This window comes from Bacillus sp. SH5-2 (genome assembly GCF_008368905.1).
Classification (GTDB): domain Bacteria; phylum Bacillota; class Bacilli; order Bacillales; family Bacillaceae_G; genus Bacillus_A; species Bacillus_A luti.
The window spans coordinates 1-56449 of the sequence record NZ_QOSD01000040.1 but is presented as its reverse complement, the minus strand read 5'-3'; the positions used below and the strand labels follow the sequence as shown (position 1 = coordinate 56449).

Sequence of the window (56449 nt, the reverse complement as noted above, 5' to 3'; positions counted from 1 at the left end):
GCTGGTAAAAAGCAACCGAATTTCGATGATTCATCTAATTTCGCTAAACAAAGCCAACCGACAGAAAAGAAGAAGAAGTAAAAAAAGGATCTCTCTTGATAAAGAGAGATCCTTTTTTTAATATAATGACGTTTCGGCACAACATATCGATTGCTCAACTAAATAGTCATTATAGTCATTCATGCAAGGCTTAAACTCCTTCGAATGGAAGTTAATTTAATATTATTGTCCTGCTTTTTATAATGCTTCTTCACGTTTACCTTATTTAAAAAGCCAGTAAAAAAAGACACGTTTCCTAAATAAACGAGCTCTTAATGGAGTAGTATCTTTATTTTGAGTATTTAATAAAATTCTCCAATTTATATTTTACTCTATTAGTCTATGAAATTTAAGTCATTTATTTTATGGGCCAAAGGAAGAGAGTCCATCGTTTAGACCATATGGGAATACTTATGAGGTTGATATAAATTCTTTAAAGAGAGTAGAAAAGACACTTGTATAAGGGTGTCTTTTTCTATAGTTTTTTAGCAGAAGCAAGTAGCTTTAACAATAATTATTCAGCTTTGTAATTGTTATAGGAATCATATGAAAAAAGGATACTTGGAAAAAGGGCTACTATTGAATTTATAACCCTTTGTTTGTTACTCATTAAAAACTATTAGTGCTCAGTGACTGATATTTTCTATCCAGACTCATCAAGCTAAAAAAGAATATATGCCAACATAGCCTTATAGAGCTGCATTTAACTTTTTTAAGGCTTCATGTAGCAGTGTTATTTATACATTCACTTGATTGTTGAATATGCAGGTATGATCCTCATCGCTCTCATGTTTTACCTGTTTTGAATTAAAAAATAGAAATTTTAAAATATTTGTTGTATAGGTTGTGTTAAATATTGTAAAATGAAATGGTACCAAAAAAACCAAATTGGTACCAATGGTTTAGGAGGCGGGTTATGAAACAAAGAATAGTAACAGAAACAATTCATCAAATTCAAACGAAGGGGTTTACATTTACAATTAGTGACTTAGCAAAACAATTAGCTGTGAGTAAGAGGACAATTTATGAGCACTTCTCTTCAAAAGATGAAATAGTAGATGAAGTTATTTGTAATGTAATAGAAAGTATTCAAGAAAAGGAAAAAGATATCGCTGAAGACGGTACATTACAAACAGTTGAAAAAATAAGACTCATTTTAATTTGCATTCCACAACAATTTACATTCATGGATGCACGTTTATTAGTAGAACTGAAAAAACAGCATTATAATCAATGGTTAAAATTAGATCAGTTTTTACGTGAAGGTTGGTCTACTGTAATTGGTTTAATAGAAGAGGGAATGAGAGAAGGAAGCATCAGAAAAATTCAAATTCCGTTTTTTATTGAAGTATATTTGGGGGCATTAAATCGCATATATGATCCTATGTTTATTGAAAAAAGTGATTATACATTGGGAAGTATGCTTGAATCTATTATGGACATGTTACTGTACGGAATTTCTAATTCAAAATAGGAGGTGGGAGAATAATGCAGTGGATTTATTTATGCTTAGCAATTTTATTTGAAGTAGCGGGTACAACTGCGATGAAACTATCTGATGGATTAACAAAACTTGTACCAAGCATTCTTATTTTTGTATTTTATGTAGTAAGTTTTTCGTTTCTTTCATTTGCATTAAAAGGGATGGAGATGTCCGTTGCATATGCGGTTTGGTCAGGTATGGGAATTGTAACGATTACAACAATTGGTTTTGTTTATTTTGGAGAAAGTATCAATATAATTAAGATACTAGCAATTCTTTTTATTTTAGTTGGAGTCGTAATTTTAAATTTTAATAGTGCGGCACATGAAGCGAAGAAAAAAGAAATGGTGGAGGAATGTATACATTGAATCGATTAAAGTATTTTTTCCTTATTACTGATCTTGGGTTTGTTGTATATTGGCTCATAACAATTTTTCATATGATTCCGCAAGAATATTTGTTTAAAGATTACCAAGACCCTATTTTAGTAGCATGGAACTGGTCTTTTTTACCCTTGGATTTGTTAATCTCGTTAACGGGACTTTTAAGCTTGTATTTGTATTCTAAACAAAAACATATTTGGAGCCACTTTGCGTTCCTATCATTAATTTTAACTTTTTGCTCAGGTTTACAAGCTCTAGTATTTTGGGCAATCCGTTTAGATTTTGATATTTCTTGGTGGATCCCTAATTTATATTTACTAGTTTATCCATGCTTCTTTTTAAAAAGTGTTTGGAGAGAGTGTGGATCGTCGTATAAGACTAACATGAGAAGAGAATCCATGTAATATAGATAGCAACTTTAAGTACATTTGAATTCTAGATTCTAAAACATTTCAGCTTCTAGATCAGTTTTTTTCGCTAACTATACAGCAAAAGTCAAAAAAATTGTCAAAATGAAGATAGCCGGTGTTTCCTATGGTAAGGAAGCATCGGCTTGTATTATGTATATTGAGTGAGTTCACGTTTCTGGAATAATTGTAATAGCGATGGTTCGAATCGGAGCCTCAATTTCGTCGTCTTTACTTTGGCTATTGTAGTATTTAATCATTAATTCGTTAAGTTCATTTTGAAATTTTCCAAAGTGTTCCTCATTTAGCTTTAATTCTACTACAGAAAAAGTAGCCTTATCTTCTTGACTGTTTTGTTCTTCTAATTTCTTAAGATAGCTTTGATATTGTGTCATAAGTGATAACTGGTAGTAGGAAATGTAGTTTAACTTTTCATCATCAGATAAGCCTTTCCATTCACTTCCTTCAATTTTTGCATCTTCTTCATTAATTGCGTAATATTTTTCAGAAACAGATTTCACCTTTTTTTCTTTAATTACATGGACGATACCAGAATCAACCATAGTTTGTAGCTGTCTATATAGTGTTGCTTGTGGTACATTTTTGATGATTTTTACCATTTCTAATGGTGTTAGCCCATCTTCCTTATTTCTCATTAACACTTGGCAAATTTTCATTCTTACCGGATGCATTAAAATTTCAACTTTATTACTCATTCGCTCACCTTATTTATCATGTATTTTTATTCTCATTATAAATAATGAGAATAATGTTTGCAATTCATTCATTTATGTTTTATCATTATCAATAATGATAATGAGTTTAGGGAGGAATGACAATAATGCAACTACATTATGGATTGAATGATCTTAAAGACATTGATATTATGGTTTTTCTACCCATTATATTGCCAGTTATTGCAGTGGGGGCACTTTTAGTTTTCATTGCATTCATTGATCTATACCGACATAGAAAAACAAGAAAAAATGTACTTGTATGGACGTTTATTATTCTTTTCGTTAATATATTGGGACCTATTTTGTACTTTGTTATAGGGAGAAAGGACAGTGAGAAATTATGAAATTAGAGATTAAAAATGTAACAAAATCATTTAAAGGAAAAATTGCTGTCAATAATTTCTCGATGGAACTGCAAGCGGGGGAATGCGTCGGATTAATTGGACCAAACGGAGCAGGGAAATCCACATTAATAAAAGTAATTTCGGATATTACTAATCCAACTGCTGGTGAAGTTTTATTGAATGGGATAAAAATATCAAAAATGAAAAGTGAAATTGGTTATCTACCTCAATATCCTAATTTTTTTCATTGGATGACAGCGAGAGAAACGCTTACGTTTATGGGCCAACTTTCGGGATTGAAAAAAGAAGAAGTGTCAAAGTCGATTCCAAAAATGTTGGAGAAAGTTGGACTAAAGGGCGAAGAAAATGCAAAGGTTAGTACATTTTCTGGTGGAATGAAACAACGACTTGGCATTGCGCAAGCATTATTGCATAAACCTTCGCTTATTGTCATGGATGAACCGGTATCCGCATTAGATCCGATCGGCCGGCGGGAAGTATTGAATCTGATTGAAGAAATAAAAAAAGATACAACCATTTTATTGTCAACCCATATATTAAGCGATGCAGAAGAAATCTGTGAACGATTTGTCATTATAAAAGATGGAACAAAAATAGAAGATACAACGATTACGGAGCTTTTACACCATAATAGTGAAAATAAATTAATGATTGAAATAACAACTAAAGATCAAAAGTGGATTGAAGTTGTAAAAAAATTACCTTATGTGAAGAACGTAGAAGTGGTTGGGCTTAAAATCAAAGTTAAGGTTCAAAGTATCGAAATAAATAAAAATATGTTACTGCAAAATGCACTCGAACATAAAGTGGACATCGTTAAATTTGAAATGAGCAACGATACTTTAGAAGAAATTTTCTTGAAATTGGTGGTGCAAAAATGAATAACTCAATGGTATTGATAAAAAAAGAATGTGTTCAAATGTTACGTGATTTTAAGATCATTTGGCTACCAATTGTTTTTATATTTTTAGGTGCAACACAACCGATAGTAACTCATTATTTGCCATCAATTTTAGAAGCGTTAGGAGGAGGACAGGGAATTACCATTGATCCAAGTATGGTAGCACAAAAAGGAGGCGAAGTATTAGCGAGTACTTTAGGATCCCAGTTTGATCAGCTTGGACTTATGATTCTAGTGATTTCTATGATGGGTGCAATTCAAACCGATAAAGCAAATGGTATGTTGGCCTTTATTTTAACAAGGCCGGTTACTGTTACTTCATATGTAGGTGGGAAAATAGTGTCAAACTATTTAATGGTAGCGTTTAGTGTAACAATTGGATACGTAACTTCTTATCTATATGTAAATTTTCTTTTTACTGCCGTTCCATTTGCGCACCTAATTACTGGATTACTATTTTATCTAATTTGGGTTCTTTTTATCGTATCTTTCACAACAATGATAAGTGCTATTTTTCACAGTCAAGGTATTATTGCATTAATTTCAATTGTTTTCCTTTTAGCCTGTAGAGTAATCGTCGGTTTGAATCCAATAATGGATTTGCTTAATCCAGCAAGTATGAGTAAGTATGCAATGGAAACGTTAGTCACGGGGGGAGTAAATTCAAACGCAATAATTACTGGATTACTAACTATAGTATGGATCTTATTGACACTCTTCGTAACGTATTATTGGATTGTTAATAAAAAGTTTCATTATGAATAACCTTGATGAGGGTAATGGTTTCAAATAAAACACCGCAATAAGAAGAAGCTTCCACTACTGTGGAAGCTTCTCTAAATGATGTGCAATATCAATATACATATTGGAGTAAACCGAATGTATTTCATTACTTGGCGTAGCGTTAGAAGAGAAGTGGACAATTACCATATTTGCTTTCGGATCGATGTAAAGTGTTTGTCCGTAACTACCTAACACTTCAAAAGCACCTTGTTCATTGTGCGGAATCCACCATTGATTATGATAAGAAATGGAAGCTCCAGGGCCAACTGCAAGTTCACCTTCTCGGACATTTTTTATATCTTCAGTAATAGAAGAAGGGAGAATTTGTTTTCCGTTGTATTCCCCGTTATTTAGTAGTAATTGCCCAAATCTAGCCATATCTCTAGCAGTTGCATTTAAGCCAGCGCTTGCTTGTTCTACTTTTGTTTCATCGGTTACGTAATAAGCGTTTTCTTCCATACCAATTTGAGACCATATTCGTTCGCTAACATTTTCAGCTAATGATTTACCAGTTATAGTTCGAATAACCCAAGCGAGCGTTTCTGCTGATCCGTTATCGTAAGAAAAATCGGAACCAGGTGGTGCAGTTTCTTCCGCTTCTCGTAACATATCATAAATTTTCATCGGACCGTCGTAGTTTTTACCTCGGGGTAAAATATTGCTCGCTAAATATAGTTGTGCATCTTGATTTTCTAACGCTGGATGTTCGTATCCGTGAGTAGGGTACTCTACAGACACTTGCATGTCCATTAATTGTTGCAGCGAGGCATTACCGAACGGTGTATTTTTTAATTCTTTTATATATGTGTCAGCTGTTTTTTCTAAGTCAATACGGTTTTCTTCAGCGAGAGATTGTATAATTGCCCCGGTAAATACTTTTGCTAACGATGCCATACCATGAGGTTCACTCTCTTTATATCCATTGAAATATCGTTCATAAACAAGTTGTCCATTATGTACAACGACGAAAGCATCTGTTTTGTTTTCATCCAAAAGTTTTTTTAGAGGAGTTGTATTTCCGAATCTACGTTCCACAGCAAAGTCGTCTAAGTTTTGCAATGCAGTAGGGAAGTGGGAAATTTGATTAGGGTTATTATTTACCTCGTTAATTAAGGTGAATTCTTTCATATGCGTGTACGACCAGCGTAAGTACGGATCATCTAACCAATTTTTTTTCGTCACGTTATTTTTCGATGGGATTGTTTTATTATGTTTGAAGTAAGTGAAACCGAGCCCTGTAATTACAAATATGAATGTAATTATGAGTAAGAGTAGGGGAGATTTTTTTAGTTTCATATAGGTCCCTCCTTTTTATTTCTATTATAAGTATACGCTTCTATTGAAAGAAATACAAAATAAGGAAAGTAAACGGGGAAGTTTACTTTCCTTATTTATGTTAAGCGGATATTTGTCCGTCTGTACGTTGTTTCTTGAATTTTTGTTTTCGTCCGTGTAATCCATAATATAAAAGTAAAGTGAACGCAACGATAATAGCTGCGATAAAATACATATTATGATAACTTGATTTTGCAGCGACGATACCTAAAATGAAAGAACCAAAGCCAATACCACTATCAAAGAACGAGTAGTAAGTAGCTGTCGCAGAACCGCGTCGATGGTTTGGAGCGGCAGAAATTGCAATCGTTTGGAAGCTAGGAATTAATGTTCCGTAGCCTAAACCGATTAATACACCTGCACTTAGGAACCAAAACGGAGTTTGCGCTTGACTTAAAGCGAACATTCCAATTGTGAAGATGATAATAGCTGGATAAATAAGTACATTTTCACCGAAACGATCAAAGATTTTTCCTGTAAATGGACGAGAAATTACAACAACGAGTGCGTAAACAATAAAGAAGTAACTAGCAACTGTCCCTAAACCGAGCTCTTTTGCATAAATAGGAATAAAGGATAAAATGCCACTATAAGAAAAGGCTAAAACAAATCCTGTTAGAGCGATTGGAATAGAAGATGGTTCAATTAAGTCTTTCCAGTTCATCTTTTCTCGTTTTTGTTTACTTACTGGTTCTTCATGAGGAATATTCACTACTAATCCTAATAAAAATGCGAGTAATGAAAATACCGAACAAACAATAAATAGTACAGTAAATGAAAAATGGGAAATAATTGTTAAACCTAAAAAAGGACCAATTACCATTGGCAGACTCATAAATACGCCGTAATAAGCAAGTGCTTCACCACGTTTATGAGCTGGTGTTACATCAGTTACAATCGTACCAGTTGCAGTTGTTGCCATCCCGAACCCAATGCCGTGTAAGAAGCGAAGGGCAAGTAATAAAAATAAACTTTGCGCACCGAAATACATAACAGTAGCGGCTAAAAATAATGAAAGTGAAATAAATAATATTTTCTTTCTTCCTAAATCATCGAGCCATTTTCCTGTGAATGGTCTACATAAAACAGAAGAAATAAGAAACACAGTTGCAACTAAACCAATTTCCTCAGGTTTTCCTTTTAGGCCGTCTATTACATAGACGGGTAGAGTAGTCATAAGCATGTAAAATGTTAAAAAGAGAAATAGACTACTAAAACAAGTTCCGAGGAAATCCTTCGTCCAAAGTTTCTCACTTTGCATCGTCATCCCTCCAATTTAATCTAAGTTTTTAATAATTTGTTGTAACACTTGAAATGCTTGATGTAAATCATCTTCGTTAATACCTTCTAGCGTTTTTTCTTCGAAAGTATCAACTTCTTCTTGCCATACTGGAATCATTTTTATCGCTGTTTCGGATAAAGAAATGAGCTTCTCGCGGCGATCTTTTCCTTCTGTACGAATAATCCAACCCATCGTTTCCATACGTGTTAACGTACGAGTCATCGTTGGCGATTCAACATTTAAATACTGGCACAATTCTGTTTGGGTACAAGATCCAGTTTGATTAATGCGAAAAATTACAGCCCATTGTGCACTAAACAATCCAGTTGGAGATACGCGTTCATTAAACTTCTTCGTAAACTTTCGAGAAGTTTGACTGACAATGTGGAAAAAATGTTGTTTTTCGTCCATATAGTTTAATCCTTTCAAATTAGTTACCTAGCTAACTATATACTTTTTTATTATAATTGTCTAGTAAGAGACATGTTGATTTATGTAAAAATTTCGTAGAGGTTTTATGTTGAGAACATATATTCTACATGGTATTCTTTAATTAAACAAAGAATTTTCTTTCTATTGAAAAGAATGGGGGAACTTGTGATGATTAAGCCTACAACAATGGAGTTTGTTTCACTATCGAACGGAGAAACCATTGCGTATCAGGAAGTTGGAAGGCGAAATACAGAAACTCTTGTACTCATTCATGGGAACATGACATCGTCACAACACTGGGATTTAGTCATTGAAAAATTGCAGGATCAATATCATATTTACGCTCTTGATTTAAGAGGATTTGGAAAATCGACTTATAATCAGTCGATAGACTCATTACAAGACTTTGCTGAAGATGTAAAACTATTTATCGACGGGTTAAAACTAGAGAAATTTTCATTAATGGGTTGGTCAATGGGCGGTGGTGTTGCGATGCAATTTACAGCAAATCACCCGAATTTTGTAGAAAAGTTAATTTTAGTAGAATCAGTAGGGATGAAAGGGTACCCAATCTTTAAAAAAGATATTAACGGGCAACCGATCGTATCAAGTTTAGTAAAGACGAAAGAAGAAATCGCGCAAGATCCGGTACAAATTGCTCCAGTACTAGACGCGATAAAAAATATGAATAAATTATATTACCGCACAGTATGGAATCTACTAATATACACACATAATCAACCTGAACCAGATCGTTATGAAAAGTATTTAGATGATATGTTAATGCAGCGTAATTTCGTAGATGTGAATTATGCGCTCATTACATTTAATATTTCAGATGAACATAATGGAGTTGTAGAGGGAAATAAACAAATTCATCGCATTAAAGCTCCTACACTCGTCATACAAGGTGACAGAGATTACGTCGTACCGCAAGTAGTCGGTGAAGAGTTAGCGCAACATTTGCCGAATGCGGAGTTGAAGGTATTAGAAGACTGTGGTCATTCACCGTTTATTGATTGTTTAGATGTGTTTATAAAGCATGTAGAGGATTGGTTAGAACAGAAATAATCCCCGAAATGAAACGTATTGCATATACTATAACATTGTAAGTAAAAGGGGAGATTATCAATGCATCATCCGTTCTTAATTGCGCATTCGCCATATAATCATCATGTATATACAAAAGTGATGATAGCTCCGCTGTATATGCAAGTTTCACCAGTTGTAGTTCCGTTACAAATACAACAGCCACCAATTGTTCATTCGCATCATTATGTATATGAAACTGCTTTTTATAAACATCCGTATTTTAAGCAATTCCATAATAACGTGAAGGCACAAGTGTGGGAAGGATAAGGTAAGAAGCTAAAATGTCCATTCTTTTAGCTTCTTTTTTATTGCTAATATTCGTACACGCATTTGAAGAAACAGTTTATAATGAGAAGTGGAAAGCGTGAGAAGGAGAGGGAAATGGATGTCGATGCGTTTTACTTTTTGGATTATGGTTGGGATTGTAGCAATCTCGGGTTTGTCACAAGGTATGCTCTTACCGGCCATTGCAATGATTTTTGAACAAGAAGGGGTTAGTTCTAGTATTAATGGTATTCATGCGACGGCATTATACATTGGGATATTAGTTATTTCGCCGTTTCTTGAAAAACCGATGCAGAAGTTTGGAATGAAGCCGATAATTGTTATTGGTGGGTTTCTCGTTATTATTTCATTATTCTTTTTTACACAAACATTTTCATTTTGGGTATGGTTTATCCTTAGATTTCTAGTTGGAGTCGGAGATCATATGCTTCATGTCGGAACGCAAACGTGGATCACGACAACGTCCGATCCGAGTAAAATAGGGAGACAAGTATCGATATACGGTGTATTCTTCGGAATTGGTTTTGCCGTTGGTCCGTATTTAGCGAGCACTGTTCAGTACGGTCTTGCAACGCCGTTTATGATATCTACGGTACTTTGTTTAATCGGTTGGCTTTTATTACTCCCAACGAAAAATGCATTCCCAGCGCAAGATGAAAGAGAAGTGAAGAATGAATCATCATTTTCTCGTTATAAACAAGTTGTTGGATTAGGATGGATTGCGTTACTAGGACCACTTGCATATGGCGTACTGGAAGCAATGTTAAACAGTAACTTACCAGTATACGCGCTTCGAAAAGGATGGTCTGTTTCAGAAGTATCCTTCTTATTACCAGCGTTTGCAGTTGGGGGCATCATTACACAAATTCCGCTCGGTATATTGAGTGATAAATACGGAAGAGACCGTATATTGACGTGGACGTTCAGTGTAAGTACGGGTATTTTCTTGCTTGCAGCAGTATTTGATCAATATTACTGGATTGTCTTTGCTTGTATGCTGTTAGCTGGTATGGTCATTGGATCGTGTTTCTCTTTAGGACTTGGATTTATGACTGATTTATTACCGAGACACTTACTACCAGCAGGTAATATATTATCTGGAATCGCCTTTAGTTTAGGAAGTATTATGGGGCCTGTATTAGGAGGCTTATTTATAGAAAAAATACAGTATACAAGCTTTTTCATTGCGGTTATGATTATAATAGGAACTCTCGCAATGTTATATATGATCTACATGAAGAATCAATTCGCATCAAGAAAAATAGAAAGTAGGTTAGGGCATGACAAAACAACCTAATAAGAAAAAATTTGAAGTACTCGAAAACGAAACAATTACAGACTGCTTAGCACGCATGGAACAAGAAGGTTACGCACCGTCTCGTCGCATGGAAGAGCCAATCTTTCATGAAGTGAAGAAAGACGGCAAAACAGAAGTAGAACCGTGCGGTAGAAAGATTGTTTTTGAGGGGAAATTGAAGTAATCCGAATAGCAAATTCTTTTTGTGGTATAGAGCCATCCAATTCATTTGAATTGGGTGGTTTTTTTACAATTCACAAAAAATAAGCTCATGCGGAAGGGTTTGCTATACAAAAATGTAAAAGTAAATTGAAAAGTCCGTAATGGATAGAATTTCGGCGCTGGGACATGAACTATAAAGACACATATTTATACCTTTGTAGGAACGAACAATTATACAAAAGTAGGATGATTTAAAATATATGTATTTGTATTATAAAAATATGAAAGGGGGTATGAATATAATGATACAAATCATATATGAAACTCATTTACATGTAAGAAATTTAGAAAAGGCGATAAATTTCTATCAAAATAAATTAGGTTTATCATTAGCAAAAAAGCTATCGAAAAGGCGAGTTGCTTTCATTTGGGTGGGAGAAAATAAAAAACAAATGCTTGGATTATGGGAAGTACATGCTAATGAAGATTTTGTGATGAAACACTTCGCTTTTCGTGTAGATTTAGAGTTTTTAAAGACTTCTAAATTGTGGTTAGAGGAGCGTGGAATAGAGGTGATAGGGAGTCAGGGGAAAGGAAATGAAGAGCCAATTGTTCAAAGGTGGATGCCAGCTGCAAGCGTATATTTTTTAGACTGTGATGGAAATAAATTAGAGTTTATCCCGCTTTAATGGGCAGTAAGACCCCCACCTCAAAATTCAGCGAAAGCAAAGAAGTTAGGTGGGGGATCAACTGCCCATAAAAGTCCGATTGGTGAGGGCTGATAATCAGTGGGGGATGAAGAAAACCCCCACTGATTAAAGTTTCACTTTATTTCTATGTTATATGATGATCCAGATGAACTAGAATATGCAACGTATTTAAGTGAATGGAATGCGGAGCACCAAGAAAAATAAAGTTTAATCAGTAGAAGTTTTATAGCTTTGGATTTTGTTAAATAGATAGGGAAAAATAAAATCCCTCAAGAAAAGGTACGTTCTTGAAGGATTTTTTTATGCTTTATATATTTTATATTGCTTGTAACGTATTAATGATGTTCACTTTTAGATATTTCAGCGCGTTGAATATAACCATCAGAGAAGCTGAAATAAAGAGAATAGCTTCCTCGATTATATATAAAGCCTTCACTAGTCATATCCTCTCCGATTCCATCTGGTTCACCAAACCACTCTTTTAATTCATTGATAGATATATCCATTTTTACCCATATATATCTAGCGTCCGAAGGGTACATGTCAATATTATAATCTCCGTATACTGCTGTATTAGGTGCATCACATTCTGTACATGGTGCTTGCTTCCAAACATCAGGCACTCCAAATTCTTTTTTTACCTCAGATATATCTTTACCCAATGCATTTAATTTAAATGGACCAAACGTCCCATTCTGTAAAGCTGTTGTTAACATTTGTTTCATTTCTTCTTTTGTATTGATGTTGAAATTATAATCTCTGTTTTTTGCTAATGTATTATATAAAAATTGTGCATACTCCTCACGTTTCACAAGCGTGTTGCCATTGTAATTACCTGCCTCATCACCGTAGGATATTCGGTTACTACGTAGCGTATTTACAAATTTATAGGCCCAATGATCTTGAGGTACATCTTTAAAGTTACTTTGGCCTTTTGATTGTAATTGAAATGCTTTTTGTAATACTACTGCCATTTCATACCGAGTTAATGCATCATCTGGACGAAAAGCACCTGTTCCATCACCTGTCATAATTCCAGCCTGTACAATAGCTTTAATATCCTTTTCAAACATATGATTTTTAATATCGTTAAACATATTGCTCTGTTCATTGTTTGCTGTTAAACCTAAATGACGAGCGATTAAAGAAGTTACCTGGCCTCTAGTAATATTATCCCCAAAACCAAATTTGCCATTTCCATATCCGTTAAAAAGTCCTGCTGCTGCTAAGTAATCAATAGCAGTTTTTGACCAGTGGTCCTTTGGTACATCTGTAAATACAGTGTTCGCATTGCCAGCTACTTTATAGTTATTCGTAGTTGTTTGTGCGTTTGCTGTGCCTACCATCATTGTAGTTGCTAGTGCTGTGGTGATCACGAATCCGAAAATTTTTTTAGCTTTGCTTGTTTTCTTGCCCATTAGCGAAAGCCTCCCCAGTTTAATTTAACTTTATTAAACATACGTATTACACATATACATCTAATACAATTAAATGTATACATCGCAATTATAACATGTTAATGATGATCATTTGTCATTGATTTCCTTAATGTGGATAAAATTTCAATAATCTATATGAAACTATAATTTTTAGATGATAAATATTCATTGCTATTTAATTGAAGAAAAATACGAAAGCTTTGTATAAAATATGGAAATGTTAAAATTGCTTTGATAAAATAGCGATATGCAAAAATAATTATTTGTTAATTCTTAATGTAATGAATATTCATGTTTAAATATACGAATTTAACTACATAGTTATTGTACTAAAGGGGGAGAAAGATGTTAGATGAATTGTACAATGCTTTTTTAAATGCATCTGGTTTTACAGAAAGTGCGAGAAAACGAGATCAGTATGATAAACTGCATGATGAATTAAAAGATGCAGAAAGAGAGTTACAACAATTAATTCAAGACGCTGAATCGGCGAAGAGAGATTATGAGAGTAAAAGCAATGGTTTAGAAGCTAATAAAATTCCGGCAGTGGAATTTGAACAAAAACGTCATGAAAAGGATGAAAAATTAAATACATTAGTATCCTATTTTAAAAGTGCATTAAGCGATGTTGGATCTGCAAAAGGTACAGCTTATGCAAAGTATTTGGAATATAAAGCGAAAGCAGAAGCGGAGAAAGCAGCCGCATATGATGCTGCGACCAAGGCTTTTGAAGAAAAGAAAAAGGAACTTGAAAATCTTATCCATTAAGCATACAAAGAATGTGGGGGAACTAACATGAGTGGTAAAGAGGTTGAAATTATAGGAAGTAACACGACAAGTGCCATTTCTTACGCACAAAACATTGAAAATGGTATGAAGGATTCTTTAAACCAAGCGAAAGACTTAAAAGCATATGTCACAGGTGCGAAATGGAATGGAAAAACGAGAGATGCCTTTTTAAGTTATCTTGATTTAATCATTCAATATAACTCAGAAATGGTAGAGGCATTTGAAGGGCATACGAAAGCTTTGAAAGAGTTAGATAAAAGTATTCAAACGTACGGCGATATACCGAAAGTAAGGGCGATAAAACAATTGTGATGGAGAAACGAGGGATAAAAGAATGGGGAAAGAAATGAGTTTTGCACCTGCTGAATTATATGTTCTCGCAGGTGCAGCTGGAGTTACGGATATATTTGGATTGCCAAATCGTGACGTAATTATTTTACTTGATGAAGAATGTGTGACAAAAGCAACTACGAGTTTAAAAGAAAAAGGCTTACTTACAAGCGAAAATGGAATTACCCGTGCAGCTTTTCAAATGATTGAACTATTAAAGGAATATGAGAATTGTCACGAATACACGAGAATTAATAATTTGTTAATTGGTTTTTTGAAAGAGGATAAAGATCGAGTGGCTGTATTAACAGAAATAGAGCCAAATAAAAAATACGAAATCGACTACATACCAAAGCCAGACGTATATTTTTCATTATTAACACGCATTCCTTTCTTATTGAGAGAACCGAGGGAAATAGAAGATACATTTTTCTCAAAGAGAATGACAGAGGCAGAACAACAAACATTTGAGGAAAAAGATTTATCAAATAAAGACGTTATAGCGATAGAAACGTATACGAGGCCTCGAAGTAATAGAGGAGGAAAATGGGAATGTTTCTTATATTTCACTGAAGGAGAAGATTTCGTTCAAATAGATGTAGATCGTAATCGATATGACTGGGTGAGCCTCTATGCGGTTAATAAGAAATTGTATGACGTGTTAAAAATGCCATATAAAAAGTTAATTGACCCGAGACAATTCTCGTTAGGAGGTATTCAATAATGCAAGTATCAATGGGAGATAGTGGTTCTGGTGGAGAAGAAGTATTAGTTAATTTTCAAGAACTACTTGATATAGTAATGAAATTAGAAAATATATATAAAATCCATTTAGACGTCATTGGAACGAATATTGAGAGTTTATTAAGTAGTGATTTTTATCAAAAAGGTGAAGCGATGAGAGTAATTGAAAAATACCCTGATATATTACACAAAACACTTGAATTGTCTGAACACTATTATAGGTCGGCGACAGTTGTAAGGGACGCATGTGTAGAAATGTTTGAAAAGGACGAACAATTACGTGAAATATTAAGTAAGTTGTAGAAATCACCATACGGCTGGGGGATGAAAACGAAATGGATGTGAAATATAGACCTGAACCATGGCAAAACATGGGGGATGGTATGAATCGAATTACAAAAGATGCACTCATGAAATTACAGAAAGCAAATGAATTATTAAAAAGTGTAGAAGGAAGTATACGAGGTTTAGACTCGGATGGTAGTATACATTTTAATCATAAAGATCAATCGGAAAAAATAGGGGAATTACTTGAAAGCTATACGACATTACAAAAATATTGCGGAGAAGCAGGGGGATTGGTCTCTGAACATATAGATAAACCTTTTTTAGTAGAAATGGATAAATTTGCTCAAAAAATGAGAGATACATCTATTCTCAGTTTCAAAACAGATAACCGAATTGGCTCCACAACAACAACAGTATTACCAGGTGCGCACGCGGGGTACGGAAGTGTACCACAAACAATAAAAACAAAAAAAGATAAAATAACAGTAGAAGATATTTTTAGAGATTCACCTGCATTTGATAACGTACTGAGAGCGGAGTACAAAGAACTAAAAAAACAAAACCCAGATGCAAAATTAAATTATGAAGAATACAAGAAAGTAGTCCCATCCACACGAGGATTTGAATACAAATCGATAGAAGATGAACAGAAAAAACTAGAAATGGTGCGAGACATAGGAATAGGCGTAGGAATCATCATCACAACAATCCTTTGTCCACCACTTGGGGCCGCTGCCGCAGTAGTATACGGCGCTGTACAAATAAAAAGTGGTATCGACGGAGAAGACTGGGGAACACACCGGAAATTGAGCCAAGAAGAACGCACAGCAAACATCATTTTTGGCGGATTAGACGCAATCCCAGTTGTTGGAGCAGTAGGAAAAGGAGTAAAAGCATTCAAAGGCACGAATGAATTAGCTGATTTAGCGAAATTATTAAAATTCAAAGAAGGAATGCCTGGTTTTAATCCAAATTTGGGTGGAAATGTGGTACAATCGCTTAAGGAAAATAAGACTTTAAAGAATGCACTAGATGCGATGAAAAATACTCCTATTCCAGTAGCAGTTAGGATGGTGGATACTGGAATAGGAATGAGGCTTCCTTATATAGAATCTTCAACTGTTGGAGAAGTAGCTGGAAAGTTTTCAAAGGCAAGTACGGCAGCTAAGGATGACGCTTATCAACTTGCTAAGGGTAGTGGTGGTTCAGGAGTTAGTAAGGAAGGTAGTGTGGCTAAGGGTACGGGTAAAACTGGGGGACCTGTTGAAGTCAAAGCACCACCAGGAGCGACAGATGAACAGATAGCACAAGTTAAGGCTTATGTTGAGGGATCTAATAAAGCTTTAGAAGCGGGTGCTTTATCACCAACAGGAAGAGTATCAACTAAAGGTAAATTAAGACAAGAAGCTTCACGTGCGGCAAGACTAGAAGGCAAGCGTGCTGCCGATAATGGAGAAGCATACAAGGGACATGTTGGTCATGTTCCCGATACAACTTGGATGGGGAAACCGGATCCTCATAGTTGGTTAGACCTTGACCCAAAAGTTAATATGAGCATAGGTGGACAGGCTAATAAATATCCAATTGGTTATAAACCTACAAAATTTAAGTTTGTAGAGGAGGAGTAGACGGTGAATAATTGGAAAGATAAGATAGCTACAATGATTTTAGTGAAGCAGGAGCTAATGAAACAAGATGTAGAAAAAATATGGCCACACCATTTTCCAGAGGTGGGAGCAAATGAAAAATCTATTTGCACTATTGAACAAGAATTGGGATATAAACTTGATTCAATGTATCGAGAATTTCTTCAATATGCCAATGGTTGGGCAGGTTTTTATCAAACGGTGGATTTATTTGGTACGGAGCAATTAAAGGAATCTTCTATAATGGATTATGCTCAGATGCTATTAAAAGCTATAGATGATGTTGTTTTAGAGGGTAGTGGTGTTTTAAGACATGAGCTACTACCAATTGCAGTTTCGAAATTTGATAGGGATTTATTTGTTTTATGTCTACCTTCTTCTTCTAGACCAGGAGAGATTATTTGGTTTGCGGGCGAAGAAATAGATAGATTTGAGAACTTTGACGAGTACTTTTTAGCAATGATTGACTATAATAGAGAAGAAATATTAGCTTTAAAGGGGTAGTTTATACAATTATGCTTGTTTTAAGTGTATTTTACTGTACAGCTATAAAAACATAAATACTGATAAATCTATAGCAAAATATATTTGAAGTGGACAGAAAACAAAATAGATATATTGTTACTACAAAACTTACAAATTTATGCTACTTAAAAACATATGAACTTAAAGCACTTGATTGTCAATTAAAGGCAACGAGTGCTTTTTTGCATTTTAGCGTAGAAATAATGTGGTACAATCGCTTAAGGAAAATAAGACTTTAAAGAATGCACTAGATGCTATGAAAAATACTCCTATTCCAGTAGCAGTTAGGATGGTGGATACTGGAATAGGAGTGAAGATTCCTTATGTAGAATCTTCAACTGTTGGAGAAGTAGCTGGAAAGTTTTCAAAGGCAAGTACGGCAGCTAAGGATGACGCTTATCAACTTGCTAAGGGTAGTGGAGGGGTTAAGGGTACGGGAGATTCCAGATTAGAATATTTGAGAGGGAAATATGGCGAATTAACTTCTGAACAGCTCCATGCTAATATTAATGAAAGGGCTGGTATTACATTTCCGCAAAGGGCCACTAGGAGTCAACTTAAAAATGGAGGTTATATTGTTGAAGATGTTGACTTGTATAAAAAATGAGTCCAAATAAGAATCGTGCTCTGGGTTTTCGAAATACAAAAGATGATGGCTTGGTGCAAGCACATCACGCAATACAAGATGAATGGGCTAAGATATGGGCTAAAACAAGCGGTAATAATTATAGCAGTCGACAAGCACCATCAATATTACTCAAATCTACCTCTGGTGAACCACATGCTATAATATCTGCTCTTCAAAGGGCTAGAAGAAGGAATGAAGGTTTTAGTACGGATATAATATACGAATTTAATATTAGCTATAAAGAAATGATTGAAGCGGGTGTAGATTTAAAAGTAGCAAAAAAAGTAATGCGAGAAGCATATAGATATTTTGATGGATTAGGGGGATTTAAATGATAAATGTTCAAAAATTGTCGACTTATGAATTATATTCTCCAGTTGATGAAAATGAAATTAAAAAAATCGAAGAGGAAATGGGATTAATACTCCCTAATGTTTATAAACAATTACTAAAGCATACAAATGGTTTTGTGTCCGATAATGGAGTCGTTATATTTGGAGTGGATATAATAGATGAAAGGAATAAAACATATGAAGTCCATGAATATGCAAAGGGTTATGTTGCTGTAGGAAGTAATGGTGGAGGCAAAATACTGTTAATGACTGCAAATGAAAACGCAACAGAGTTAGTACAAGTTGATTCGGGGATTATGGATCCGAATTATGCTACCACAGTAAGTGAGAATTTTATACAGTGGATAAATGCCGGAGCGATAGATATTGAATGTGTGGACGAAGAACAGGAAGTGTTTAAGGAAAAACTGTGTAATCTTATATTGGTAAGTCCACCAGTAGGAGGGGCTATGGATTTAAAGAAAATACAAGAGGTATTTATCATCAAAAAGGGATTGTTTGACTTATTAAAAGGATCAAAACAATTACCATTCGTGTTAATGAAAGACATACCTGTTGAGTTGGCTTTAAAAAACATAGAACTGTTAGGCGAATTAGGGGATATATTGAAAATATCTAGTACTGATTAACTGATTTTAGGGCTTAAAATAGAGGGTATTTGAATTAAGAACCGTTTAATACAATTATTAATTCAAAAAAATATTGTTGAAAAATTGCTATTGGTTCCGTGTGTGTCTTATATAATCAATAAATTAAACTCTTAGAAAATATTATTTGAATTTAGAGCACTTGATTGTCGACTAAAGGTAACGAGTGCTCTTTTGCGTTTTAGCGTAGAAATAATGTGGTACAATCGCTTAAGGAAAATAAGACTTTAAAAAATGCACTAGATGCTATGAAAAATACTCCTATTCCAGTAGCAGTTAGGACGGTGGATACTGGAATAGGAATGAAGCTTCCTTATATAGAATCTTCAACTGTTGGAGAAGTAGCTGGAAAGTTTTCAAAGGCAAGTACGACAGCTAAGGATGACGCTTATCAACTTGCTAAGGGTAGTGGTGGCTCAGGAGTTAGTAAGGAAGGTAGTGTGGCTAAGGGTACGGGTGAAGCTATAATTAATACAGCCAATAAAATTGATTATAGTGACATCAGAGCTTATCGTGATATTGATATCGAAAAAGTACCGATAGAATATAGAGCGGATCCTAGACTTGTTTCTGAAATGAACTATAAAGGAAAGAAAAAAAGTGGAGCAAATGCAGCAGGATGGGAAAGAAGTGCATCTAAACACTTTAATGAATTATTAGATAAGCATCCAGAATTTTTTAGTGAAGCAAATATTGAAAGAATTGAAAACGGATTAGTTCCTGTAGTAGATGATGACTTTATTAAGCATTTTCCCCAATATAAAGATTGTAAGGGTGATAAACTGATACATCATCATATAGGTGGTGGGGGGCAAGCTGCTGCTGTGCCACAATCATTGCATAGGGGCTTTGGGGGTATACACAATTTTGAGAAAGAACACAAGATTAGAGATAACGACCCATTGACTGCGATTGGGGAGGTATTTACGTCTCAAAAACAGCCGTAAACATTAATAATAAAGCATGAAGTGAAAATTAATGATATATAGTGGAGGTATAAAAAAATGATTTCACCACAAGATTTTTTAGACAATTGGAATAAAGACATATATGGTTTGATTAACTATGATGAAAAAATAATTAATTCATTTTCCTTATCTCAAGAAACTAAAGATTTTTTAATTGAAGCAGGTTTTCCTGAGTCTGCTCCTCCATTTTTAACATTTGAATCTGCAGTTAATGGTGGTGGAGAAAGATTAATTAAAAAAAACAATAAATTAGAAGCGATGTATTATAAGTTTTTATGTTTTGGATTTACTGGTAGCGGATATCCAATATGTATTGATGAATCTAACTCAGAGCTCGTATATATAGATTATGATAATGATAATAAGGTTGTACTCATAAATACTACGATAGCAAAGTTTGCAGAAGCCTTACTTGTCTACGTAGATTTTATAAAAAAAGTAAAGGCTGTAAATGGAAGAAGAGCGTATCTTGAAAAAAATGCAACTAAAGATTTGTTAGAGTGGATTTCTGGCGCACTTCAAAAAATCGATGCGGTCTCTTTAACTGAAGGGTCTTTTTGGGAAGAAGAGCTTAGTAGTTTTAGTGCATAAGATTATATAGAGTGAAAGTGAAATTCATAATGATCTTATAAGTACAGTAGAAAGTTTGTTTTTTGAGAAGCATAGCAAATAATACAACTTTACTTTTAGTTGTTAAAGGTTTCTTGATATTTGGATTAGAAAAGCAAGACAGCAAACAAACGAGATTAGCTAAAAGGAATTTCTAATTATTACAAAACTGTACTTACTACAGACAAGTCAATGAAAAAGAACTTATTTTTGAAGTGGAAAGAAAAATGTTATTAAAAGTATGTACTCATGATGTTTGTACCATCATGGAGTACTGTGTGCAATGATAGAATAGAAAACGAAGTACGAGCTTAGACGAGATGACATTTTACTGGGTGATGAATATAATCACATGGAAAGTATATTAAACTAAGAACTCGTACAAACTCGTCAATTTTAACTTAGTAGTTGTCATGGCATGTAAAAGGTGTCGTACTGTTAATACAAAACTTACAGATCTTATAAATCTTACAAATTTATGCTACTTAAAAACATATGAACTTAAAGCACTTGATTGTCTACGAAAGGCAACAAGTGCTTTTTTATTAGATAGACATGCTATAAATTTTTAGAAAATATTTTTTATGAATTCAGGCTAACATAAATTATTAGTATTATATAATTGAAAATACATTAGCAAAAGGTATGGACTCCGTAACCCCATTCGTTAAAGGTGTAGAAATGCTACCAGATGGAAGTGTCGCTAGAACTGGAACGAACTATAGCGGGAAATTCCAAGAAGCCCATGATGCCTCAAAGGCGAGTATTCAGAGTAGGATCTCGAATTTGGAGAGTGGTGGGGTTAAGGGTACGGGTAAAGAATATAAAAACTATAAGGATGTAGAATATACTGGAACAACTAAAGTTAATGGAGAAGTAAGGGATATTAGCAGACGGGTTTTTCAAAGGTTAGATATTGATTATATGAGAATTGATCCTAAAACTGGTATGATAAATCCCCAATTGATGAAAAAAGGAAGAGCACCAATTTGGCAAGATGGAACTGCTATAGAACTTCATCATTTAATTCAAAGAGAGCCCGGATCAATGGTGGAGCTCCCGGGTAGTATGCATAAGGAATATTATAAAATATTGCATGGCTTAGTGGAGAATGGTGGAAGTTTTAGAAACGATCCTGTGTTAAAAAAGCAATATGAAAATTTCAGATCGAAATATTGGAGATGGAGAGCTAAACAAATAGATAAAGCTGAATTATAAAAGGAGGAATTTTGAATGAATAAAGAGGAATTAATCAATTTTATTAAGATAAATATGGAATCAGATGACTTTACTGGTGGAGTAGATAAAAAACAAGTTGATTATGTTCAAGATACCCTACAGTTAAAATTGCCAGAAAGTTATAAGTGGTTTTTAACTAATTATGGCTCTGGTGGGTTATTTGGTGTTGATATTTTAGGTGTGGCTAAGTCTAATATAGCTTCTATTGTTATTGAAACAGAGAGTTATAGGGATTTAGGAATGAGTGAGCATTTAGTAGTTATTGAAGATATTGGGGAATATGCTTATTGTCTAGACACTAGTAATATGGAAAACAATGAGTGTCCAGTAATAGCATGGGATAGACAAGGTGGACTTGATGATTACAATACAGCAAAGAATTTTTATGAGTTTTTATCACAAAGGTTATTGGATGCAAAAGAAGCATGGGAAGAAGAGTTTTAATATAGATAAATGACCTTGTTTAGCTTAAAGCTGAATAAGGTCATTTATTGTTTATGATGAATAGAAGTTATAAGTATTATTATTATATTTTTTATTTTTTATATGAGGATATTTAAAGTTTAATACGTAGGTAGACAAGAAAAGAGAATGAAAACGAATTTGTTTTTGATGTGGATAGAAAAAATATATGGTGTTTGAAAGTAAGTACTCCATGATGGTTGTACCATCATGGAGTACTGTGTGCAATGATAGAATAGAAAACGAAGTACGAGCTTAGGCGAGATGACATTTTACTGGATGATGAATATAAGGCATGGAATGGACATAAAACTAACGAATTCGTACAAACTCGTAAGTTTTAACGTAGTAGTTGTCACAACATATAAAAGGTGTCATACTGTTACCATAAAACTTACAAATTTAATGCTACTTAAAAACATATGAACTTAAAGCACTTGATTGTCGACTAAAGGCAATCAAGTGCTTTTTTAATTGAAAGGTATACTATAAATTTATAGAAATTATTTTTATGAATTAAAGCTAACAGAAACTACTAGTATTATATAATTGAAAATACATTAGCAAAAGTTGCGAACGCCGTATCCCCAATCTTTAAAGGTGTAGAAATACTGCCAGATGGAAGTGTCGCTAGAACTGGAACGAACTATAGCGGGAAATTCCAAGAAGCCCATGATGCCTCAAAGGCGAGTATTCAGAGTAGGATCTCGAATTTGGAGAGTGGTGGGGTTAAGGGTACGGGTGAAGTTGGAAAAGGGAATTCTGATTTACTTGATAATACTGGTAGATTTAAAGATGCTGAGTTGCAATCTAAGTATGATGTATATTGTGAAAGGAAATATAAGAATAGTGAAGCGCCTAAAGAGCCACTGGAGTGGAAAGAAGCAAGTGAAAAATGGGCATCACTTAAAGAGCAGGGGCAAGAATTTTCTGATGAAAGTTTTAATCTATTTTCACAACAGTATGAAAACGCTGAACGAGAAATAACCATTGTTACACATGAAGGGACTAAGGTAAGAGTTGACGCAATTGCATCTGATGAATATGGGAATGTTATTATACAAGAATATAAAAGTTCCGCTACTGCTCCCTATACTACTAATCAAGAAAAGGGATTCCCTGAATTGAAGAATTCTAGTGGAAAGGTCGTAGGTGAAGGAAAGGGAGATTTTTCAGGGGGATACGAAGTGCCTAGTGGAACAAGACCGCAAATTGTTCGTCCTGAAGGGACAACTTATTTTGATGAATAAATGAGGTGAGAGATAAGTGTCAATATTAGACAAAAATAAAATAGATGGAATTGGCAAGAGTATGGGTGAAAATAAGTTAGCATTAATGATTGCAGATCATTTAGATTGGGAAAATGAACTTCAGCACTTAACATTGTTACAAGATAAAATTAATGCCTATGTATCTTTTATTGAAAGTGGGCAAATCTATAGTGTTTATCCGGATGCTAAGTTAGTAGATGGCTTTATATTCGATTTAAGATTTAAATATAAACCAACTGAAAATTGTAATAAATTATTGGAGGTTTTTAGGAAGAATACTCAAGATTTGAGGATTGAGTTTAAAATATATGAATCTTAGGTAGTTTGAATTGGAGATGTAATATGAAAGCAAATAAAGCATTTGAGCGCGTATGTAATCTAATATCTGAAAAGTATTTAGATAATGGCTGGAAATATTCTAAGTCTGGTCATTGGATGAGTAAAAAAGATAAAAATTTCATTTATAAGGTACTCTTTTATACAAGTTGGAATAATATATCTGATAAAAATGTAGTATTTTATGGTGAATGCGCAATTCTTCCTTTAAAATCTAAAGATAAAATATTTCATATTAATACACGTCGGTGCAATGTACCAAGCGGTAAGTTATATTGGAACATAGCAAATGAGGAAGAGTGGGAGCGGACAGTTAACGAATTCACTAATTGGTTAAATAGTGAATTTATGCCAATTGTAGAAAGGTGTACGAATGATTTGAACAACTTTGTAAAAGAGGTTGTTGAAAGGGGTTTTTATCCTCAAAAGGGTTATATGGTAGATATTAATTTTATATTAACGCACGGGTCGCGTGAATTGGCAGAGGAAGCTATCAAAAGATACTATGACAGTTTGGAAGAGTCAATAAAAAAAGAATTTAAAGATAACTATGAAAGTATGGTGTGTGGTAATGAAGCAGTTAGTGCATATGGTAATAATATGATGAGAAATTACACCAATTTTAGAACTATCATAGATAATAAAATAATTGTTACTTTATAGTACATCAAATGGTTTGACTTAGTAAGCGATAATTGGTAACCCAATTATCGCTTTTAGTTTTAAATAAGGGTACGGATGAAGGTAGTAGGATTATTCCTGGTACTCCGGGTATTGTAACAGGAGGAAATTCTACTAAATTAGGAAAAAATATGATGACAGAAATGGGGCTTAAACGTTCAACTAAATGGAGTGGATATCAAGCACAGCATATTATTCCTTCTGAAATGGCAGATAATCTTGTAATTAAAAAGATAGGTATGAACTTTGATGACTCATCAAACGGTATTTTTCTAAGAGTACCAGATGATAATATAAGTACAATGGCTAGACACAGAGGATATCATTCTGTTTACAATGAAGTAGTTGCAAGAGTATTAAATAAAATGGATATAAACCAAAGTATTGATAGTTTACAAAAGCAGGTATATGATTTGCAAAAAAAATTTAAGGGAATTACAGGGGAATGGTTTACCATTGTACCCAAGCCAAGGTGCAACAGTGGAACTTTGGGAAAGAAAGCTAAAACAATTGGAAATACAAAATAAGTAAATATCAGTAAGGTGGTAAGGTGTAATGGAAAATAAGGATATTAGTTTGCTTGAAGAATTACTTTATAATACAAATAACGAGGATACAATTAGCCGAATAAAGAATATAGATAATCCAATAATCCTTCATTGTTTTGCAGCAAATTATAATTGGAATAGTGGATTTGATATACCAAATGCAATTCTTGAAAACAAAGATTGTGACTTAGGAACGGGATTACTAATGTTTCATTATGCAGACGGATATCGACTATTAGAAAGTCCGGAGGAAGTTTCGAATTCTCCATTACAAGAATGGAAGGTTTTTATATTAGAACTTCAAAATAAAATTATGAATTTGGAGTTTAAAACACAAAATATATCATTTAGCCCTGAATTAACAAAAATTCAAATATTCAAGTTAAAAAAAAGGAACCCAAGTATTTCAGATATTCTTATTAATGAGTCACCAGGAAATATAATTGATATTCCTAAAATATAAATAAACATTAAAAACTCATTACAGTAAATAAATAAGTTTAGTTATAGTGATTTTATAAAGCTTACTATACTAAATTATATTTTATGTACGGATATAATAAAGTTCGTGGTGCAAAATTTAAATACGCATAAGTATATATGAATAAAAATAAAGTATATGTGAAGTAGATAGAGAAAATAAAAGGGTTTTTGAAAGTATGTACTCTATGATGATTGTACCATCATGGAGTACTGTGGTGTGCAATGATAGAATAGAAAAAGAAGTACGAGCTTAGGCAAGATGACATTTTACTGTGGGATGAATATAAACGCATGGAATGTATATTAAATTAACGAACTCGTACAAACTCGTAAGTTTTAACATAGTAGTTGTCATGACATATAAAAGGTGTCATACTGTTACTACAAAACTTACAAATTTATGCTATTTAAAAATATATGAACTTAAAGCGCTTGATTGTCAACTAAAGACAACAAGTGCTTTTTTAATAGATAAGCATGCTATAAATTTATAAAAATTATTTTTGTGAATTAAGGCTAACCCAAATTACTAGTATTATATAATTGAAAATACATTAGCAAAAGTTGCGAACGCCGTATCCCCAATCTTTAAAGGTGTAGAAATACTGCCAGATGGAAGTGTCGCTAGAACTGGAACGAACTATGGCGGGAAATTCCAAGAAGCCCATGATGCCTCAAAGGCGAGTATTCAGAGTAGGATCTCGAATTTGGAGAGTGGTGGGGTTAAGGGTACGGGTAAAGGTACTCAAACTAAAAAAATTAAACCGACTAATGAAAGAACTGCAGAATATGAAGAAGCTATGACAAAAGCAGCTAGAGATTTACCTCCTTATAGTAGAAAACCAAATAAACCAAGAGATTTTGAAGAAAAAGTAGTAGATGATTCTACAGGAATTACTACTTATGCATTTACATCTAAGAGAAATGGGGAAACTTATAAAGTTAAAGATGATAAAGGTGGAGCAGTCTTTGATTGTCTATTAAGTTTTACAAGCAAAGATGCAAATATAGAAGTTGTTTATGAATTAACTTCACTTCCGGAAGGTATTATTCCATTTGCAAGAGACCCATTTTGGGGACTGATTTGTTTTAATTACTGTGATACTAAAGATTGTCCGTCAGTAGTTTTCTATGATCAGGAATCAGTGAATGAGGATAAAATTAAATTAATATGCGACTCTTTTTCTGAATTGATTGAGAGATTATACTCTGATTGAGAAAAACAAAATGAACAGGAAAGAAGGTTAATTGTATGAAGAATTTAGATTTTGAATATACTTTTACTCCTATTGGCATTGAAGATATCGAAGATTTCGAAAATAAGCATGGTATATTGTTCCCTGATGATTATAAACAATTTTTGCTGTCTAAAAATGGAGGGAAAACTGAGCAACGAAGATCTAAAACTAATGATACAACTAAGAAAGGCGTAATAACATCGTCTGTTTCAATGTTTTTTCCTCTATCAATAGAAAATGAAATAAATCTAGAAGAGAAATTAAGAAGCTATAATTTGGTGCAAGTGGTACCAAGTAATTTGCTTCCAATTGGAATTGACCCAGCGGGAAGTTTGATTTGTTTATCAATTGATGGGAAAGATAGAGGTAGTGTATATCATTGTGATATGGATTACTTTGAAGAAGATAACGAGTTAAGAGAGGAATACATCCGACTAATTTCTAAAAGTTTCTCTGAATTTGTGGATAATTTATATATTCCTGAAAACTAATGATAGGATTTTATTGATTCGAATTAGTTAATAGTTGGTTAATCTCTTTAATTTTAACGGGGCTTTCTTTATGGTCTAACGACCCAGAGAAAGCCTCTTCTTTTTCTCCGAATTATTTAAAAGTACAACATAGGGGACGGGTGAAGTTCCTAAAGTTAATCCGAAAATTAAAGTGAATTTTAAGACTGGTTATGATAAGCATTTAATTGAAGTAGAAGGTTTTAAAGCAAAACCGACTATAGGTATAAAAGGTGTCATGCCGTTACTACAAAACTTACAAATTCATGCTACTTAAAAACATATGAACTTAAAGCACTTGATTGTCGACTAAAGGCAATCAAGTGCTTTTTTAATTGAAATGTATACTATAAATTTATAAAAGTTATTTTTATGAATTAAAGCTAACAGAAACTACTAGTATTATATAATTGGAAATACATTAGCAAAAGGTGCGGATTCCGTATCCCCATTCGTTAAAGGTGTAGAAATACTGCCAGATGGAAGTGTCGCTAGAACTGGAAAGAACTATAGCGGGAAATTCCAAGAAGTCCATGATGCCTCAAAGGCGAGTATTCAGAGTAGGATCTTGAATTTGGAGAGTGGTGGGGTTAAGGGTACGGGTGATGTACCTAAAGGCTTTTATCAAGATGCAAATGGAAAATGGCATCGACCTAATGAGGAATACGCCTGGGAATGGCTACAATATGGGTAGAGAAGTAAATAGAAAGAATGGAAAATTCAATTTCATCAAAAATCCGTACAAAAAGTGATGGTAAACTAGAATTTATGGCAAGTGATAATAAATGGTATCCTCTAGATCAAGCAGATATGGCTCATTGAAGTGATTCAGTTTCATGGTGGAATAGTACATACAGGTAGATATTATGGAGCGAAGTCCCCAGAGGTTAGAGAATGGATGTTAGACTCCAATAATTATGTATTAGATCATGATAGTTTAAATCGATTCGCAGGTACAAAGTTAAATGAAAACTACTTGCCACCAAATAAATAATTATTGGGAGGATTTATATTGGAACTCAACGATCAAGTGTATGACCGAATTGTAAAGTTATGTAACGAAGGAGATGCTTTTGTTGAAAAAGGAAAAGATGATAAGGCAATAGAGAGTTATATAGCTGCTCTGGATTTGGTTCCGTTGCCGAAGACCGATTGGGAAACAAGTACATGGATTTATACAGCATTAGGAGATACTTATTTTTTAAATCGTGAGTATGAGAAAGCAAAAAGTAATTTATATAATGCGCTAAACTGTCCGGATGGTATTGCAAATCCATTTATTTTACTGAGACTTGGAGAGAGTATATTCGAGTGTGGGGAGCTTGATAAAGCTAAGGAGTATCTGTTAAGAGCTTACATTTTAGAAGGCTATAAACTCTTTTTTAATGAGGATGATAAGTATTTTGAATTGATTAAGGATATGATTTGAGGAGGGTAAATATGGCTATTTTACAATCACCTATAAAAGAAGAATTTGAAAGTCTTTTGGAAAAAAGCAATGAACAATTTCATAATGGTAACTATAATGATTCAATTGTGTTACTAGAAGAGGCATGGGATATAATACCTAATCCTAAAGGTATTTATTGTGAAGAGAGTTACCATTTAGCTAAGGATATTATCTCTACTTGTTTTATGGTAAATGATTTAAAAAAAGCAAAGGAGTGGGCAGATAAAATATTTTTAACTGGATTTGCGCGTATAGATTCCGGTGATAAGGAATTTATTGCAGGAAAAGTTTCTTTTGAACTAGGTGATTTAGAAACCGCAAAAGAATTTTTTAGTATTGCCAATAAAAAATCAGAAGGTAGATGTTTTGGGAATCCGAAGAATACTAAGTATCTGAAAGTTTTAAAAAGTTAAATGTTTAGCTGCGTAAAAAGAATTTAAGAAGCTGATTACATTATATCTGAAACAGTATGCCTGATTTATTACCATTAGAACATAGAAAATTGGAAAGGAGGATTAATATGGAAAGTCCAGGAGCTGTTTCTCTTTGGTTTGGAAATGGTACTAGCGAAATGGTGTTAAGAAATTATGTAGAAATAAAATATGATAATGAGTGGAACAGAATTCCTTCGCGTTTTATGCCTGATTTTCAAATAGATTTCATTGAGTATAACCAAGACTTATTAGAATGTACATATAATGAACATGTTACATCTTCTTTGCCTGAATTACTACAGAATGCTTCGTATTCTGAATCAATCATAAGTGAACTGATAGACTTTTATGGTGAAAATTTAGAAGAACAATACAATACTGTCATTAGGTTATATGATTTTGAGTATGAAGAACTTGTTGAAGAAGCAAAACTGGATGGTGGAAACCTGAAGTATATGGGATCGGTAATTTATGAAGATTAGAAGTTTAATGTAATAATAGGGATGGAGTAAAAGTGACAATGATACAATTTAATTCTTATCATCAAAAAGTAGAGATAAAGAGAAATTTAGAACTTATGAACTTAGAATATAAAAAAATTAGAGAGTATGTAAATTTTGATGTATGTTCTTTTGAGCAATTAGATGAATTTCAAGTAGGATACAGCATTGACACCGATGGAAACTCCCTTGTAACCGATGAGGAAGATACTTGGGATGCAAATTGGATTGTTATTGCATATGAAACTATGTGTGGAGATCCAATTATTATTGATTTAAATGAGGAAGGGTACCCTATATCTTCAATCATGCACGGAATGGATAGTTGGAGTGGTGGCGATTTTCTTGCAGATTCCATGGAATCATTTATTAATTTTATGAAAGATATAGGTGATTTTCTAACTGAGCAACAAGTGTTAGAAGGTAAAAGAATGATAAAAACTAAAGAATTGGAAATATTGCTAAATGAGTTTTTGGAAAGAAATAAATTTACTGATTTTGAAATATGGCACTCTTTATTAAGTCCATTATTTGATATTGCAGAAGAATATGAGCAAACAATGGAGAGAAAAGTCAAAAAGATGAAGGAAGAAGGAAAGAAAATAACGGAAATTACCCACATGCTTAATATAAAACCTAAAGAAGTGTATGAGTTTATTAAGAAAGTTTAATAGTGCCTCTTCACTTTAGAGGGAACAATCAGGCACGATGATGGAGCGGTACATGCAGAAAATGCTCGGATTTTTATAAAACCGAAACAAAAAATCTGCTGAAGAAGAATCCATTTTGATCAATCTTTTTTCAAAATGGATTCTTTTTATTTATTGTAAAACTTAGGATTAAGAGTTGTTTTTGATTAGACTTTATTTCTATTGATTATATAAATATTCTTGAAGAAGTAGAAAGAGACCTTGAGATGTGTGCACTGAATCGTTTAGTAAATGGAAAAATGAGTACATGAAAGGGAAAATGATTGTCTACTTACCAAATGAAAAATGAAGGCTTACATACCGACATACTTTATGAATTTAATGAAATCTATTGCGAAACGATTATAGAGAGATAACGGGCGATACGTTTAAATATCTTAATAGTTTAGGAGGAATTATTAAATGATTAATCTATCTAATATTCCAGATTTGATAGAAGAGTCAGCAGCGAGTGATATTGAAATTCAAGCAGTAGAAAATCGTATGAATATTACATTACCTAATGTATATAAGGAATTATTGAGATGTACAAATGGCTTTTCAATCGGTGGTGGTTTACTTATTTATGGTACGGAGTATATTGCAGAAAGGAACGAGGTTTGGGAAGTAGATGAGTATGCGAGGGGGTATGTCTCAATTGGTGATGACGGTGGTGGTAATGTATTTTTAATGGCTCAACATGCAGAGGAAAAAGAGGTGGTAGTAATTGATTCTGGGGATATGAATCCAAGCCATGCTACTGTAATTACCGCTGATTTTAAAAAATGGGTGAATAGTGGTTGTGTAGGTGAAATAGAACAGAAAACAATACATAAGTCATCTGATATTTGTAATATAGTGTTAGTGAAAACTCCTAGTGAAGGTTTGAAGGATTTAATAAAAATAAAGAACGTATTAGGGCTTGAGATTGCCACAGTAGATTTGCTAAAGGGTTCAAAAAATCTTCCTTATATATTAGTAGAAAGATTTCCATACGGTAAGGCGAAAAAACTCATTGAAAAATTAGCAATTGATAGTACTATACTGAGTATAGAAGTGGCTGGAAAAAACAGTTAATATTAGAGGGTAACTTTCATATGATTAGAGAAATCGATATGGATCCAAGAGAGTAAACAGGGAGAGTTAAAAATGATAATAAATGATGCAGTTTTTGGTGAGATTGAGTATACATATGGATGGATTAAGGACATTACCGTTGAATTTTGTGGAAAAGAAGTTGAAATAGCATTGATAGTTAAAGGTGAAAAAGACGGTAAGTTTGAGGAAGAACAATATACTGCTTATAATTCATTATTGCAAAATTGGGAACAATCGCAGCAAGTTTTGTTACAAGCGATTTTAGACTATTACAAACAAGAGCGTCAACAATTAGGATATGATATTGGATTTAATGAGAATTATCCGCATATCGAAACAATTGATCAATTACTTAATAGGATCACTTTAGTTGGAATTGTAGTCCCATATGGAGGTATTCATGAAGAGCGAGATATTGGGATAACTTTCGATTGTACGTGGGATACAGAGAATGGACTAGGAATACGTCTATTAAATGAAAAAGTAACTGAAGTGGGATATCAAGACGTTGCCATTTAACTTTTAATCTAAGGAGTGAAAAAGTAATATGAAAGAATTTGAAGATAAATTTAGTGAATTGCAAGCTGATATGATATCTCTATGCATGGAATATGTTGAAAATAGAGCTGATAAAGTATATGTGTACGCTTCATGTGAAGAAGATATGATTTCTAGTAGTTTCTTTTATTTAATTAACAATAAGTATGTAGAGTGTCACAAGGTTAATGATGCATTGAAAAATGGGGGAAAAAGATATGATGTATCTCCAGAACGAATGTTTCAGGTTCTACAAATTATAAGTGAAGATATTGAAGGAATTGAAATGTTATGCAAAGAATACGGAAAAGTTATGCCAACTGAGCTGAAATTAATATATGATGCCCAGAGTGGGAAGTTTAAAGCTGAATATGAGTATGATTTAATCCATACAAATGATGATATAAAAACGGCTGATGATTTTGCTGATGAATGGTTCGAGGAAGTGAAAAATAATAACCTTTAAAAGCGGTACAGTAATAGTTACATCTTAGTTAAATGGATAATGAGTGGGAGTAGAAAATGGAGAAGTCAATGGATTTTAATGAGCAAATTTCCATTTTATATAAAATGCGTTTTCTAGAGAATGAAGGGGATGATATTGAAGTTTTTGAGAGTATTCTCAATGTATTAGCGAATGAAGGGACAAATGATATAATTTCTGATCTTTGTATAATTTTTGAGGATGATATTGCTGAGCCATCAGCGGGTGACTACCTTATTGAAACGATTTTTTATATTGCTGAACATTCCGGGGTAGAGGAAGGGCTATACAAATTAGCTATTAGTATTCCTAAAATGTTACCTCATGCAGAATTCTGGGCGGAAAGAATTCATCGGACTCTTTTACATTCAAAAGGTTTAGTCGTATCGTATATGAATGTTTTAGAAAATATAAATAATTCAACGAAGCAAATAATTAAAAGGATTCTTCTTGAGATAAGAGAGGACGACCCAGATTTATATTTAGAAAAAGTAAATTCAATCTTAGAGAAATTGTGATAAGGGGATACTATGGAAAAGATAAGTGATTTTATATGTTTCGAAAAGCCGTCGCAAGAGATTGTTGAAAAGTATATAGGGAAAGTTCCTGAACAAATAGTAGATTTATGGAAACAATATGGATTTGGAAGTATGTTAAACGGATATTTAAGGTTGGTAAACCCAGAAGAATATTTAGATATATTAAAGGAAAGTTATATCCGTTATGAAGAGGCTATCCCGGTTTTTACAACAGGTATGGGAGATATTCTTGTGTGGGAAAATAACTATTTATTATTACTTAAGTAACGAAAAGGTACGGTAGATGTAGCGGGTGGGAAATTTAAGTTTTTCTTCAAAAATATGAAAGATGACTATTTTCTAGAGAAAGTATTGGATTGGATGCCTTACAAGCAGGCAATACACAGGTACGGAAGTCTTGAAATTGATGAATGTTTTGGTTACACACCGTTACTTCCATTAGGTGGATCAGAAAAAGTAGAAAACTTACAAAAGGTTAAACTTATTGAGCATGTTTATTTAATTACTCAATTTATGGGCCCAATAGAATAATGATGGTACGTATTATTATATTTATGAATACAGTGACGTGTTTTATATTGAAAATAAAACAAGCATAGCCACGCCCTAAGTTTAGAAAGGTGCTATGCTCGTTTTAGGTTTTAAGATTAAATAACTTTATTGCGCTTTTATAATTTCAGGTAATACTTCTATAGTTAGGAAAGATTCTAATCTTCTTCCTCTTGGGCTAATGATAAAGAGATATCATCACGTACAACAGACAGCTTCTTCTTTTCTCCATTTGGATACACAATACTCCATAAAGCATATCCATTGTAACGATCTGTGTAATTTTCATCACCTTTAACATAATTTACTGCCGCAATGGCAGCAGCTGAAGGACTACTATATTCTTTCCCTTCAAAAAGGATTTTGCCACTTGTTAAGTCGATTTCTGCCTTTGTTATGGAACCTCCATAAGTAGCTTCTAGGTATTTTTCGTCTTCGTTTAGTCTTGAATATACCTCTTTCCAAGAAATGTTTGATTTACGAATCGGAGAAGACGTTTTGACCTTTCTTTCTTCAGGTGTCTCATTTTTAACTGCATCGAATATCTCATCTAATACGTCCTTATATTTATCATATATAGTTACACACAACTCATTGTTTACTCTTGCCATCGGTTTATTCACTCCTTTATAGACCATGCGAAGATTATGGATGTATTCCTCTAAAATATTTTTGTTTGCTGTTGTAATTTTTGGATGATTCACACAAGGCAATATAACAAAATCATATAGCCCTTGATAATCAATTTGAATAAATTCGGGACATTTAGGTTTTATCGTGGCATCTGGAGACAAAAAGACCTTTAGTTCATACTGATACGAGTCCTCCATCTGTTTTAAGATTTTCGTATAGGTTTCAGTCTGGTCTTTGTTTTCTCTTGCCAACACCTTATTTTCCACAATGATTCTCATCGAATCATTTGTCATATATAAATCAAATCGAGCCCGCAATTCCTGGTTTGTTTCTGGAATAGCTACAGACTCCGCTACCTCAGTTGCCACTTCTAATTCCTCTAGTTTAAGTGATGGATCCGATTCGATTAAAGCAAAATTAAAATCGGTTTTCTTACTTGATATATTTTCCTCACTAATATAGTAGAGAAAACGCTTTAGTGGGAAAGTACCTAAATTCAATGAAGACATTGGTGAAAGTAACCAACTGATAAAAGAACTATGCATCGTTTCGCGGTGTCCAAAACCCAATAATTGAAACAAGCTTTCTTTTTCAAAAGATTCTTGTAAGCGCAAGAAATCAGGATCGCTAATTAACTTATTCAATTGGGTTTTCAACTCTTTTTCATTTCTTATCATCTTTTAACCTCCAAATCTTAGTAGATATAAATATCGTAAACTATAGTTACTGGAATAATCAATTTTTTTTATAAAATAATAAAAAGATATAAAATTTTACTCCAGTGTGTAATCAATATTTACGTTGCTATTTGTAGGCAGTAAAACTCCAACTCAACATTCAGCTAGAGCAAAGAAGTGAGGTGAAATTCAGGCTGCCCGTAAAAGTCTGATTGGTAAAGGCTGATAATTAGTGAAGGATGAACAAAAAATCACTAATTAAAGTTTCACTTTATTTTAAAACAAGTTATGGATAAATCCCTATAATCAAAATTTAAAAAATCAAAACAAAATGTTAAAGTATGTAATTTTTTGTTTTATAATGGGATTGTAGTTTGGTAAGAATATTTTAAATGTTTGTAATGTAAATCAAACAGGAGGTTGTAAATATGGGGAGGAAATATGTAATTAGGATTCTAGCTTTACTCTCTGTCATATCTCTTTTCTTTAACTTAATGTTACCAAAGGCTAGCGCAGAAATTGAAAAGATTCCATCATTGAAAACAACAGCTACAAACAAAGCGGATGGCGGAAAAGAGATGCATGCAAAGGAGTCTATCACGATCCAAGACAAAGTAGAGTACACTAACTTAGTTGTTGGTAAAGAGTACATTGTAAAAGGTAAACTAATGAACAAAGTTATAAATAAGCCATTATTAATTGATGGAAAAGAAGTAACAGCTGAGACTAAGTTTACAGCAAAAGAAACGAATGGTTTTGTAACATTAGACTTTCCTTTCGTAGGTGCAGAACAACAAGGAAGAGAAGTGGTAGTGTTTGAAGAGCTGTATCAAGATGGTGTCTTAGTGGCAACTCATGCTGATATTAATGATGTAGGGCAAACAGTTCGATTTGTAGAACCGACAATCAAAACAACAGCAACAAATAAAGCGGATGGTGGAAAGGAGATGCATGCAAAAGATTCCATCACGATTCAAGATAAAGTGGAATACAAAGATTTGATCGTAGGAAAAGAATATGTTGTAAAAGGTAAACTAATGAACAAAGTTATGAACAAACCATTATTAATAGATGGAAAGGAAGTAACAGCTGAGACTAAGTTTACAGCAAAAGAAAAGAACGGTTTTGTAACATTAGACTTTCCTTTCGTTGGTGCAGAGCAGCAAGGAAGAGAAGTAGTAGTGTTTGAAGAGGTATATCAAGATGGTGTCTTAGTGGCAATTCAATCTGATATTAACGATGCAGGGCAAACGGTTCGATTCGTAGAACCAACAATAAAAACAACAGCAACAAACAAAGCGGATGGCGGAAAAGAGATGCATGCAAAAAAGTCCATTACAATCCAAAATAAAGTGGAATATAAAGATTTTATTGTAGGGAAAGAATATGTTGTAAAAGGTAAATTAATGAACAAAGTAATGAACAAACCATTATTAATTGATGGAAAAGAAGTAAAAGCTGAGACTAAGTTTACAGCAAAAGAAAAGAATGGTTTTGTAACATTAGACTTTCCTTTCGTTGGTGCAGAGCAGCAAGGAAGAGAAGTGGTAGTGTTTGAAGAGGTATATCAAGACGGTGTATTAGTGGCAATTCAATCTGACATTAACGATGTGGGGCAAACGGTTCGATTTGTAGAACCAACAATAAAAACAGCAGCAACAAACAAAGCAGATGGTGGAAAAGAGATGTATGCAAACGAATCTGTCACAATCCAAGATAAAGTGGAATACAAAGACTTAATCGTAGGTAAAGAATATGTTGCAAAAGGTAAACTAATGGATAAAGCAACAAAGAAACCTTTACTAGTTGATGGTAAAGAAGTAGCATTAGAATCTAAGTTTACTGCAAAAGAGAAAAATGGTTCTATCACAATTGATTTCACATTTAATGCTTCTAAGCTACAAGGTAAAGAAGTAGTAGTATTTGAAGAGCTATATCAAGATGATATTTTAGTAGCAATCAATGTTGACATTGAAGATGCGAGCCATACAGTGAAGTTTAAAGAGAAAAAATTAGGAAAACCACAGCCAGAAAAGCCACAGTCAGAAAAACCTAAAACAGGAAAAACATCAAAAGCAGGAACATTACCAGCTACAGGTGGAAATACGTTCTTTATGTGGTTCTCAGTTGGAGCCGGTCTTTTGTTATTAACCCTTGGAGCCATATTATTTATGAAACGTAGAAATGCATAATAAATAGTTTTTTAGGCAGAAGATATGGATATGAAATAAAGTCATAAAGAAAGGCTCTCTTTTGATTCGTTTTTTCAAAAGAGGGTCTTTTCTTAGTAACATGCTGGTTGGTAAACGAAATGTTACTAAGGAATATATGTATAGAACTAGATACAAGTAATAGTTGAGGAAAGCCCATTGTTGGAGTGGTGAAAAATAGAAATAAAATTTATGATAATTAAATAGGAGGACATAGTGAACAAGAAAAGGCAGTTAATTCAACAAGTAAAAGTCGTGATACATAAGTTGGAGAAAGACTATGTGAAAGATATTAATAGTGGCATTTTACAACTAATATATAAAAGATATAAAAAAGCATTAGAAATATTAGAGAATAACGAGGATATTAAGGGAATAACCATTGTAGGTGGTGTGCGTGCGTATATGGACAGTTACAATGACTATCCACATACGCTATTAGAAGAATTACATAAGGCTGAAACGATAATTAAAGAATTAACTAATAGATAGTGATAGAGAAAAAACAAGAAGTGATAAAATAGGGGAGAAGTTTTTTACAAAAAGCAAAAAATAATTCTTGTACAATGCTTGAGAATAAGGAGAGCTATTATGAAGTTATGGCAACTTATTAAACTATAAATTTTTTGAAATTTTTCAATAAACTCTACTCAAAGTATGGAGGGAAATAAATGTCATTAGAAAAAAAGATATTTATTTTAAAAAGAATACGTTTTCTGGAGCATGAGGATGATAGTATTGAGCTATTTGAGGAAATCTTAAATGAAATATTGCAAACGGCAGATAATAAAGTAATTATTGATTTGTGCAGTGTATTTCATGATGAAATAGATGAACCTTCGATTGTTGGTGATTTAATTGAATCGATTTTTTATATAATCGAAAAAAATGGAGTTGAAGATGGTTTAAATAAAATTATTGAAGGGATAAGCATTGTTTTGCCACAAGCTAAATATTGTGCTAAAAGGTTCTATAGAAGTCTTCTAGCTTCAGATGATTTTATTATTCCATTTATTAATGTGTTGAAGAAGGCTAAAACTACAAATAAAGAAGACGTTATTAAAATTTTGAAAGAAATAAGTGAGAAACAACCACAACAATATTTTGAAAAAGTTGATTTGATTTGTAAAGGGGTTATTTAATACTTTAATTATAAAATAACTCTAAAGTTTGCGTGTAGGATCATGAAAATAGCTTTAATATGTTTCATTAAAATATCAATCTAGATAAATCATATGGTTAATGCTATCTAGAGTGGTTTCGAAAAATATTTGAATAGCACGCCAAAAGCAATGGGCAATTTGAAACCAATTCTTGTAATGGGGTGTACTATTGAGGATTACTTTGTGTAATTCTAGCCTAGAAAAGGATTGAATATTTATTAGAAGGTGAAGTTATGTGGAGAGAGAAGATTAGTCATATATCCAAAATAAGAGAGAAACGAAATCGAAAACTCAATTTACCTATCAACGAAAAGGAGTTATCAAAATTTCGTAAATCTGTAGTAGAAAAATTTGGTGAAGATGTCCTGCCACAGCAGTACTATGAATTTTTACAAACAGTTAATGGAATTGAATTTAATGGATTAATAATATATGGGATTGACCAAAGTTTTTTAGATTTTAAGCCAATAAATCAGGTAGATAGTTTTTTTGATGCTAATGAAGTATGGGAATCAATTAAAGACGAAGATGAGCTGATTTTTTTCGGAGATTCAGATATAGCTTGGTATTGCTATAATGTGTCCAAAAAGAAATTTGTTGAGCTAGACAAGCCTTCAGGCGAGCATATGGAAACTTTTTGCGATTTTGATACTATGCTTAAATCCGCTCTCTCAGTAGCACTTAGCTAAATGTATCCGTAGTCAATGTCTAACTGTTTAAGCTAGATGAAAATAATGCAGGGGGATTCTATGGAAAGTAAGGAAAAAGCGATAAAAATCTATGATTTAATTGACAATGGTGATATAGAACAAGCGAAAGAGATCATTATTACTGATAAAAGTTTACTTGATTTTGTAACGCCGTTTGGAACTTGGCTACATGTTTCGGCTAGAGCTGGTGAACTGGATATGATAAAATTTCTTGTTGAATCTGGTATGGATATTAACCGTAATGAAGGTGTACCAAAGTCAGCGCCTATTGCACATGCAGCTAGTGAAGGTGAAATTGGTATTGTAGAGTACTTATTTGATAATGGTGCAATATTAGATGTTAGTGATCCAAATAGAAATCCTCTATTCTCAGCGATTTATGGTGGGCATCTTAATATTGTAAAGTATCTTGTTCAGAATGGTATTGATAGTACTGTAAAGTATACAGGGGATACTATGAAAGAGATGGGAGCTTACGAATTTGCTATTGAAAGAGGGCAAATAGAAATTGCTGAATATTTAAAAATGTACACTTGAGATGGCAGCCATATATTGATGTAATAGAAAAGTTGAAAACTAATGGTCATATTAATTTAATTACCCAATTCATTTAAAAGGAGAAATTTATATGGACTCTCAATCTGAGGTTAAGAGATTATATAGTTGTAGATTTTTAAAAAATCAATCGGAATGTGAAGAGTTTGACAGTGTATTAGAAAACTTAGCAAATAGTACTGATGAGAAGCTTATTAAAGAATTGTGTATAGTATTTGAGGATGAAACACAAGCGGAAGAGGTTATGTTTGGTCTAGTTCATTGTATTGAAAGTTTTGAAATGGAAAAATATTTAACAGAGATGCCTAAAGCTTTACCAAAAATGGTTGAGAGTGCAAAAGATTGGGCAATGTTACTAAACAAAAGAATTTTAAATAGTGATTTATGTAGAAGTGAGTATGCTAAAGTACTTGTAGGAATGAATCATGATATACAACTAACGGTAATTAATTTACTTAATGAAATTATTGCTGATAACCCTAAAAAATTTGAGAGCACTGCCAATGAGGTTCTTAGTCAATTACAAGGAGTTCATAAAATTAAATGAATATTGTAGAACTACTGTATATAGATAAAACTAAGAACACCCTAGCGAAGAGCTAGGGTGTTTGTGTTATATAGTTTCACCATATGCTTCAGAATTCGGAGCAGGAGTAATCAACGAATCTTTTGTAGCGTTTCCTATAATAGAATGTAGGTGTTTAACATTTAAATATAGGAAGAAAAACAATTAAGCTTTTATTTTATTTAAAATGGATACTCTATTAGTAGTGAATAGTAAATAATTTTGCTTTACGGTCTTAATTAAAATACGGTCTGTTGTACCATATGCTGTTCCAATTCGGGTTGCGCTTTTTTCTTCAACACCAGCATATGTATTATCTTCCGTTACCTCAGTGATTTCACATAATGGAATATGAATTTTAGAGAATTGCCATGAAATAATTAGTTCATCTTTTGTTTTTTCAACATGAATACCTAACATGTTACCAGAACCTTTCTATATTAAAATTTTACTCTTGCTATTTTATTATACAAATTTATAGATTCTATTTCTATTTTTTTACAGGGGGTATAAAACTAACAACGAGAAAAATGTTCATAATTACTTTCATTCCTATTATAACGAATTCTACAATAGAAGACAGAACGTATATTTGGTATAATCAAAACATACTATATGAAATGATGTACATGAGTTTGAAATTCATGTAATAAGGTAAGTACTACATAACAATAAATAATATTTATATAGGATTCAGTTCATGTTATATAAACCAATTGTTAGAAAGGAGAAGGTGTAATGGATCAAATTTCATTTGAAGATTTATTTGAAGAAGAAAAAGAAAAGGAAAAGGTGGAGGTAGCTGAGATCCCAGTACCTTTATCGCCCTTACAAAAGGATATTTTAGACTTACTTCATTCTGAAGAAATAAGTGCACTTGAGCTGTGCGAACAATTAATACGAGCTGGTAAAATATCAGATGAAAGGTTCACAACGAATAAGCCTAAAGCATATGGGAAAGTATGCTTACTATTAGAAGGTTTTGTGAAAGAAGGAAAGCTTATTTTTATCAAAAATGATGAAACAAGAGATAGGGTATATAAATTGAAAGAAGAAGTTTCTAACGTATAAAATGTATTAAGTATAGTCATGAAATAAGAAAGTCCTTATATTTGTGTTGAAAGATTATTTTCACATAGGTGTGGGGATTTTTTTTTGAGGGAGGATGTATGAAAGATTGGGAGTATAACGAATTATTTCATGCAATTCGGGAGGCGTATGAAGAGTTATTAGATGAAGAGAGAGGGTATCGATATGCTATAGCAAAACTAGCGGATGAATTTGATAATTTAGGAAAGATTGAAGATGTTATTGTTGATACTGCCATAGGAGAAATAGCAGTCAATCATCATATAGTTTTTGCAGGGCGTATTAAAGGTATAACAAAGAGGCTAAGTATGTTTAACCTTCAAGAGGCAGAAGGTGAATTGACAGTAGAGGAAATAAAAGAGTTATCGATAAGAATAAATAATGTAATAGAAGGATTAGAAAATGTAAAGGTTGCTTATAAATCTTCGATTGAATAGTTTATGGAGACATAGTTAGACAAGGGAACAGAAATATAGGAGGTGATGTTATGGAGGAGAAAAGTATAAATAAAACAATAAGAAATGCTATTAAGCTTGGTGATATTAATGAAGTAAAACGTCTAATAGGTGATAATCCAGAATTTTTACATTCAATGACACCATTTGGTACGTGGTTACATGTTGCAGCAAAGAAAGGGCATATCGAAATTGTTCAGTATTTGATTAATAAAGGGATAGATATGAATGCTAGAGGCGGTACATTTGATGCTTCTGCATTAAATTTGTCCGCAGGAGCAGGACATTTGGAAATAGTAAAATATTTAGTAGAGTCTGGTGCCGAATTGGATGTAAGTTTAGCAAAAAGAAATCCACTATTTGGAGCAATTTATGGCGGACATAAAGAAGTAGTTGAGTTTTTAGTTGAAAAAGGAATAGATATTTCAATTAGATACACTGGAGAAAACTTTAAGAATATGAATGCTTATGAATATGCTGAAGAATTCGGACAAACAGAAATTGCTGCATACATAAAGCGTAAGATGGGTAAGAGATAATAAAGATTGTAAAAGGGATAAGACTAAGAATAAAGAGATTAATAGGGGCAGTGTTTAATGATTGTGATTTTGAACTGGCTGACTTTAGAAGTTGTAATAGTATTGCCTTATTAATATTGTAAAGGAGTATGAACATGGCAAATAGAAATGATGCATATGGAGGGTTTATTGTATCTAGAAATGTTTTGAATGGAGTACCTATTCGATATAGTTTTCGAGAAGAAAGTTCTATTTCTCAATTAAATGGTTGGAACATCTTTTCAGAAGTGGATGATGATGAATATGTAAACAATCCAAAAAACTTTTGCATAATTAATGCAGAATCAATGTCTTCAATTGCACCTCAAATGCTAGAAATATTTGAAGCACCATATGGAACAGACCTTTTTTGGGTATATGAAGATAATGTACATATTGGTTTTTACGATTTAGTGAAAGACTGTATGACAGATATAAATAAGATTTTAAATGTAATTTATTAAGGTCTCTTATAACTGTTTTAGATGTGTAGTAATTAATTGAGGAAATTCAGAGGGATGGTGCGAGATGAGTAAAGTGGAATGGAGATTACCAGATAAGCCTATATTGCGAGCAAATGTAAAGAATGTGGAAATGGAGTTGGGCATTCATTTCCCTTTAGATTATATAGAATGTGTAATGAAGAATAATGGAGCACATGTTAGCCCAGAAGTATTTGAAGTTGAGGGGAAGAGAAAGGTTTTTGGGACATTACTAACTTATGATATGGATGATGATGAAAATATTATGGAGGTATTTCATGATTACAATGACACATTACCGTTAGGATTACTTCCATTCGCATTTGACCCAGCAGGAAATTTAATTTGCTTTGATTATAAAAATCATGAAGAAGATCTAATTGTCGTCTTTTGGGAACATGAGGGGGCATGGGAAAAGGAAACATTGATGGAAAGTGAAGGGATTACGGCTGAGGAGGCAGAGGAAGTAGCGAGAGAAAATGTATTTTTTGTGGCTAATCATTTTACGGAGTTTTTAAATAAGTTACATGATTAATAGTGGGAAAGGATTCAAACTTATCCGACAGTAGCATTTAACGAAGAAGAGATATTAAATCGTCTTTTAGATGTATTTGAGTCAAATGAAAAATTTGCTCCTACTCATTGGGGGAACTGTGAAACAGTGAAGGTAGAATATAATCGTCAGGAAATTATAGAAAAAGTAATTTCGGAGCGTAGAGTATCTGAAGTTCACCTGTATCGTGATAAAACAGTGCACTAGTAACTCTAAAATCAACCATTATGTATATTTTGGAGTTACTTGACGTTAACTCTACATCAGTAGAGTTAATAAATTATTTAAATAAAAAACTGTTAATAAACAACTAGAATTAATGACGGGTCATATTCACTTAAGAATATAACCCTGTTTATCAGAACCAGTAGTATATAAGGAGATTATCCCACGGGTTATTTGCAAATATTAGAAGAGGAATATTTGACGCTGTAAAAGAAAAAATATTGACTCTTATATCATTATTGTTGTCCTCAATTTTCCTCATGTAGCACTTGAAAATCAGTAACAAGTGAAACGATTTTTCCTGCTTCATCGATTCCCCAATAGGAAGGATAAAATCCATCTCCATAACCTGAACGGAATATAATGATATTACTTCCTGTTTCCTCACACACCACGCAATTTCCCCAATCTTCATCATGTTCTGTTAGTATGTCATCTATAAAATCATCATACAAACTAGTAAATTCTTCTCCTAGTTCTTGTTGTAACCTATCTTCTATTTCTTCTAACTTACCAATTGCTTCAACATCTGCAAAGCACCCTAAGCCTGTATCAACTGGGTAACCAAAAATATATCCGTCTTCCAGTTCACTGACATTTTGTCCTAGTTTTGTTGCCATCTTCCATCTTACCGCTCTTGACTCCGACAATTTCAATTCAGCACCAGCAATGACTCCATCTTCCTTATGCCACCAAGCAACAATTGGATATGTACCTGGCTGAATTGTTTGTTCGAAGTGATTTTCATTAAAAATAAGAGGATCACAAGCAACAATTTTACCTGAAGTAACTTTCAACTGTTCTAGTGCTTCGGAACGCAGGGCCTCACTATCCGGTTTAGATAATTCACGTAATAACTTTGACATAATGTTTCTCTCCCTTTCCTTTTAAAATATTTGTTGGTGCTGCCTCCCATATATTTTTACATGAGTTACATTTGTGTTCTGTGGTATTTCTAGCGCCTTTGTATGTTCCTATAACTTCGATATTATCGCCATGAACTTCTAAAACCTCTGCGGCATATCGTACCCGCGTTGTTCTAATAGTTCCGCAACATATTCTTCATGCGTTTTACGTTTTCGGATATATTGCTTCCCCGTACAAGTGTAGATGGAACAAACCTTTATTCATTGAAAAATATAACAAATGAATTTGACTGTGAACTACCCACCACTTAGTATCTCTTACGAGCCTACTTGAAGTGGGGGCTTCTCGGTTCATCGCTACTTTTGATAGCTAACGAATTTGTCCTATGACAGCCGAGCTAACTCCCTTGTTCCAAAGGTTATTTCTTACGATTTATATCAATGCTAATAAACGCATGGCTTCTTTTTTGATATTGATAGCTGCGTTATAATCACGGCCGATTGTGAATCCACACGAACACGCATACGTACGTTCACATAATGGCATTTCTTTTTTATTTCCACAACAACTACACATTTTTGTAGAAGGAAACCATTTATCTATTTTTACAAGCTGTTTTCCTTGTTCTTGTAGCTTATATGCTAAAAATGTCGTGAACATCTTCCAACCGTTATCCGCTACACTTTTACCAAAGCGTAGTGCTCGTGACATCCCTTTCATATGTAAGTCTTCAATTGCTACAACGTCAAAACCCGTAGCTAATTCTTTAGACTTGTGATGAAGGAAATTTTTACGTTGATTGGCGACCTTTTCATGCAACTTCGCTACACGAATGCGTTGTTTATTCCAGCGCTCTGAATCTTTTACACGTCTTGCCAATACTCGTTGCGCTTTTGCTAATCTATCTAACATCTGACGATAAAAGCGAGGATAATTGGCTTTCTCATCTTCGCTACTCACGTACAATTCAGCCATTGCGAAGTCTAATCCAACTACACGTTCTACTTCTTTTGGAGTGATTTCTTTTTCATATTCGGTCAAAATAGACACGTAATACTTACCAGTTGGTGTCATCGAAATCGTACACGATTTGATGATATGGTTTGGTGGTATTTCTCTATGTTGCTTCAGTTTCACCATTTTCAATTTCGGTAATTTGATATAACCATGAAATAACATAATATTTCCATTTACTCGATTCGTTGTATAGGATTTTCTACTCTTTTTGCTTTTGAATGTTGGAAAATCATTTTGACCACTAAAAAAATTCTTATACGCAGTTTGCAAATTTAATTGCGCGTTGGCCAACGCTAAGGAATCGACTTCTTTCAACCATTCATACTCCACTTTGTATTTCGCAGGAGTAGGGAATTTTTGTTTCTTCAGTTCTTCCTTATTCGCTTTGTGTTTTTCATATGCTTCTTTTCGTTCAGCCAGCATTTTATTATATACAAATCGTACGCAGCCGAATGTTTTACGTATGAGATGTGCTTGTTCTTCTGTTGGATACAGACGAAATTTGTAAGCCTTATTCTGCTTTGCCATATCCATTCACCCCATTTTCCGCTTCATTTCCCATAAGCTATGACGGTAATCACACAACCTGAACACTACAAAATTATTATCTACTTTCATTGTTATACCAAACTTTACCTCTTATAAGAATAATTATATCAGAGGCGAAATAAATAGGAAAACCCAATGTTTGGCTACGCCAAACCGAAATTTATCTCCCACCTGCCGCTAGACTATCGTCTTTCACACGCCTGAGGAAGGAGACTTCTTTCGGGTAATACGTTAAAATTAGACCCAGTTTTGAGGATGTAAATAATAATCCACCCGTTGATTAGATTATTTTAAGGGTGAAAATGCATTAATTAAAAATTCAATAAAAGAAGATCGAACTAGATAGTCTTTCTAGATTGATCTTCTTATTTTATATTCCCCTTCACTGCAACTCATTGCAATATGTCTACTTCTGTGACACATTACACAATTGTACAGAGATAATGAAGTAATATGAAAAATAATATAAAGATTTTAATTTAATCCTATATATTTTTTATAAATTCTAAAAGTAACTCCCTTATTTTTGGTATGATTGACAGAGATTATTTAATTTCTTATGAATATTCTTGAAAAGGGAGTCATGCTGTATGAAATCAATAAATGTAAATGGGAATATATATCATATTGAATCTGTTCCTTTTGAAGATAAGAGTGAGCAGGATGAAGAGGGATACTACGAATATTTTTACAAAGGAGTCAATTTATCGTTTCACTCGGACAAAGAAATAATTAAAGCCCGAATTTATGACGAGGAAGAAATAATATATTTCTTAAAAAATCCATCTCTTGCTTTTGGTAAAGATTTTGAAGCTATAAAAGTATATATAATTAAAGAATATGATGTAAATAAATTTAAGATTCCAGGTGAAAAAAAAGCCTATATAGAATTATAGCTATAATTCTATATAGACTTTACCATGACCAATTATAATAAAACAGGAAAACTCACAAAGTACTTATGCCTGTGGGTGATGAAAGGAATGTATTCGAAATTGAGTAAATCAAGTGAAATAAGTAGATTTGAAAATAGATTCTCAGAAAATGTGATTGAAATAGCAGCTGTCACAGGGGCATTAGGAATCGGTGCATCAAAAGGCGGTGACAACATTTTGTGGACTGCGTCAATTGATTTGATTGCGTGGAAAGACTTACATAACAATGAAACGATTACAAAAGAAGACATACGACTCGCATGGTTGGTTGATGATGCAGAATGGAGAAAATCAAAAGATATTTTGACAGCAAATACAGTTGTAACATTACAGGTGCGCAAGTCAGAAAATTCATTGATGCTTGTTAAGGTTTTGGAAACATCATATAAAGATGATGAGTTGGAAATCATCTTACAAGATGCAATGAAACCACTTTTTTATCATGATGAGATGTTGGGTGAGTTTGAACTTGATAAAAGAGTGAAAACTTTTGAAAAGAGAATATCTTGGGCTGGTGAAGAATGTCATTTATATTTTGATTGGAGTGAAGACAAACATATGATGAAGTCTGCACTGGAAACAGCACATGCACTTTTCAAAGAGCAAGATGAATGGAAAATGAAAATGAAAATGTACGCTGCAAAAGAACTGGTAGAGTTAGCAAATGAATGGCTACAAGATGATGATGAAGCAGAAATCGACGAAATTACAAAAGAAATGTTCATTAATTCCATCACATTAAGCAGCTTAAGCGTTTATTCAGAAGGTGATTTTGAAATATTCTTTTCGGATGGAGATATATTTTGGGGACATTCTATCATTGTAAGCGGAAATATTCATGAGGGGCTCTCTTCGGCTGAGATTGCAGGATAAAGTGAAACGTCCATCAGTGGGGATTTTTCTTCTCGCCTATCTCTTCTCTTATTAAGTGAGGACTCCAAACCTCTTTAATAATTAATGAAATTTAAGGTTTACATATACGGTGGAACTTGCATAGATGTTTTAAATAATCTCTTAGAATCTGATATGGATACGTTACTTGATAGTTGGCTATCTACAATGAAATATTTAGAACCAGCACAAGCAATGGCTATACCAAGTTTTGATGAGGATCGGAGGGGTGTATCCTTTTCTCCAAATGTTTCTTGGAAGGATTATCTGAAAAGTTAAAAGGAACGAGGTCGTAATTAGACTGGAATTTACATAAAAGCTCAGATGATGCAATTAGTTATTTCGGATAAACGTGATGTGATTTGTTAGGAGGTGAAGTTAAATGAGAAATGACTTAACATGGCCAGTACCGGATGAGCCAGTTTCAGCAGAATATATAAACAATGTGGGAAAAGAGATAGGGTATATATTTCCAAGTGACTATGTAGAATGTGCTACAAATAATAATGGTTCAGCTGTATTACCTTATAAATTTGAAATAGATACGATAACAAAGGTATTTGGAACTTTACTTTCTTATGATGTAGATAGTAGTGAATATATCGTTAAAGTATATAACCAGTATATTGCTACTCTGCCAAATGAATTGGTGCCATTCGCATTTGATCCAGCAGGAAATTTAATTTGCTTTGATTATAAAAATCATAAAGAAGATCCAATTGTCGTCTTTTGGGAACATGAGGGAGCATGGGAAAAGGAAACATTGATGGAAAGTGAAGGGATTACGGCTGAGGAGGCAGAGGAAGTAGCGAGAGAAAATGTATTTTTTGTGGCTAATCATTTTACGGAGTTTTTAAATAAGTTACATGATTAATAATATTATTCATATGAAATGGTTCGTATAAATGTAAGCAGCAATAAAAGGAGAGAGAATGATGGACTTAGAGCATTTGAAAAAAGATATTTGGTATGGAGAAATTTCTAAACATACAATTGAAAATCTTAAGTCTAACCTAAGAGATAGTGCAACAGAGAAAGAATCCTTTATTTTAATTAATGAATTGTTAAAGCTTGGTGATTTCTCTGTAAAGGGGTTACTAATCGAACTTATGAATAGTACTCGAGATGAGCTTGTTTTGAATTTATGTACTAGACTATTTTGCTCAGTAGCTACTCACGATGATTTATTAGAAACGAATAATTTGAAATTCCTTTCAAGTGCTTCAGAGGATGGAGTTCATAATTTTGTAGTAAGTGCTGGTGAAACTCTTTCATATCATGTAGTACCATATCTTTTAGCATTACTAGAAGAGTGGGAAGATACCTTTGTTGAAAAAGCTATTAGAAATGAACTTTCATGGATGCTTGGAATTGAGGACGAGTATTATGAAGTATCGTTAGAAGAATTTAATGAAGCTTATTCTGGTTTTATCGAAAATAATGATACGCAAGAATATTATTATCATAATAGACCATCTTTTCCTGGAGACTTGGCAAAGGAGTTAGTGTCGGAAGTTATGAGTTCTTTAAGAGATAGAACTACTTATAATGTTGTTACTATACCTTCCGTTTTATCAATTTGGAGTGGAATCAAATGTCCAATTCAATACGATACGATTATAACAAATGAAAAAAATAGAGAGTTGATGTCATATATTGATGTTTTAACAAAGAAAGAATGGAAGATTGGTAAAAAGTATTTTTATGGACATGTAGTTGTATAAGAAAACGATATATGTGATGAATATAAAACATTCTATGGCACCCTGCTAAGGAGTGATTTTTACTATAATGGAGATAGTTTAGCAAATGATATTAATTTTGCTATTGTTCTTTATGATTTTAAATATAATGAAGCGAAAAGCGAAGATATGTTTGATGGTTTAGAGGTTACATTTATTGGTTCTATGCCATACAGGTAGGTTGTACGGGGTTGCTAATTTGTACTATAAGCATTTCTATGAAGAGATCAAATACAAGGTAATTGAAGTAGGTTATCAGGATATTACTTTTTAATTTCAATACGTTTCAATAAACGCCTGTATATTACTTTGAAAATAAAATAGCTGATTCACTGATGGAATTTATGATAAAGGTCTATCGGGACAGTGAATATTTTGAAGATGAAAAAAAGAAAGGATAATCTCTTTTGGATACTAAAGAACATTTAAATCGATTATATGATAACCGTTTGCTAGAAAATGAAAATGAGATACAAGAGTTTAATGAGTCATGCATACGAGTGATTGAGTGTAACGATGTTTCTATTATTCCAGATTTATGTTTAGTCTTTGATGATGATACTGAACAACCTGAAGTTATGTTTAGTTTGATTCATGGGATAGAGAGCTTATATGAAAATCATATAGAAGAGGGATTGAAATGTATTGCTACAGCTGCTCCCTCGATGATGAGCGGCGCTAAAGACTGGATAGAGATTATACATTACAGAATACTTAATAATCCCCAAATAAGAACGGTGTATGCAAAAGTACTTTCGCAATTTGATTTATCCATTACGAGTAGCATTAAAGAACTATTATTGGAAATAAAAAATGAAGATCCTGATATGTTTAGTGAATCTATTAATGAAGTCATTGAGCTTATCTAATAGTCGAATAATCTCAATAAAAAAGGGTGTCAATCTTTATCGAATTGACACCCAGATACGAATCTGATTAACACCTTACATATTTACGCTTAAAACCAAGTCTTCCTCTATCAAGTTCTTTCTGAATACTTTCGGAAGCATTTAGAAGGCTGCTTTTTTTCTTATCACGTTTCACTTCAACTATACCAACTTCTTTTGCAGTCTCGACTGCTTTTTCATGTAGTGGTACATATGAAATTGCCACGGTGTTTAGGAAGTTATTCATAGCGGATTTTGTTCGTTCTGGTGAATCATGAATTGTATTTTTTACCATTTCAAGCATATCGGAAATTTTGCTTTCGGAAAACTCATTGTCTTTACGATTTCCTAAAAGCCAACAGTAGCAACTCCATCCTGCTGACATTCTCAGCTCGTCTCCACTTTTAATCCATTTATCAGCAACGTCTTGAGCAATATTTGACTCTGATAAAGTTACTGCCACCACATAATCAGACAGCATATAAAAATACGCTCCGTCTATCCAGCGATCAAAATCAGACTCACTCATAGCTTTTGGATCTGCGATAATACCTGCAAAGTACATAGCATCGTAGTTGCCAGTGGTATACAGTTCCTCGGCTAACTCTTGATTTAATTTTATTTTCTTAGCAATTGGTTTCATAGCACCTGTAGCTACGCCAAAAACTGGCTCGTGTGCACCGTTAGATATGTATATTTTTTTCGTTCGTTCCTTACCGAGGGCTTCAAGCTCTTGCATAACTGTTTTAAAGTCCATAGCTGTGCACTTCCTTCCTTAATATAAAAACCTTTTTAAGTGTAATTATCTAGTTTGTATTTTTAAGCCTTGCATACTTCTCAATGTTAATACTAATTGTATTTTGGAGGTATGTCTACTTTCTAAAGTTTATCGAAATTCGATCTGATTGTTGAATAAAATGAAGCCAGAGATAATCTGGAGAATGGTATAATATAGAAAAAGTGGGCGGTAAAAATCACATAGGGGGAATTTAATTGGAAAAAAGCTAATTAATAAGTATGACAATGAATTTCCGAATAATCCTATTTAACTGAAAGGAAAGAAGAAATGGTTTTTATAAAAATCATGAGTTTTAAAGTAGTTGATAAGTTATAAAGTTAGTTCTGCAAGATAAGAATTAAAGGAGAAATACAATGGATAAGATTCAATTTGCCAAAAGAATTAGAGATTCCATAAAGAGTGGTCAATTAAACACGTTAAAAGATTTACTTGAGAGAGAGCCTAAGATGTTGGAATATGTCACACTATTTGGTACGTGGTTACATGTAGCGACAGCGCATGGACAGTTAGAAATAATAGAGTACTTAATCAATTCAGGAATCAATATTCATGCAAAGAGTGGTACTTTTTCTACAAATGCCCTTGAAAGAGCGGCTACGAAAGGATATTTACATATTGCAGAGTATCTCATTAAACATCAAGTTGAAATGGACACTAGTGAGCCGGATCGAAATCCTCTTTTTGCTGCAATATATAGTGGGCATTTTGAAATCGTTAAATTGCTAGTTATGAATGGTATAGATATAACTATAAAATACTCCGGTAATAATATGAAAGATATGGATGCTTATACATTTGCTGTTGAAAGAGGGGAGATGGAAATTGCAGAGTATTTAAAGCGTAAGTTGAATGAGAATATATATTTATAATGGAGGACACTATTAATGGAAGTACATGGAATGGTTTCAATATGGTTAGGGAATATGGAAAAGCAAGATCAGTTAGATGTATATATGGAGGTTACATATGATGAAGAAGGAGGCTCTATACCAGCAAGGTTTTTTGTTGATTTTAATATTGATCTGATTGATGTAGATGAGGATTTTATTGAAAAGGAAGTGTTAGAAGAAGCGAGTGATGATATTTCTGTGTTGTTAACGGGATGCTCATATGATGATAAAATACTTTCTCGAATTAAGGAAGAAGTTAAATTAAAGAAATCCTATAATTCTATCATATTAATTTATAATTTTCAGTATGACAATGCTGTTAGTAATTTTGAAGGCTTTGATTTTGTAACTGCTACAAGCTATCTATAGTTGTGAGACAATTACAGTAGGGTAAGGAAGAATAAAAAAATATACAAGTTGTTAGTGGCTAATAAAAGGGGGGATCGTATTGAAAAGAACGCTTGAATTCGTACTAAGTGAAAAGATGTATATCGATGCTAATCAACAAATTGAAAATAAATTCTGTATTAACAAGTCGATTCCTTATTAACATAAGAAATCGACTTGTAATAATTATTTATTTTGTAAGTTATCTTTCCAAAAATTATAGCTATAATCAATAACTTCTTTTAATTTGAAATAGTTTTCCCAAGTATCTTGCACATGGTAGAGAGTTTCGCCTTCGTCTATAAAAACATCACTGTAATCATTTATATACTTCCAGTCCTCGTCATGGTTAAAGTAGTACATTGCGAATTGATTGCCCTCATCATTTAACATGTCGTCTGCTAAAACGCCATCCCAGTTCATATAAATTTGTGTACCAGTCATTTGTCTAAGTTTAAACTGGTTAATTTCGTCTTGAGACTCTTCTTCAAATTCTTGACTAAATAAATCATGTTCAATTATCCATCCTAAAAACATGCCAGTATGTACAAAAGCTTGATCGATTGGTAAGTCCTCAGGAAAATCACCTTCAAAATGGTACTTCGCTTTATCATAAACAATCGTATTTAGCAATTAGTTTATCCCCTTTAACATATAATCTAATCTTAGCATAATCATCCCACGTGTTTCGTATATAGTAATCTTTCAAAATCAATCTAGAATCATTAATTGTGAAAATAAACTTTCTATGTTTTTATCATCTTTCTTGAAAATTTTAAGTATGCGTGCCATAACGTAATAATTTTTCCCGCCACGCTCTAATACTAGAATGTTTTTTTCGTTTTCTTTTGTAACTTCATTTTCTAATACAGAGTAGATTTGATTAGAATCGCCTTTTTCAAATGCTACACAACATGTTAATAGTGCAATGCTGTAGTAATAACCAATAACATCATACATGTTAAAGTGATTGTTTGGTATTAAATCTAATTTGTATGATTGGACCGTATTGGCAACGAGTTTAGTTACTCCTTCAAATTCAATAAATGGTTTCATACGTAAGCAGTGATTTTTATTGAGCGGTGCATGAGCAAAAGATTTTAGCTTACTAATTAGTTTCTTCATTATCTTCTGCTCTTCTTCATTTAATGTATCAATATTAGTAAGTAAAATATCAGCTATTTCTTCCATATAGAAACTCCTTTCAATGTTAAGAGGTAACATGTACATTATAGCAAGACTATATATGTTGTTATCAATTTCAAACAGAAAAAGTACACCAAAACGAGAACTAATTAACAGGTACATGAAAATTATGCAACAGCATAAAGGTTCTTCTTGTTGAAAAATCAATAAAAGGTGTCGTCATTTGTTTTTTGAGAATTAGTGGAGTAAAAGAGAAAGATTTACTTTTTTATAATAGTTTTTGAGTCGAATATACAGTAAAAGTAATAATGAGGAAAGATGTGACATTTTAAATTATAAGGTGAATATTTAGTGGCTGAAAGTGTTTTTGACGGCATTTGTAATTGATTGTAGAATAATGTTTGTTAAAGAGTTTTATAGAAATTTAGCTTAAAAAACTATGGTTTTTCTGCTGGGGATAGAATGGAATCGTATGTAAAAAGGATGGAATAGACATTCCTTTTTATATAGTAGATTCGTAGTACTTGAATACTAAAGAGAAAATAAAGGGAGGTTGAAATATTTACACGAAATGTGTAAGTATTTAATACAGCAATGACAAATAGAATGAAAAGACGAGTAATCGCACTATCAACAAGTTTAGTAATCTTAGGGGGATTACCTTTATCAGCATCAGCAGAAGAGGTGCATTCATCTCAAACTGATCAACTTAGTGTCGCTCATGGGGAACATGGAATGAACGGATTAAGTTATTCTAATTTTAATCTGCAAGTTCCTGATCATATACAAATTAACGAAGCGGAAGTCTCTGAAAATGAAACAATGCTTTTAGAAGAATATAAGCATCAACATGATGAAACAGAAGAATTAAATAAAATGAAAGAAGCAAAAAAAGGTGAAGTAGCGGAAGAGGAAGCTATTTCAAATATTGAGAATGCATTTGAAACGGTAGATGGTCGAAATGATGGGTCTACTCGTCAAATGAAACCGATTATAAAGCCGAGAGCGGTTCAGTTTAGTGCGCCGAGTACGAAGAAATATGGGACGATTGCGGGCGTGCCATTTGTGGAGTGGATTGTTCCAAAAGGAAATACTGATATTCGACCTGCAAATCCGATGAAAGCACGTTATATTACAATCCATGAGACTGCAAATACAGCTCGTGGTGCGAATGCTGAAAATCATGCGAAATATTTGTATAAACAAGCAACTGAAGGTACTTTCCGAACAGCTTCTTGGCATTTTACTGTAGATGATAAAGAAATTTATCAACACTTACCTACAAACGAAAACGGTTGGCATGCAGGTGATGGCGATGGTTCTGGAAACAGAGAATCGATCGGTATCGAGATTGCGGTTAACCAAGATGGAGATTACAATAAAGCGCTAGAGAATGCAAAACGACTTGCAGGTTATTTAATGAACAAAGAAGGCATTAGTGTGAATAATATTTATAAGCATCAACAATGGAGCGGGAAAAAGTGTCCTGATATTTTAATTTCTCGTGGAAATTGGACTGGTTTCGTACAAGGTGCGCAGTGGTATGCGAATGTTAACACACAAATTGATAAGCCGTTACAAGAAAAAAACGAGTCATTTAATCCGAATGATAATAATCCAGCTGAACCTAGCATGGAGCTAGTAGTAAATGGTGACGGTATAAATGTACGTAGTGGTGCAGGTCTTGAACATCCTGTCGTTCGTAAGGCTTCAAAAGGAGACCGTTACAAAGTGTTAGCAGTTAAAGACGGTTGGTACAAAGTTGGTAACGGAGAATGGATTTTCTATAACCCAAGCTGGATTAAGATTGATTACAATGTACCAAATAAAGAAGAACAAAAGCCAAAAGATGATATTACAGGTGGTTGGTTTGAAGGTCATATTCGTAAATTACATAGCCTAGGTATTATGCAAGGTGAAGGCAATGGTATATTTGCTCCTTATCGTAATGTAACGAGAGCTGAGTTTGCCGCATTAATTTCAAATGCTCTTCAACTACCAGAGGGTGATAAGTCATTTGTAGATATTAACAAAGCACATCCGTCACTTCATAATGGTATTAAACGTAGTGCGAGTGCAGGAATTATTAGCGGTCGCGGCGGAGGTGTTTTTGATCCTAATGCCCAAATTACGCGTGAAGAAGCAGCTGTTATGATTGACAAAGCATTACAGTATAAAGGTGTTACAGGTGATTTAGTAGCATTACCTTTTAAAGATCAACATGAAATAATATACAAACAATCAGTTCAACGATTATATAGTTTAAAAGTAGTTACTGGTGTTGATGATAATAGGTTTAATCCTAAAGGTACAACAACTCGTGGTGAGGCAGCAGCCTTTTTAGTGAAGATGCTAGATTCGATGCAAAAATAAATTGTATGTAGAAGTTTGTATTGGTATGAGTGAAAATTTCAAGGGAGCTATCCAAAATAATGATTTGGATAGCTCCTATTTAGTTGTGTGGACAAATTGCGAATATCATTCCACTTATAAGCCCCTTCCAAGCCCCTTCCAAGCCCCTTATAAGCACCTACCAAGTAATAAATCATTAAGAAAAAACAAAACAAAAACAAAAACAACTACAAGAACAAAAAAGCGCGAAAAAACGTCGTCGTAGTAGTTGTAAAAAAAATTTGAATTCAAATGCCAAAACCACCCCGAAAATTCCTATATGTATATTGAAGGATTAAATTTTATCCCGCTTTAATGGGCAGTAAGACCCCCACCTCAAAATTCAGCGGAAGCAAAGAAGTTAGGTG

71 protein-coding genes and 10 pseudogenes are annotated in these 56449 nt (G+C 33.3%); 69 read left to right on the top strand and 12 right to left on the bottom strand.

Going from position 1 to position 56449, the window contains the following annotated elements; all coding sequences use genetic code 11:
- Positions 1-385: 385 nt before the first annotated feature.
- The 4 genes and pseudogenes from DN410_RS28945 to DN410_RS27105 all read left to right on the top strand — a co-directional run.
- Positions 386-502 (top strand): annotated as a pseudogene (locus DN410_RS28945) (DUF7225 domain-containing protein); the annotation flags it as partial.
- Between the two features lie 453 nt (positions 503-955).
- Entirely contained in the window at positions 956-1513 is a 558-nt protein-coding gene (locus tag DN410_RS27115) for a TetR/AcrR family transcriptional regulator (RefSeq protein ID WP_149178769.1), read from the top strand.
- Positions 1514-1527: 14 nt separating this feature from the next.
- Positions 1528-1890: a DMT family transporter gene (locus tag DN410_RS27110; protein ID WP_149178768.1), complete on the top strand. Its 363-nt coding sequence runs from the start codon at positions 1528-1530 to the stop codon at positions 1888-1890.
- Positions 1887-2309, top strand: a complete 423-nt coding sequence (locus tag DN410_RS27105; protein WP_149178767.1) for a YvaD family protein — start codon at positions 1887-1889, stop codon at positions 2307-2309. Before DN410_RS27110 ends, DN410_RS27105 begins: the two co-directional genes overlap by 4 nt.
- A gap of 173 nt (positions 2310-2482) precedes the next feature.
- Here the strand turns inward: DN410_RS27105 and DN410_RS27100 are convergent, their stop codons facing one another.
- On the bottom strand, positions 2483-3028 hold the full coding sequence (locus DN410_RS27100) for a transcriptional regulator (protein WP_149178766.1): 546 nt from the start codon (positions 3026-3028) through the stop codon (positions 2483-2485).
- Between the two features lie 125 nt (positions 3029-3153).
- On the opposite strand from DN410_RS27100, the gene DN410_RS27095 reads away from it, so the two are divergent.
- Genes DN410_RS27095 through DN410_RS27085 form a run of 3 tightly spaced genes read left to right on the top strand, consistent with a single transcriptional unit; the run spans position 3154 to position 5080 of the window.
- Entirely contained in the window at positions 3154-3393 is a 240-nt protein-coding gene (locus tag DN410_RS27095; protein WP_149178765.1) for a PLD nuclease N-terminal domain-containing protein, read from the top strand.
- Positions 3390-4295, top strand: coding sequence for an ABC transporter ATP-binding protein (locus DN410_RS27090; RefSeq protein ID WP_149178764.1), 906 nt, complete (start codon positions 3390-3392; stop codon positions 4293-4295). The genes DN410_RS27095 and DN410_RS27090 overlap by 4 nt, the downstream gene beginning before the upstream one ends.
- A complete protein-coding gene (locus tag DN410_RS27085; protein ID WP_149178763.1) occupies positions 4292-5080 on the top strand; it encodes an ABC transporter permease subunit in 789 nt (262 codons plus the stop codon). Before DN410_RS27090 ends, DN410_RS27085 begins: the two co-directional genes overlap by 4 nt.
- Positions 5081-5134: 54 nt before the next feature.
- Here DN410_RS27085 and DN410_RS27080 read toward each other — a convergent pair whose 3' ends face one another.
- The 3 genes from DN410_RS27080 to DN410_RS27070 all read right to left on the bottom strand — a co-directional run bounded on the left by DN410_RS27080 (position 5135) and on the right by DN410_RS27070 (position 8126).
- Positions 5135-6394, bottom strand: coding sequence for a serine hydrolase domain-containing protein (locus tag DN410_RS27080; RefSeq protein ID WP_149178762.1), 1260 nt, complete (start codon positions 6392-6394; stop codon positions 5135-5137).
- A gap of 100 nt (positions 6395-6494) precedes the next feature.
- Entirely contained in the window at positions 6495-7694 is a 1200-nt protein-coding gene (locus DN410_RS27075; RefSeq protein ID WP_149178761.1) for an MFS transporter, read from the bottom strand.
- Between the two features lie 15 nt (positions 7695-7709).
- Positions 7710-8126: a MarR family winged helix-turn-helix transcriptional regulator gene (locus DN410_RS27070; RefSeq protein ID WP_000343680.1), complete on the bottom strand. Its 417-nt coding sequence runs from the start codon at positions 8124-8126 to the stop codon at positions 7710-7712.
- Between the two features lie 189 nt (positions 8127-8315).
- On the opposite strand from DN410_RS27070, the gene phaZ reads away from it, so the two are divergent.
- The 5 genes and pseudogenes from phaZ to DN410_RS27045 all read left to right on the top strand — a co-directional run.
- The gene (gene phaZ, locus DN410_RS27065; RefSeq protein ID WP_149178760.1) at positions 8316-9218 is read left to right on the top strand and encodes an intracellular short-chain-length polyhydroxyalkanoate depolymerase; all 903 of its coding nucleotides are present in this window, start codon (positions 8316-8318) and stop codon (positions 9216-9218) included.
- Positions 9219-9278: 60 nt separating this feature from the next.
- A complete protein-coding gene (locus tag DN410_RS27060) occupies positions 9279-9506 on the top strand; it encodes a hypothetical protein (protein ID WP_149178759.1) in 228 nt (75 codons plus the stop codon).
- Positions 9507-9624: 118 nt separating this feature from the next.
- Positions 9625-10821: an MFS transporter gene (locus tag DN410_RS27055; protein ID WP_149178758.1), complete on the top strand. Its 1197-nt coding sequence runs from the start codon at positions 9625-9627 to the stop codon at positions 10819-10821.
- Positions 10805-11005 carry an NETI motif-containing protein gene (locus DN410_RS27050; protein WP_000166302.1) on the top strand — a complete coding sequence of 67 codons (201 nt, stop codon included), beginning with the start codon at positions 10805-10807 and terminating at the stop codon, positions 11003-11005. Before DN410_RS27055 ends, DN410_RS27050 begins: the two co-directional genes overlap by 17 nt.
- A 280-nt stretch (positions 11006-11285) precedes the next feature.
- Positions 11286-11669 (top strand): annotated as a pseudogene (locus tag DN410_RS27045) (VOC family protein); the annotation flags it as partial.
- 359 nt (positions 11670-12028) lie between these two features.
- Here the strand turns inward: DN410_RS27045 and DN410_RS27035 are convergent.
- Positions 12029-13111 (bottom strand): S-layer homology domain-containing protein, encoded by a 1083-nt coding sequence (locus DN410_RS27035; RefSeq protein ID WP_149178757.1) that lies wholly within the window; start codon positions 13109-13111, stop codon positions 12029-12031.
- Between the two features lie 366 nt (positions 13112-13477).
- Between DN410_RS27035 and DN410_RS27030 the strand changes: the two genes are divergently transcribed.
- From DN410_RS27030 to DN410_RS26880, 36 genes and pseudogenes are all read left to right on the top strand, one after another.
- A complete protein-coding gene (locus DN410_RS27030) occupies positions 13478-13900 on the top strand; it encodes a hypothetical protein (protein ID WP_088229690.1) in 423 nt (140 codons plus the stop codon).
- A gap of 27 nt (positions 13901-13927) precedes the next feature.
- A complete protein-coding gene (locus DN410_RS27025; protein ID WP_088229689.1) occupies positions 13928-14233 on the top strand; it encodes a WXG100 family type VII secretion target in 306 nt (101 codons plus the stop codon).
- A gap of 22 nt (positions 14234-14255) precedes the next feature.
- The gene (locus tag DN410_RS27020) at positions 14256-14975 is read left to right on the top strand and encodes a DUF5081 family protein (RefSeq protein ID WP_149178756.1); all 720 of its coding nucleotides are present in this window, start codon (positions 14256-14258) and stop codon (positions 14973-14975) included.
- Complete coding sequence (locus tag DN410_RS27015) at positions 14975-15298, top strand: MFS transporter (RefSeq protein WP_088229687.1); 324 nt, start codon at positions 14975-14977, stop codon at positions 15296-15298. The genes DN410_RS27020 and DN410_RS27015 overlap by 1 nt, the downstream gene beginning before the upstream one ends.
- Before the next feature lie 32 nt (positions 15299-15330).
- On the top strand, positions 15331-16911 hold the full coding sequence (locus DN410_RS27010; protein ID WP_255446882.1) for a hypothetical protein: 1581 nt from the start codon (positions 15331-15333) through the stop codon (positions 16909-16911).
- Positions 16912-16914: 3 nt separating this feature from the next.
- The gene (locus tag DN410_RS27005) at positions 16915-17433 is read left to right on the top strand and encodes an SMI1/KNR4 family protein (protein ID WP_001067164.1); all 519 of its coding nucleotides are present in this window, start codon (positions 16915-16917) and stop codon (positions 17431-17433) included.
- Positions 17434-17513: 80 nt separating this feature from the next.
- Positions 17514-17693 carry a hypothetical protein gene (locus DN410_RS28880; RefSeq protein WP_370456834.1) on the top strand — a complete coding sequence of 60 codons (180 nt, stop codon included), beginning with the start codon at positions 17514-17516 and terminating at the stop codon, positions 17691-17693.
- Positions 17657-17971 (top strand): annotated as a pseudogene (locus DN410_RS27000) (hypothetical protein); the annotation flags it as partial. The gene DN410_RS28880 and the pseudogene DN410_RS27000, both read left to right, overlap by 37 nt.
- An 86-nt stretch (positions 17972-18057) precedes the next feature.
- Positions 18058-18417: a hypothetical protein gene (locus DN410_RS26995; RefSeq protein ID WP_255446881.1), complete on the top strand. Its 360-nt coding sequence runs from the start codon at positions 18058-18060 to the stop codon at positions 18415-18417.
- Positions 18414-19064, top strand: a complete 651-nt coding sequence (locus tag DN410_RS26990; RefSeq protein WP_098986782.1) for an SMI1/KNR4 family protein — start codon at positions 18414-18416, stop codon at positions 19062-19064. The genes DN410_RS26995 and DN410_RS26990 overlap by 4 nt, the downstream gene beginning before the upstream one ends.
- A gap of 212 nt (positions 19065-19276) precedes the next feature.
- A pseudogene (locus tag DN410_RS26985) lies at positions 19277-20029 on the top strand (hypothetical protein); the annotation flags it as partial.
- A gap of 57 nt (positions 20030-20086) precedes the next feature.
- The gene (locus DN410_RS26980) at positions 20087-20641 is read left to right on the top strand and encodes an SUKH-4 family immunity protein (protein WP_149178754.1); all 555 of its coding nucleotides are present in this window, start codon (positions 20087-20089) and stop codon (positions 20639-20641) included.
- Positions 20642-21304: 663 nt separating this feature from the next.
- Positions 21305-21877, top strand: a complete 573-nt coding sequence (locus DN410_RS28645; protein WP_149178753.1) for an HNH/ENDO VII family nuclease — start codon at positions 21305-21307, stop codon at positions 21875-21877.
- A 15-nt stretch (positions 21878-21892) separates the two neighbouring features.
- Entirely contained in the window at positions 21893-22342 is a 450-nt protein-coding gene (locus DN410_RS26970) for an SMI1/KNR4 family protein (RefSeq protein ID WP_149178752.1), read from the top strand.
- A gap of 563 nt (positions 22343-22905) precedes the next feature.
- Complete coding sequence (locus DN410_RS26965) at positions 22906-23610, top strand: toxin (RefSeq protein WP_149178751.1); 705 nt, start codon at positions 22906-22908, stop codon at positions 23608-23610.
- A gap of 16 nt (positions 23611-23626) precedes the next feature.
- A complete protein-coding gene (locus DN410_RS26960) occupies positions 23627-23950 on the top strand; it encodes a DUF6572 domain-containing protein (protein WP_000025256.1) in 324 nt (107 codons plus the stop codon).
- 23 nt (positions 23951-23973) lie between these two features.
- On the top strand, positions 23974-24630 hold the full coding sequence (locus DN410_RS26955; protein WP_149178750.1) for a hypothetical protein: 657 nt from the start codon (positions 23974-23976) through the stop codon (positions 24628-24630).
- A 32-nt stretch (positions 24631-24662) separates the two neighbouring features.
- Positions 24663-25175: an AHH domain-containing protein gene (locus DN410_RS26950; protein ID WP_255446880.1), complete on the top strand. Its 513-nt coding sequence runs from the start codon at positions 24663-24665 to the stop codon at positions 25173-25175.
- Positions 25176-25203: 28 nt separating this feature from the next.
- Positions 25204-25659, top strand: coding sequence for a DUF4274 domain-containing protein (locus tag DN410_RS26945; protein ID WP_149178749.1), 456 nt, complete (start codon positions 25204-25206; stop codon positions 25657-25659).
- Positions 25660-25981: 322 nt separating this feature from the next.
- Positions 25982-26173: a hypothetical protein gene (locus tag DN410_RS28640; protein ID WP_149178774.1), complete on the top strand. Its 192-nt coding sequence runs from the start codon at positions 25982-25984 to the stop codon at positions 26171-26173.
- A gap of 45 nt (positions 26174-26218) precedes the next feature.
- Positions 26219-26356 (top strand): annotated as a pseudogene (locus tag DN410_RS28875) (HNH endonuclease); the annotation flags it as partial.
- A 123-nt stretch (positions 26357-26479) separates the two neighbouring features.
- Complete coding sequence (locus DN410_RS28870; RefSeq protein WP_370456833.1) at positions 26480-26896, top strand: SMI1/KNR4 family protein; 417 nt, start codon at positions 26480-26482, stop codon at positions 26894-26896.
- 35 nt (positions 26897-26931) lie between these two features.
- Complete coding sequence (locus DN410_RS26930; RefSeq protein WP_149178747.1) at positions 26932-27408, top strand: SMI1/KNR4 family protein; 477 nt, start codon at positions 26932-26934, stop codon at positions 27406-27408.
- A gap of 172 nt (positions 27409-27580) precedes the next feature.
- Positions 27581-27703 carry a hypothetical protein gene (locus tag DN410_RS28630; RefSeq protein WP_255446879.1) on the top strand — a complete coding sequence of 41 codons (123 nt, stop codon included), beginning with the start codon at positions 27581-27583 and terminating at the stop codon, positions 27701-27703.
- Between the two features lie 129 nt (positions 27704-27832).
- Positions 27833-28039 (top strand): annotated as a pseudogene (locus DN410_RS26925) (hypothetical protein); the annotation flags it as partial.
- 210 nt (positions 28040-28249) lie between these two features.
- Positions 28250-28420: a hypothetical protein gene (locus DN410_RS28100; RefSeq protein ID WP_161940840.1), complete on the top strand. Its 171-nt coding sequence runs from the start codon at positions 28250-28252 to the stop codon at positions 28418-28420.
- Positions 28421-28438: 18 nt separating this feature from the next.
- Positions 28439-28855 carry a tetratricopeptide repeat protein gene (locus DN410_RS26920; RefSeq protein WP_149178746.1) on the top strand — a complete coding sequence of 139 codons (417 nt, stop codon included), beginning with the start codon at positions 28439-28441 and terminating at the stop codon, positions 28853-28855.
- Between the two features lie 11 nt (positions 28856-28866).
- The gene (locus tag DN410_RS26915) at positions 28867-29289 is read left to right on the top strand and encodes a hypothetical protein (protein WP_149178745.1); all 423 of its coding nucleotides are present in this window, start codon (positions 28867-28869) and stop codon (positions 29287-29289) included.
- 107 nt (positions 29290-29396) lie between these two features.
- On the top strand, positions 29397-29792 hold the full coding sequence (locus DN410_RS26910; RefSeq protein ID WP_149178744.1) for an immunity 22 family protein: 396 nt from the start codon (positions 29397-29399) through the stop codon (positions 29790-29792).
- 32 nt (positions 29793-29824) lie between these two features.
- Positions 29825-30481, top strand: a complete 657-nt coding sequence (locus DN410_RS26905) for an SMI1/KNR4 family protein (protein WP_149178743.1) — start codon at positions 29825-29827, stop codon at positions 30479-30481.
- Between the two features lie 191 nt (positions 30482-30672).
- A pseudogene (locus DN410_RS28865) lies at positions 30673-30809 on the top strand (cytoplasmic protein); the annotation flags it as partial.
- A 113-nt stretch (positions 30810-30922) separates the two neighbouring features.
- Positions 30923-31576, top strand: a complete 654-nt coding sequence (locus DN410_RS26900) for an SMI1/KNR4 family protein (protein ID WP_149178742.1) — start codon at positions 30923-30925, stop codon at positions 31574-31576.
- Between the two features lie 72 nt (positions 31577-31648).
- The gene (locus DN410_RS26895) at positions 31649-32116 is read left to right on the top strand and encodes a DUF2004 domain-containing protein (RefSeq protein WP_149178741.1); all 468 of its coding nucleotides are present in this window, start codon (positions 31649-31651) and stop codon (positions 32114-32116) included.
- A 28-nt stretch (positions 32117-32144) separates the two neighbouring features.
- A complete protein-coding gene (locus tag DN410_RS26890; RefSeq protein ID WP_149178740.1) occupies positions 32145-32600 on the top strand; it encodes an immunity protein YezG family protein in 456 nt (151 codons plus the stop codon).
- A gap of 68 nt (positions 32601-32668) precedes the next feature.
- A complete protein-coding gene (locus DN410_RS26885; protein WP_149178773.1) occupies positions 32669-33136 on the top strand; it encodes an Imm30 family immunity protein in 468 nt (155 codons plus the stop codon).
- Positions 33137-33148: 12 nt separating this feature from the next.
- A pseudogene (locus DN410_RS26880) lies at positions 33149-33688 on the top strand (T6SS immunity protein Tdi1 domain-containing protein).
- 176 nt (positions 33689-33864) lie between these two features.
- On the opposite strand, the gene DN410_RS26875 reads toward DN410_RS26880, so the two are convergent.
- The gene (locus tag DN410_RS26875) at positions 33865-35016 is read right to left on the bottom strand and encodes a PD-(D/E)XK nuclease family protein (protein WP_149178739.1); all 1152 of its coding nucleotides are present in this window, start codon (positions 35014-35016) and stop codon (positions 33865-33867) included.
- 428 nt (positions 35017-35444) lie between these two features.
- On the opposite strand from DN410_RS26875, the gene DN410_RS26870 reads away from it, so the two are divergent.
- The 6 genes from DN410_RS26870 (at position 35445) to DN410_RS26845 (ending at position 40201) form a co-directional block, all read left to right on the top strand.
- Positions 35445-37208, top strand: coding sequence for a VaFE repeat-containing surface-anchored protein (locus tag DN410_RS26870; RefSeq protein ID WP_149178738.1), 1764 nt, complete (start codon positions 35445-35447; stop codon positions 37206-37208).
- A 234-nt stretch (positions 37209-37442) separates the two neighbouring features.
- Positions 37443-37718, top strand: coding sequence for a hypothetical protein (locus DN410_RS26865; RefSeq protein ID WP_149178737.1), 276 nt, complete (start codon positions 37443-37445; stop codon positions 37716-37718).
- A gap of 179 nt (positions 37719-37897) precedes the next feature.
- On the top strand, positions 37898-38368 hold the full coding sequence (locus DN410_RS26860; RefSeq protein ID WP_088229669.1) for an Imm30 family immunity protein: 471 nt from the start codon (positions 37898-37900) through the stop codon (positions 38366-38368).
- 254 nt (positions 38369-38622) lie between these two features.
- Complete coding sequence (locus DN410_RS26855; protein WP_149178736.1) at positions 38623-39078, top strand: YrhA family protein; 456 nt, start codon at positions 38623-38625, stop codon at positions 39076-39078.
- Positions 39079-39138: 60 nt separating this feature from the next.
- Entirely contained in the window at positions 39139-39636 is a 498-nt protein-coding gene (locus DN410_RS26850) for an ankyrin repeat domain-containing protein (protein WP_149178735.1), read from the top strand.
- Between the two features lie 91 nt (positions 39637-39727).
- On the top strand, positions 39728-40201 hold the full coding sequence (locus DN410_RS26845) for an Imm30 family immunity protein (RefSeq protein WP_149178734.1): 474 nt from the start codon (positions 39728-39730) through the stop codon (positions 40199-40201).
- Between the two features lie 183 nt (positions 40202-40384).
- Here DN410_RS26845 and DN410_RS26840 read toward each other — a convergent pair whose 3' ends face one another.
- A complete protein-coding gene (locus DN410_RS26840; protein WP_149178733.1) occupies positions 40385-40639 on the bottom strand; it encodes a SunI/YnzG family protein in 255 nt (84 codons plus the stop codon).
- 318 nt (positions 40640-40957) lie between these two features.
- Between DN410_RS26840 and DN410_RS26835 the strand changes: the two genes are divergently transcribed.
- From DN410_RS26835 to DN410_RS28860, 6 genes and pseudogenes are all read left to right on the top strand, one after another.
- Entirely contained in the window at positions 40958-41290 is a 333-nt protein-coding gene (locus tag DN410_RS26835) for a DUF3895 domain-containing protein (RefSeq protein WP_149178732.1), read from the top strand.
- Between the two features lie 98 nt (positions 41291-41388).
- Positions 41389-41745, top strand: coding sequence for an Imm3 family immunity protein (locus DN410_RS26830; RefSeq protein ID WP_149178731.1), 357 nt, complete (start codon positions 41389-41391; stop codon positions 41743-41745).
- Between the two features lie 50 nt (positions 41746-41795).
- Positions 41796-42302 (top strand): ankyrin repeat domain-containing protein, encoded by a 507-nt coding sequence (locus DN410_RS26825; protein ID WP_149178730.1) that lies wholly within the window; start codon positions 41796-41798, stop codon positions 42300-42302.
- 134 nt (positions 42303-42436) lie between these two features.
- Complete coding sequence (locus DN410_RS26820) at positions 42437-42784, top strand: DUF2185 domain-containing protein (protein WP_149178729.1); 348 nt, start codon at positions 42437-42439, stop codon at positions 42782-42784.
- 64 nt (positions 42785-42848) lie between these two features.
- Positions 42849-43337, top strand: coding sequence for an SMI1/KNR4 family protein (locus tag DN410_RS26815; protein WP_149178728.1), 489 nt, complete (start codon positions 42849-42851; stop codon positions 43335-43337).
- Positions 43338-43349: 12 nt separating this feature from the next.
- Positions 43350-43559 (top strand): annotated as a pseudogene (locus DN410_RS28860) (hypothetical protein); the annotation flags it as partial.
- Positions 43560-43828: 269 nt separating this feature from the next.
- Here the strand turns inward: DN410_RS28860 and DN410_RS26805 are convergent.
- Together DN410_RS26805 and DN410_RS26800 are read right to left on the bottom strand one after the other, a co-directional pair.
- Positions 43829-44446 (bottom strand): DUF4241 domain-containing protein, encoded by a 618-nt coding sequence (locus DN410_RS26805; RefSeq protein WP_149178727.1) that lies wholly within the window; start codon positions 44444-44446, stop codon positions 43829-43831.
- Between the two features lie 433 nt (positions 44447-44879).
- Positions 44880-45992 carry an RNA-guided endonuclease TnpB family protein gene (locus tag DN410_RS26800; RefSeq protein WP_149178726.1) on the bottom strand — a complete coding sequence of 371 codons (1113 nt, stop codon included), beginning with the start codon at positions 45990-45992 and terminating at the stop codon, positions 44880-44882.
- A gap of 611 nt (positions 45993-46603) precedes the next feature.
- On the opposite strand from DN410_RS26800, the gene DN410_RS26795 reads away from it, so the two are divergent.
- The 6 genes and pseudogenes from DN410_RS26795 to DN410_RS26770 all read left to right on the top strand — a co-directional run bounded on the left by DN410_RS26795 (position 46604) and on the right by DN410_RS26770 (position 50450).
- Complete coding sequence (locus DN410_RS26795; protein WP_002110762.1) at positions 46604-46909, top strand: hypothetical protein; 306 nt, start codon at positions 46604-46606, stop codon at positions 46907-46909.
- Positions 46910-46987: 78 nt separating this feature from the next.
- A complete protein-coding gene (locus tag DN410_RS26790; RefSeq protein WP_149178725.1) occupies positions 46988-47821 on the top strand; it encodes a DUF2262 domain-containing protein in 834 nt (277 codons plus the stop codon).
- Positions 47822-47926: 105 nt separating this feature from the next.
- Positions 47927-48118 (top strand): annotated as a pseudogene (locus tag DN410_RS28225) (hypothetical protein); the annotation flags it as partial.
- 103 nt (positions 48119-48221) lie between these two features.
- Positions 48222-48713: an SMI1/KNR4 family protein gene (locus DN410_RS26785; protein ID WP_071710588.1), complete on the top strand. Its 492-nt coding sequence runs from the start codon at positions 48222-48224 to the stop codon at positions 48711-48713.
- A 61-nt stretch (positions 48714-48774) separates the two neighbouring features.
- The gene (gene imm47 / locus DN410_RS26780; protein ID WP_149178724.1) at positions 48775-49563 is read left to right on the top strand and encodes an Imm47 family immunity protein; all 789 of its coding nucleotides are present in this window, start codon (positions 48775-48777) and stop codon (positions 49561-49563) included.
- A 425-nt stretch (positions 49564-49988) separates the two neighbouring features.
- Positions 49989-50450: an Imm30 family immunity protein gene (locus tag DN410_RS26770; RefSeq protein WP_149178723.1), complete on the top strand. Its 462-nt coding sequence runs from the start codon at positions 49989-49991 to the stop codon at positions 50448-50450.
- Between the two features lie 67 nt (positions 50451-50517).
- On the opposite strand, the gene DN410_RS26765 is transcribed toward DN410_RS26770, so the two are convergent.
- Positions 50518-51225, bottom strand: coding sequence for a DNA alkylation repair protein (locus tag DN410_RS26765; protein ID WP_149178722.1), 708 nt, complete (start codon positions 51223-51225; stop codon positions 50518-50520).
- 395 nt (positions 51226-51620) lie between these two features.
- Here DN410_RS26765 and DN410_RS26760 point away from each other — a divergent pair, with 395 nt between their 5' ends.
- Both DN410_RS26760 and DN410_RS26755 read left to right on the top strand, forming a co-directional pair.
- Positions 51621-52136 carry an ankyrin repeat domain-containing protein gene (locus tag DN410_RS26760; protein WP_149178721.1) on the top strand — a complete coding sequence of 172 codons (516 nt, stop codon included), beginning with the start codon at positions 51621-51623 and terminating at the stop codon, positions 52134-52136.
- Positions 52137-52151: 15 nt separating this feature from the next.
- Positions 52152-52526: an immunity 22 family protein gene (locus DN410_RS26755; protein ID WP_149178720.1), complete on the top strand. Its 375-nt coding sequence runs from the start codon at positions 52152-52154 to the stop codon at positions 52524-52526.
- A 204-nt stretch (positions 52527-52730) separates the two neighbouring features.
- On the opposite strand, the gene DN410_RS26750 is transcribed toward DN410_RS26755, so the two are convergent.
- Positions 52731-53177, bottom strand: a complete 447-nt coding sequence (locus DN410_RS26750) for a DUF7832 domain-containing protein (protein ID WP_149178719.1) — start codon at positions 53175-53177, stop codon at positions 52731-52733.
- Positions 53178-53255: 78 nt separating this feature from the next.
- Positions 53256-53735 carry a hypothetical protein gene (locus tag DN410_RS26745; RefSeq protein ID WP_149178718.1) on the bottom strand — a complete coding sequence of 160 codons (480 nt, stop codon included), beginning with the start codon at positions 53733-53735 and terminating at the stop codon, positions 53256-53258.
- A gap of 549 nt (positions 53736-54284) precedes the next feature.
- Here DN410_RS26745 and DN410_RS26740 point away from each other — a divergent pair.
- A complete protein-coding gene (locus DN410_RS26740; protein WP_149178717.1) occupies positions 54285-56063 on the top strand; it encodes an S-layer homology domain-containing protein in 1779 nt (592 codons plus the stop codon).
- The last annotated feature ends 386 nt before the right edge of the window (positions 56064-56449 follow it).

Excerpts from the sequence above, each read along its gene's own strand:
- DN410_RS26785 (WP_071710588.1), top strand. The coding sequence starts at position 48,222 with ATGAGAAATGACTTAACATGGCCAGTACCGGATGAGCCAGTTTCAGCA.
- DN410_RS26860 (WP_088229669.1), top strand. The coding sequence starts at position 37,898 with ATGTCATTAGAAAAAAAGATATTTATTTTAAAAAGAATACGTTTTCTG.
- DN410_RS27080 (WP_149178762.1), bottom strand. The coding sequence starts at position 6,394 with ATGAAACTAAAAAAATCTCCCCTACTCTTACTCATAATTACATTCATA.
- DN410_RS26870 (WP_149178738.1), top strand. The coding sequence starts at position 35,445 with ATGGGGAGGAAATATGTAATTAGGATTCTAGCTTTACTCTCTGTCATA.
- DN410_RS26820 (WP_149178729.1), top strand. The coding sequence starts at position 42,437 with ATGGCAAATAGAAATGATGCATATGGAGGGTTTATTGTATCTAGAAAT.
- DN410_RS27015 (WP_088229687.1), top strand. The coding sequence starts at position 14,975 with ATGCAAGTATCAATGGGAGATAGTGGTTCTGGTGGAGAAGAAGTATTA.
- DN410_RS26980 (WP_149178754.1), top strand. The coding sequence starts at position 20,087 with ATGATTTCACCACAAGATTTTTTAGACAATTGGAATAAAGACATATAT.
- DN410_RS26900 (WP_149178742.1), top strand. The coding sequence starts at position 30,923 with ATGATTAATCTATCTAATATTCCAGATTTGATAGAAGAGTCAGCAGCG.
- DN410_RS27020 (WP_149178756.1), top strand. The coding sequence starts at position 14,256 with ATGGGGAAAGAAATGAGTTTTGCACCTGCTGAATTATATGTTCTCGCA.
- DN410_RS27100 (WP_149178766.1), bottom strand. The coding sequence starts at position 3,028 with ATGAGTAATAAAGTTGAAATTTTAATGCATCCGGTAAGAATGAAAATT.
- DN410_RS27060 (WP_149178759.1), top strand. The coding sequence starts at position 9,279 with ATGCATCATCCGTTCTTAATTGCGCATTCGCCATATAATCATCATGTA.
- DN410_RS26745 (WP_149178718.1), bottom strand. The coding sequence starts at position 53,735 with ATGGAAGAAATAGCTGATATTTTACTTACTAATATTGATACATTAAAT.
- DN410_RS27070 (WP_000343680.1), bottom strand. The coding sequence starts at position 8,126 with ATGGACGAAAAACAACATTTTTTCCACATTGTCAGTCAAACTTCTCGA.
- DN410_RS27085 (WP_149178763.1), top strand. The coding sequence starts at position 4,292 with ATGAATAACTCAATGGTATTGATAAAAAAAGAATGTGTTCAAATGTTA.
- DN410_RS26845 (WP_149178734.1), top strand. The coding sequence starts at position 39,728 with ATGGACTCTCAATCTGAGGTTAAGAGATTATATAGTTGTAGATTTTTA.
- DN410_RS27055 (WP_149178758.1), top strand. The coding sequence starts at position 9,625 with ATGTCGATGCGTTTTACTTTTTGGATTATGGTTGGGATTGTAGCAATC.
- DN410_RS26765 (WP_149178722.1), bottom strand. The coding sequence starts at position 51,225 with ATGGACTTTAAAACAGTTATGCAAGAGCTTGAAGCCCTCGGTAAGGAA.
- DN410_RS26755 (WP_149178720.1), top strand. The coding sequence starts at position 52,152 with ATGGAAGTACATGGAATGGTTTCAATATGGTTAGGGAATATGGAAAAG.
- DN410_RS27110 (WP_149178768.1), top strand. The coding sequence starts at position 1,528 with ATGCAGTGGATTTATTTATGCTTAGCAATTTTATTTGAAGTAGCGGGT.
- DN410_RS26945 (WP_149178749.1), top strand. The coding sequence starts at position 25,204 with ATGGAAAATAAGGATATTAGTTTGCTTGAAGAATTACTTTATAATACA.
- DN410_RS27115 (WP_149178769.1), top strand. The coding sequence starts at position 956 with ATGAAACAAAGAATAGTAACAGAAACAATTCATCAAATTCAAACGAAG.
- DN410_RS26835 (WP_149178732.1), top strand. The coding sequence starts at position 40,958 with ATGGATCAAATTTCATTTGAAGATTTATTTGAAGAAGAAAAAGAAAAG.
- DN410_RS26910 (WP_149178744.1), top strand. The coding sequence starts at position 29,397 with ATGGAAAGTCCAGGAGCTGTTTCTCTTTGGTTTGGAAATGGTACTAGC.
- DN410_RS26930 (WP_149178747.1), top strand. The coding sequence starts at position 26,932 with ATGAAGAATTTAGATTTTGAATATACTTTTACTCCTATTGGCATTGAA.
- DN410_RS26815 (WP_149178728.1), top strand. The coding sequence starts at position 42,849 with ATGAGTAAAGTGGAATGGAGATTACCAGATAAGCCTATATTGCGAGCA.
- DN410_RS26895 (WP_149178741.1), top strand. The coding sequence starts at position 31,649 with ATGATAATAAATGATGCAGTTTTTGGTGAGATTGAGTATACATATGGA.
- DN410_RS27025 (WP_088229689.1), top strand. The coding sequence starts at position 13,928 with ATGAGTGGTAAAGAGGTTGAAATTATAGGAAGTAACACGACAAGTGCC.
- DN410_RS26890 (WP_149178740.1), top strand. The coding sequence starts at position 32,145 with ATGAAAGAATTTGAAGATAAATTTAGTGAATTGCAAGCTGATATGATA.
- DN410_RS26760 (WP_149178721.1), top strand. The coding sequence starts at position 51,621 with ATGGATAAGATTCAATTTGCCAAAAGAATTAGAGATTCCATAAAGAGT.
- DN410_RS26995 (WP_255446881.1), top strand. The coding sequence starts at position 18,058 with ATGAGTCCAAATAAGAATCGTGCTCTGGGTTTTCGAAATACAAAAGAT.
- DN410_RS26850 (WP_149178735.1), top strand. The coding sequence starts at position 39,139 with ATGGAAAGTAAGGAAAAAGCGATAAAAATCTATGATTTAATTGACAAT.
- imm47 (WP_149178724.1), top strand. The coding sequence starts at position 48,775 with ATGGACTTAGAGCATTTGAAAAAAGATATTTGGTATGGAGAAATTTCT.
- DN410_RS27030 (WP_088229690.1), top strand. The coding sequence starts at position 13,478 with ATGTTAGATGAATTGTACAATGCTTTTTTAAATGCATCTGGTTTTACA.
- DN410_RS27075 (WP_149178761.1), bottom strand. The coding sequence starts at position 7,694 with ATGCAAAGTGAGAAACTTTGGACGAAGGATTTCCTCGGAACTTGTTTT.
- DN410_RS27090 (WP_149178764.1), top strand. The coding sequence starts at position 3,390 with ATGAAATTAGAGATTAAAAATGTAACAAAATCATTTAAAGGAAAAATT.
- DN410_RS26990 (WP_098986782.1), top strand. The coding sequence starts at position 18,414 with ATGATAAATGTTCAAAAATTGTCGACTTATGAATTATATTCTCCAGTT.
- DN410_RS26830 (WP_149178731.1), top strand. The coding sequence starts at position 41,389 with ATGAAAGATTGGGAGTATAACGAATTATTTCATGCAATTCGGGAGGCG.
- DN410_RS26855 (WP_149178736.1), top strand. The coding sequence starts at position 38,623 with ATGTGGAGAGAGAAGATTAGTCATATATCCAAAATAAGAGAGAAACGA.
- DN410_RS27050 (WP_000166302.1), top strand. The coding sequence starts at position 10,805 with ATGACAAAACAACCTAATAAGAAAAAATTTGAAGTACTCGAAAACGAA.
- DN410_RS27095 (WP_149178765.1), top strand. The coding sequence starts at position 3,154 with ATGCAACTACATTATGGATTGAATGATCTTAAAGACATTGATATTATG.
- DN410_RS26915 (WP_149178745.1), top strand. The coding sequence starts at position 28,867 with ATGGCTATTTTACAATCACCTATAAAAGAAGAATTTGAAAGTCTTTTG.
- DN410_RS26885 (WP_149178773.1), top strand. The coding sequence starts at position 32,669 with ATGGATTTTAATGAGCAAATTTCCATTTTATATAAAATGCGTTTTCTA.
- DN410_RS27035 (WP_149178757.1), bottom strand. The coding sequence starts at position 13,111 with ATGGGCAAGAAAACAAGCAAAGCTAAAAAAATTTTCGGATTCGTGATC.
- DN410_RS26955 (WP_149178750.1), top strand. The coding sequence starts at position 23,974 with ATGAAAGCAAATAAAGCATTTGAGCGCGTATGTAATCTAATATCTGAA.
- DN410_RS28870 (WP_370456833.1), top strand. The coding sequence starts at position 26,480 with ATGACAAAAGCAGCTAGAGATTTACCTCCTTATAGTAGAAAACCAAAT.
- DN410_RS26790 (WP_149178725.1), top strand. The coding sequence starts at position 46,988 with ATGAAAGGAATGTATTCGAAATTGAGTAAATCAAGTGAAATAAGTAGA.
- DN410_RS26875 (WP_149178739.1), bottom strand. The coding sequence starts at position 35,016 with ATGATAAGAAATGAAAAAGAGTTGAAAACCCAATTGAATAAGTTAATT.
- DN410_RS27010 (WP_255446882.1), top strand. The coding sequence starts at position 15,331 with ATGGATGTGAAATATAGACCTGAACCATGGCAAAACATGGGGGATGGT.
- DN410_RS26970 (WP_149178752.1), top strand. The coding sequence starts at position 21,893 with ATGAATAAAGAGGAATTAATCAATTTTATTAAGATAAATATGGAATCA.
- DN410_RS28645 (WP_149178753.1), top strand. The coding sequence starts at position 21,305 with ATGGACTCCGTAACCCCATTCGTTAAAGGTGTAGAAATGCTACCAGAT.
- DN410_RS26825 (WP_149178730.1), top strand. The coding sequence starts at position 41,796 with ATGGAGGAGAAAAGTATAAATAAAACAATAAGAAATGCTATTAAGCTT.
- DN410_RS26740 (WP_149178717.1), top strand. The coding sequence starts at position 54,285 with ATGACAAATAGAATGAAAAGACGAGTAATCGCACTATCAACAAGTTTA.
- DN410_RS26800 (WP_149178726.1), bottom strand. The coding sequence starts at position 45,992 with ATGGCAAAGCAGAATAAGGCTTACAAATTTCGTCTGTATCCAACAGAA.
- DN410_RS26795 (WP_002110762.1), top strand. The coding sequence starts at position 46,604 with ATGAAATCAATAAATGTAAATGGGAATATATATCATATTGAATCTGTT.
- DN410_RS26805 (WP_149178727.1), bottom strand. The coding sequence starts at position 44,446 with ATGTCAAAGTTATTACGTGAATTATCTAAACCGGATAGTGAGGCCCTG.
- DN410_RS26840 (WP_149178733.1), bottom strand. The coding sequence starts at position 40,639 with ATGTTAGGTATTCATGTTGAAAAAACAAAAGATGAACTAATTATTTCA.
- phaZ (WP_149178760.1), top strand. The coding sequence starts at position 8,316 with ATGATTAAGCCTACAACAATGGAGTTTGTTTCACTATCGAACGGAGAA.